This window comes from Roseburia sp. AF22-2LB (assembly GCF_003461125.1).
GTDB classification, from domain to species: domain Bacteria; phylum Bacillota; class Clostridia; order Lachnospirales; family Lachnospiraceae; genus Roseburia_C; species Roseburia_C amylophila.
Map to the genome: position 1 here is coordinate 173014 of NZ_QTWM01000001.1, position 57671 is coordinate 230684.

At 40.9% G+C, this 57671-nt stretch carries 49 protein-coding genes and 1 riboswitch (2 of these 50 only partly in view); of the genes, 41 read left to right on the top strand and 8 right to left on the bottom strand.

What is annotated here, in order from left to right:
• The 6 genes from DWX96_RS00810 to DWX96_RS00840 form a co-directional block, all read left to right on the top strand.
• A protein-coding gene (locus DWX96_RS00810) for a tail fiber domain-containing protein (RefSeq protein ID WP_118056612.1) crosses the window boundary here: on the top strand, nt 1-725 show its 3' portion. The gene continues 313 nt to the left of window position 1, outside the view; the window shows 725 of its 1038 coding nt (coding positions 314-1038); its start codon lies off the left edge, out of view; its stop codon occupies nt 723-725.
• Nucleotides 718-1179 carry a phage holin family protein gene (locus DWX96_RS00815; RefSeq protein WP_118056611.1) on the top strand — a complete coding sequence of 154 codons (462 nt, stop codon included), beginning with the start codon at nt 718-720 and terminating at the stop codon, nt 1177-1179. The genes DWX96_RS00810 and DWX96_RS00815 overlap by 8 nt, the downstream gene beginning before the upstream one ends.
• A 2-nt stretch (nt 1180-1181) precedes the next feature.
• Nucleotides 1182-1625, top strand: coding sequence for a crAss001_48 related protein (locus DWX96_RS14460; protein ID WP_242988677.1), 444 nt, complete (start codon nt 1182-1184; stop codon nt 1623-1625).
• 18 nt (nt 1626-1643) lie between these two features.
• On the top strand, nt 1644-2417 hold the full coding sequence (locus DWX96_RS00830; protein WP_117841380.1) for an N-acetylmuramoyl-L-alanine amidase: 774 nt from the start codon (nt 1644-1646) through the stop codon (nt 2415-2417).
• Nucleotides 2418-2847: 430 nt separating this feature from the next.
• On the top strand, nt 2848-3543 hold the full coding sequence (lepB, locus tag DWX96_RS00835; protein ID WP_118056610.1) for a signal peptidase I: 696 nt from the start codon (nt 2848-2850) through the stop codon (nt 3541-3543).
• Nucleotides 3544-3578: 35 nt separating this feature from the next.
• Complete coding sequence (locus tag DWX96_RS00840; RefSeq protein ID WP_118056609.1) at nt 3579-4745, top strand: cation diffusion facilitator family transporter; 1167 nt, start codon at nt 3579-3581, stop codon at nt 4743-4745.
• 73 nt (nt 4746-4818) lie between these two features.
• Here DWX96_RS00840 and DWX96_RS00845 read toward each other — a convergent pair whose 3' ends face one another.
• Nucleotides 4819-7083, bottom strand: a complete 2265-nt coding sequence (locus tag DWX96_RS00845; RefSeq protein WP_199535167.1) for an LTA synthase family protein — start codon at nt 7081-7083, stop codon at nt 4819-4821.
• 262 nt (nt 7084-7345) lie between these two features.
• Here DWX96_RS00845 and DWX96_RS00850 point away from each other — a divergent pair, with 262 nt between their 5' ends.
• From DWX96_RS00850 to DWX96_RS00890, 9 genes are all read left to right on the top strand, one after another.
• Nucleotides 7346-8071, top strand: coding sequence for an ABC transporter ATP-binding protein (locus DWX96_RS00850; protein WP_117698644.1), 726 nt, complete (start codon nt 7346-7348; stop codon nt 8069-8071).
• A 14-nt stretch (nt 8072-8085) separates the two neighbouring features.
• A complete protein-coding gene (locus DWX96_RS00855; protein ID WP_117698645.1) occupies nt 8086-9003 on the top strand; it encodes a SufB/SufD family protein in 918 nt (305 codons plus the stop codon).
• Nucleotides 9004-9232: 229 nt separating this feature from the next.
• Nucleotides 9233-10084 (top strand): EamA family transporter, encoded by an 852-nt coding sequence (locus tag DWX96_RS00860; RefSeq protein WP_118056608.1) that lies wholly within the window; start codon nt 9233-9235, stop codon nt 10082-10084.
• Nucleotides 10085-10105: 21 nt separating this feature from the next.
• Nucleotides 10106-12409: a glycoside hydrolase family 31 protein gene (locus DWX96_RS00865; protein ID WP_118056607.1), complete on the top strand. Its 2304-nt coding sequence runs from the start codon at nt 10106-10108 to the stop codon at nt 12407-12409.
• Between the two features lie 41 nt (nt 12410-12450).
• The gene (locus DWX96_RS00870; RefSeq protein WP_118056606.1) at nt 12451-13758 is read left to right on the top strand and encodes a patatin-like phospholipase family protein; all 1308 of its coding nucleotides are present in this window, start codon (nt 12451-12453) and stop codon (nt 13756-13758) included.
• A 73-nt stretch (nt 13759-13831) separates the two neighbouring features.
• Nucleotides 13832-14221, top strand: a complete 390-nt coding sequence (locus DWX96_RS00875) for a hypothetical protein (RefSeq protein WP_117698649.1) — start codon at nt 13832-13834, stop codon at nt 14219-14221.
• Nucleotides 14222-14416: 195 nt separating this feature from the next.
• Nucleotides 14417-16951 (top strand): hypothetical protein, encoded by a 2535-nt coding sequence (locus DWX96_RS00880; RefSeq protein WP_117841364.1) that lies wholly within the window; start codon nt 14417-14419, stop codon nt 16949-16951.
• A 185-nt stretch (nt 16952-17136) separates the two neighbouring features.
• Nucleotides 17137-17391: an HPr family phosphocarrier protein gene (locus tag DWX96_RS00885; protein WP_117698651.1), complete on the top strand. Its 255-nt coding sequence runs from the start codon at nt 17137-17139 to the stop codon at nt 17389-17391.
• Between the two features lie 20 nt (nt 17392-17411).
• The gene (locus DWX96_RS00890) at nt 17412-17894 is read left to right on the top strand and encodes a DUF6465 family protein (RefSeq protein WP_117698652.1); all 483 of its coding nucleotides are present in this window, start codon (nt 17412-17414) and stop codon (nt 17892-17894) included.
• A gap of 63 nt (nt 17895-17957) precedes the next feature.
• Here the strand turns inward: DWX96_RS00890 and DWX96_RS00895 are convergent, their stop codons facing one another.
• The 4 genes from DWX96_RS00895 to murC form a co-directional block, all read right to left on the bottom strand.
• The gene (locus DWX96_RS00895) at nt 17958-19145 is read right to left on the bottom strand and encodes a ribose-phosphate pyrophosphokinase (protein WP_022243630.1); all 1188 of its coding nucleotides are present in this window, start codon (nt 19143-19145) and stop codon (nt 17958-17960) included.
• 71 nt (nt 19146-19216) lie between these two features.
• Nucleotides 19217-20209: an ATP-binding protein gene (locus tag DWX96_RS00900; RefSeq protein ID WP_117841363.1), complete on the bottom strand. Its 993-nt coding sequence runs from the start codon at nt 20207-20209 to the stop codon at nt 19217-19219.
• A gap of 34 nt (nt 20210-20243) precedes the next feature.
• On the bottom strand, nt 20244-21272 hold the full coding sequence (locus tag DWX96_RS00905) for a DnaD domain protein (protein WP_118056605.1): 1029 nt from the start codon (nt 21270-21272) through the stop codon (nt 20244-20246).
• Between the two features lie 283 nt (nt 21273-21555).
• Entirely contained in the window at nt 21556-22935 is a 1380-nt protein-coding gene (gene murC / locus DWX96_RS00910; RefSeq protein WP_117841362.1) for a UDP-N-acetylmuramate--L-alanine ligase, read from the bottom strand.
• A gap of 292 nt (nt 22936-23227) precedes the next feature.
• On the opposite strand from murC, the gene DWX96_RS00915 reads away from it, so the two are divergent.
• The 10 genes from DWX96_RS00915 to DWX96_RS00960 all read left to right on the top strand — a co-directional run bounded on the left by DWX96_RS00915 (nt 23228) and on the right by DWX96_RS00960 (nt 36067).
• A complete protein-coding gene (locus DWX96_RS00915) occupies nt 23228-24502 on the top strand; it encodes a glucose-1-phosphate adenylyltransferase (RefSeq protein ID WP_022243626.1) in 1275 nt (424 codons plus the stop codon).
• Nucleotides 24499-25617: a glucose-1-phosphate adenylyltransferase subunit GlgD gene (gene glgD, locus DWX96_RS00920; RefSeq protein WP_117698654.1), complete on the top strand. Its 1119-nt coding sequence runs from the start codon at nt 24499-24501 to the stop codon at nt 25615-25617. The genes DWX96_RS00915 and glgD overlap by 4 nt, the downstream gene beginning before the upstream one ends.
• Before the next feature lie 39 nt (nt 25618-25656).
• Nucleotides 25657-25926 (top strand): septation regulator SpoVG, encoded by a 270-nt coding sequence (spoVG, locus tag DWX96_RS00925; protein WP_117698655.1) that lies wholly within the window; start codon nt 25657-25659, stop codon nt 25924-25926.
• A gap of 435 nt (nt 25927-26361) precedes the next feature.
• Nucleotides 26362-27114 (top strand): sugar phosphate nucleotidyltransferase, encoded by a 753-nt coding sequence (locus tag DWX96_RS00930; protein WP_022243623.1) that lies wholly within the window; start codon nt 26362-26364, stop codon nt 27112-27114.
• Nucleotides 27102-27662, top strand: coding sequence for an aminoacyl-tRNA hydrolase (pth, locus tag DWX96_RS00935; protein WP_117698657.1), 561 nt, complete (start codon nt 27102-27104; stop codon nt 27660-27662). Before DWX96_RS00930 ends, pth begins: the two co-directional genes overlap by 13 nt.
• Before the next feature lie 12 nt (nt 27663-27674).
• Entirely contained in the window at nt 27675-31223 is a 3549-nt protein-coding gene (gene mfd / locus DWX96_RS00940) for a transcription-repair coupling factor (protein WP_118056604.1), read from the top strand.
• A gap of 75 nt (nt 31224-31298) precedes the next feature.
• Nucleotides 31299-32396: a peptidyl-prolyl cis-trans isomerase gene (locus DWX96_RS00945; RefSeq protein ID WP_158561805.1), complete on the top strand. Its 1098-nt coding sequence runs from the start codon at nt 31299-31301 to the stop codon at nt 32394-32396.
• Nucleotides 32397-32485: 89 nt separating this feature from the next.
• On the top strand, nt 32486-32989 hold the full coding sequence (locus DWX96_RS00950; protein WP_117946148.1) for a shikimate kinase: 504 nt from the start codon (nt 32486-32488) through the stop codon (nt 32987-32989).
• Between the two features lie 3 nt (nt 32990-32992).
• A complete protein-coding gene (locus DWX96_RS00955) occupies nt 32993-34624 on the top strand; it encodes a M23 family metallopeptidase (RefSeq protein ID WP_242988678.1) in 1632 nt (543 codons plus the stop codon).
• Nucleotides 34625-34774: 150 nt separating this feature from the next.
• Nucleotides 34775-36067 carry a UDP-N-acetylglucosamine 1-carboxyvinyltransferase gene (locus tag DWX96_RS00960; protein WP_117841358.1) on the top strand — a complete coding sequence of 431 codons (1293 nt, stop codon included), beginning with the start codon at nt 34775-34777 and terminating at the stop codon, nt 36065-36067.
• A gap of 275 nt (nt 36068-36342) precedes the next feature.
• Here DWX96_RS00960 and DWX96_RS00965 read toward each other — a convergent pair whose 3' ends face one another.
• Complete coding sequence (locus tag DWX96_RS00965) at nt 36343-37473, bottom strand: HD-GYP domain-containing protein (protein ID WP_118056602.1); 1131 nt, start codon at nt 37471-37473, stop codon at nt 36343-36345.
• A 249-nt stretch (nt 37474-37722) separates the two neighbouring features.
• Nucleotides 37723-37824: riboswitch (SAM riboswitch) on the top strand.
• A gap of 154 nt (nt 37825-37978) precedes the next feature.
• Here DWX96_RS00965 and metK point away from each other — a divergent pair.
• The 5 genes from metK (at nt 37979) to DWX96_RS00990 (ending at nt 43466) form a co-directional block, all read left to right on the top strand.
• Nucleotides 37979-39166: a methionine adenosyltransferase gene (metK, locus tag DWX96_RS00970; protein WP_022243616.1), complete on the top strand. Its 1188-nt coding sequence runs from the start codon at nt 37979-37981 to the stop codon at nt 39164-39166.
• A gap of 243 nt (nt 39167-39409) precedes the next feature.
• The gene (locus tag DWX96_RS00975; RefSeq protein WP_022243615.1) at nt 39410-40897 is read left to right on the top strand and encodes a sensor histidine kinase; all 1488 of its coding nucleotides are present in this window, start codon (nt 39410-39412) and stop codon (nt 40895-40897) included.
• Entirely contained in the window at nt 40890-41579 is a 690-nt protein-coding gene (locus DWX96_RS00980; protein WP_022243614.1) for a response regulator transcription factor, read from the top strand. The genes DWX96_RS00975 and DWX96_RS00980 overlap by 8 nt, the downstream gene beginning before the upstream one ends.
• Nucleotides 41580-41588: 9 nt before the next feature.
• The gene (locus tag DWX96_RS00985) at nt 41589-42371 is read left to right on the top strand and encodes an RluA family pseudouridine synthase (RefSeq protein ID WP_118056601.1); all 783 of its coding nucleotides are present in this window, start codon (nt 41589-41591) and stop codon (nt 42369-42371) included.
• Between the two features lie 18 nt (nt 42372-42389).
• Entirely contained in the window at nt 42390-43466 is a 1077-nt protein-coding gene (locus DWX96_RS00990) for an AI-2E family transporter (RefSeq protein WP_118056600.1), read from the top strand.
• 98 nt (nt 43467-43564) lie between these two features.
• Here the strand turns inward: DWX96_RS00990 and DWX96_RS00995 are convergent, their stop codons facing one another.
• The gene (locus DWX96_RS00995; protein WP_118056599.1) at nt 43565-44905 is read right to left on the bottom strand and encodes a butyryl-CoA:acetate CoA-transferase; all 1341 of its coding nucleotides are present in this window, start codon (nt 44903-44905) and stop codon (nt 43565-43567) included.
• Between the two features lie 78 nt (nt 44906-44983).
• Nucleotides 44984-46012, bottom strand: a complete 1029-nt coding sequence (locus DWX96_RS01000) for a glycosyltransferase (protein ID WP_117946158.1) — start codon at nt 46010-46012, stop codon at nt 44984-44986.
• A 163-nt stretch (nt 46013-46175) separates the two neighbouring features.
• Between DWX96_RS01000 and DWX96_RS01005 the strand changes: the two genes are divergently transcribed.
• From DWX96_RS01005 to DWX96_RS01055, 11 genes are all read left to right on the top strand, one after another.
• Nucleotides 46176-47129 (top strand): DMT family transporter, encoded by a 954-nt coding sequence (locus DWX96_RS01005; protein ID WP_118056598.1) that lies wholly within the window; start codon nt 46176-46178, stop codon nt 47127-47129.
• Between the two features lies 1 nt (nt 47130).
• Nucleotides 47131-48330 carry a class I SAM-dependent rRNA methyltransferase gene (locus tag DWX96_RS01010; RefSeq protein WP_118056597.1) on the top strand — a complete coding sequence of 400 codons (1200 nt, stop codon included), beginning with the start codon at nt 47131-47133 and terminating at the stop codon, nt 48328-48330.
• Nucleotides 48331-48465: 135 nt separating this feature from the next.
• Nucleotides 48466-49758 (top strand): ATP-binding protein, encoded by a 1293-nt coding sequence (locus DWX96_RS01015; protein ID WP_118056596.1) that lies wholly within the window; start codon nt 48466-48468, stop codon nt 49756-49758.
• Nucleotides 49759-49933: 175 nt separating this feature from the next.
• Entirely contained in the window at nt 49934-50221 is a 288-nt protein-coding gene (locus DWX96_RS01020) for a zinc ribbon domain-containing protein (RefSeq protein ID WP_278336299.1), read from the top strand.
• Between the two features lie 244 nt (nt 50222-50465).
• Nucleotides 50466-51716 (top strand): 23S rRNA (uracil(1939)-C(5))-methyltransferase RlmD, encoded by a 1251-nt coding sequence (rlmD, locus tag DWX96_RS01025; RefSeq protein ID WP_118056595.1) that lies wholly within the window; start codon nt 50466-50468, stop codon nt 51714-51716.
• A gap of 195 nt (nt 51717-51911) precedes the next feature.
• Nucleotides 51912-52757, top strand: a complete 846-nt coding sequence (locus DWX96_RS01030; RefSeq protein WP_242988679.1) for a GIY-YIG nuclease family protein — start codon at nt 51912-51914, stop codon at nt 52755-52757.
• Between the two features lie 38 nt (nt 52758-52795).
• Nucleotides 52796-53806: a hypothetical protein gene (locus DWX96_RS01035; protein WP_118056593.1), complete on the top strand. Its 1011-nt coding sequence runs from the start codon at nt 52796-52798 to the stop codon at nt 53804-53806.
• A 273-nt stretch (nt 53807-54079) separates the two neighbouring features.
• On the top strand, nt 54080-55588 hold the full coding sequence (gene abc-f / locus DWX96_RS01040; RefSeq protein ID WP_117841348.1) for a ribosomal protection-like ABC-F family protein: 1509 nt from the start codon (nt 54080-54082) through the stop codon (nt 55586-55588).
• A 35-nt stretch (nt 55589-55623) separates the two neighbouring features.
• Nucleotides 55624-56004 carry a DUF4186 domain-containing protein gene (locus DWX96_RS01045; RefSeq protein WP_118056592.1) on the top strand — a complete coding sequence of 127 codons (381 nt, stop codon included), beginning with the start codon at nt 55624-55626 and terminating at the stop codon, nt 56002-56004.
• 57 nt (nt 56005-56061) lie between these two features.
• A complete protein-coding gene (locus DWX96_RS01050; RefSeq protein ID WP_118056591.1) occupies nt 56062-57507 on the top strand; it encodes an alanine/glycine:cation symporter family protein in 1446 nt (481 codons plus the stop codon).
• Between the two features lie 78 nt (nt 57508-57585).
• Nucleotides 57586-57671 carry the beginning of a sodium-dependent transporter gene (locus DWX96_RS01055; RefSeq protein WP_118056590.1) on the top strand. Its footprint extends 1270 nt past the window's final position, so only the first 86 of its 1356 coding nucleotides appear in the window; the start codon lies at nt 57586-57588; its stop codon lies off the right edge, out of view.

Genomic DNA, 57671 nt, shown 5'->3' on the forward strand with positions numbered 1-57671 from the left:
GGAATGGAATAACTGGCAAACCTACAACATATCCACCTAGTTCGCATTCACACGATTATCTTCCAAACAATCCACCTTGTATAGAGATATTTGGGCAGGCAGGTGTACCATTTATTGATTTCCACTATGGTGGAAGTTCAGCAGATTATACAAGTCGTTTAATTGATGCAAGTTCAACTTTTAACTATTTAACAAACAGTGGAATCCATCAGTTTTGCAATGGAAATGGTAGCCAAGTGGCAAGGTTACAATCAAATGGAACATTCGGGGCATTAAGTGGTGGAACAGCAATAGTAGGAAGTGCAATTTATTGTCAGTCAGATTGGTCTGGAAGTTCTTATACACCTGTTTATGGTGCATCATTTACAAATCCTTCCTCTAAATTAGTAAAGGAAAACGTTGTAGATATGCCTGAAGAAGAAGCTAAGAAAGTGCTTCTATTAAATCCGATTGAATTTGACTATATTAAGGAATTTGGTGGTGAGAAGAATCAGAGAGGATTAATTGCAGAAGATGCACTTGATATTATCCCATCCTGTGTTACTGTTCCTGATGGATATTCAGAAGAAGATTTTGATGCAAGTAAAGGCATTCAAAATAAGGTACTTGCAATTGATTATTCAAAACTTGTCCCGTATCTTATCAAGATGGTGCAGATACAACAGGAAGAAATTGAAAAATTGAAAGAAGCAATGAACAAAGAAGGAGGAAAAGAAAATGAATAACAACACAATCAAAGCAATCATAACAGCAGTAACGGGGTTCTTATCATCCCTGCTCGGTATCTTGTATGTACCGGTATTGTTATTGGTGGCATGCAACATTATTGACTATGCAACAGGTATCTTTGCATCCAAGTACCGCAATCAGCCGGTAGATTCATACAGAGGATTTCGTGGAATTGCAAAGAAGATTTCCATGTGGCTTCTGGTGGTTGTAGGTGCAATCATTGACCAGTTACTTAAGTATGCGGCAACAACGGTAGGAATCACAATGCAGGTTACATTTCTTATAGCATGTGTAGTGGCTATATGGATTATATGTAATGAAATCATCAGTATCTTAGAGAACATCAAGGATATAGGAGCACCGGTTCCACCGTTTTTATTACCACTGTTGAAAAATCTGAAATCACAGGTGGAAGAGGTTTCAAAGACAGAAGAGAAGGAGGAAGAATAGAGATGAAAAAGTATGTGGGAACAAAAATCATTGAAGCAAAGGAAATGAATCTGGGTGATTATAACAATTACCGTGGGTGGAAAATACCGGAAAATGAGAATCCAAAGAAAGAAGGGTATCTGGTAAGATATCCAGACGGATATGAAAGCTGGTCCCCTAAAGAAATCTTTGAAGATGCATACCGGAAATATGACGAAAGCAAACTGCCGGCAACATCTGTTTTAATGCAGAGCAATGACTATAAGGAGAGATTTAAAGCAGAATACAAACAGCTTGATATCAGATACAAAGGATTAGAGGCAATGCTTAAAAAGTGGGATGCCGGAGAACTGAATTTTACCCCTACTTGTCCAAGAAATATATATAATATACAGATTAGAGCAATGGAAGAGTATCTGACAGTTCTTGAAACGAGAGCCATTATGGAAAAAATTGACTTAGACTAAAGAAAGAAGGGATATAAAATGAAAATTGGATTAAATGCAGGACATACACTTTCTGGAGCAGGAAGTGGAACAATTGGAGTTATTTCAGAGAGCACAGAAACAAGAAGAGTCTGTAACAGATTGACAGAGCTTCTTACAACAGCGGGGGTGCAGGTGGTACCATGCACAGTAGATTCCGCACCAACACAGGCAGCATATTTACAGAAAGTAGTAGCAATGGCAAATGCAACTGATTTGGATTATTTTATTAGTATTCATCTTAACAATGATGCTGCAAGAGCAGGACATGGAGTAGAGGCTTATACATACAAGGGCAGACAGTATCCTGATGCTGTAGAGGTATGTGAACATATTGCAGCACTTGGATTTACTAACCGTGGAGTAAAAGCCGGAAGCGGATTATATGTTATCCGCAAAACAAAGGCAAAGGCAATGCTTATTGAGGTGTGCTTTGTGAATAATCCGGATGCAGCACTGTATGAACAGAAGTTTGAAGAGGTATGCAGAGCAATCGCATACGCTTTATCTGATTATGTAGCGGCTGAATCGAAGCCAGTTGCACCGGTACAACTGCCCGAGAAGAAAAAGTATGTGAAAGTACTGGTAGATAATTTGGCAGTCAGAAAAGAACCAAGTTGGGATGATAGTGCTGTTGTTGAACGTGAGGCAAAAAATGAAGTCTTTACAATTGCAGAAGGACCTATTAAAGTAGGTGGCGGAAGTATGTATAAACTTATTTCAGGAGTATATATTACAGCAGCGAGTAAGTATGTATCGGTGTATGAAAAATAGTGTATTATAGGGCGAGAAAAGCCAAATAGTCTGACAATAGCTGTATACTGGTGGGTTACAAAATAGCGTGCATGTAAGTAAATAAGATATACCTTAAGCGAGGGCTATGCTCGCTCAGGGTGTTTGCTAGGCATTGAACACTTAGAGAACGCGAGCCATAGGCGAAGCGTGAACTTAGTGTGAAAGCCCATCCCGAGACTTGATGAAAACGAGTCGCAGACGAAGTTTGAATCCTAGCCGAGTGGATGTTATTGAATACTTAGAGAACGCAGATGTCATTGAACACATAGAAAACATCCCCGAAACGTTATGTTTCGGGGACTTTTTAATTTACACGAGAAACTCGCAAAGCATTTCCAGTGGAATTTCTTCCCTGCTTGGAGTATAATAGAACGAACAACGGGAAGGAAAGAGACCGGAGGCAATTTAGATGCAGAAAAAAGAAAGAAATGAAGAATTAGAATATATAGATGACTTTGAGAATATCGAAGAACCGGAAGAGCCAGAGGACAACCGGGAAGAATTAGAAGAACCAGAAGAAGAATATTCAGAAGGCGGCAGACGCAGGAAGAAAGGAAGAAAATCCGATATAAAGAATGCAGCTTCTGTGGCAGGGGAATTTCTAAGCTGGGTAATTACGATTGTAGCAGCGGTGCTGATTGCTATGTTTTTAAATCGTTTTGTGTTAATTAATGCAGAGATTCCATCCGGTTCCATGGAAAATACAATCATGACCGGAGATAAGCTGATTGGATTCCGATGGTCATATCTGTTTTCCGGACCGGAGCGGGGAGACATCATTATCTTTAAGTTTCCGGATGATGAGAGCCAGAACTATGTAAAACGTGTCATTGGCTGTCCGGGAGATACGGTAAAGATAGAAGATGGCAAAGTATATGTCAACGGAGAACTCTTAGAGGAGGATTATCTCAAAGAGACATGGACGGTAGCTACAGGACCATATACCTTTGAAGTGCCGGAGGACAGCTATTTTGTAATGGGAGATAACCGGAATAACTCCTATGATGGAAGATACTGGACCAATACCTATGTGAAGAAAGATAAAATACTTGGAAAAGCGATTTTCCGATATTGGCCACTGAAGAATTTTAAAATATTGAATTAGTGCGGAACAAATAAGGAAGCAAAAGGAGAAGATTTATGATAACATTATTAGCCCGGATATTTATCCGGGAAGATGACAAGCCGGAGAAGGTACGGCTTGCCTACGGTATTTTATGCGGTATTGTAGGTATTTTGCTAAATGTATTATTATTTACAGGAAAATTTATTGCGGGAACCATCAGTAAATCCATTGCAATTACAGCGGACGCATTTAATAACCTGTCGGATGCCGGCTCATCCATTGTAACATTGCTGGGCTTTAAACTGGGAGCAGCAAAGCCGGATCCGGAGCATCCATTTGGACATGGAAGAATGGAATACGTTTCCGGGCTTGTGGTTGCTGCAGTTATTTTAATTATGGCAGTGGAACTGATACAGGATTCCATCAGAAAGATTCTTCATCCGGAAGCAACGGAATGCTCTGCATTAATTATCGTGATTCTGCTGATATCGATTGCTGTAAAGCTGTATATGACCTTCTACAACAGGAGAGTCGCAAAGAAGATTAATTCAGCGGCTATGCGGGCAACTGCCATGGACAGCTTAAGCGACAGCATTACCACATCTGTGGTTTTAATCACCACATTGATTGCAGAATTTACGTCAGTCAATATTGACGGCTACTGTGGTGTGGCGGTAGGACTGTTTATCTTATATGGTGGAATTAATGCAGCGAAGGAGACTTTAAATCCACTGCTGGGACAGCCGCCGGAGGAAGAATTCGTAAAAGAGATAGAACATCTGGTGCTGGAAGAAAAAATGATTATCGGTATTCATGATTTAGTCGTACATGATTATGGACCGGGACGTCTGATGGTATCACTACATGCGGAAGTGCCGGCAGAAATGAATATCCTTGTAATACATGATATGATAGACAATGTAGAAATGAAATTGAAAAGGGAACTGAATTGTGAGGCTGTCATACATATGGATCCGGTGATTACCGGAAGCAAGGAACTGACCGGGATAAAAGAAACGGTTACAGGTATTTTGAAGGATATTGATGAGGTCATTACCATGCATGATTTCCGTATGGTTCAGGGACCGACCCATACCAATCTTATCTTTGATGTAGTGATTCCATTTGGTTATCGTTCCAGTGATGAAGCAGTGTTGAAAGAACTGGAGCATCAGGTGAAAGAAAAGCTGGGCGAACAGTATCATATCGTGGTCAACGTAGACAAAAATTATGTGAAATAAAAGAAATAACAAAGCCCCGATGGGAGAAATCTGATAGAAGAATTCATCCCATCGGGGCTTTCTGTGTATTATTTTAATTCTGTGTCAGTGGAGTATTGACTGTATGCTCTACAGACTGGTCAGTTGCTGTACCGGCACCACTTAAAGACTGTTCAGAGGACTGCTCAGTGGATTTCTCAGTGGACTGGGTAGAACCTTCTGTATCAGTAGAAGGCTGCTCTGTTTCGGTAGCAGGCTCTTCCGTATGCTCTACATCCGGATCCTCATAGAGGAACTCGTTGGAGCTTCGGAAGATGGTGCTGCTGGAACCTACAATGTTAGCAACAATCGTATCGCCGTCTTCAATGTCGTCAAGATTAATCTTTAACATGGTGCTTCCTAAGAAGGAAGTGGATACCTTCTCTCCGTTGACATAAATTTTCGTCCAAGGAGTAAATCCGGAGCCGTAAATACATAACTTATTGTCATCGGATTTCCATACACTGTTAATCGTTACATCATCAATACCCATAACCAGATCACTTGCTGGATATTTATCTGTTCCGTTGTAAGCATAACGTTTTCCGTAAAGAAGGTCATATTGTAAATTCTCTAAGTTCTCGTCGTAAGAAGCAGAACCCTTCTGGCTCTGGATGTAAGAGAACATGGTTCCTTTGTGGATGTCAAGCTGGTTGGTGATGTTTGCCAATAATTCATAAGCAGCACAGTCAGCATCCTGTTTTGGTAAATTAAAGTTGTTCCAGGTAACATATTTGGTTTTGAAAATGTCACCGGATACCATATCATCATCGGTCAGTCCCATGGTAGGAAGGTGGTCGCCGAAGAATACCACGATGGTCTTTTCATCCCGCTTGGAAAGCTCTTCGGTTAAGTTGCCGATGAATTTATCTACTTCGTGAATCATGTTAATGTAATATTCCCACCGATTGTTAGAAGCCTCATCTGCAGCACCGCTTACTGCAATTTCCGGATTTTCAAGAATCTTTTCAGTAGGATAATCACCATGTCCCTGTACGGTAATGGTATATACCAGATCTGACTGGTCAGGGGTAGAATCCATAGCCTTTAAGGTTTCACTGATTAAGATGTTATCGGTTGGCCAGGAACCAAGTGGTGTGTACTCCTGAATGTTCATACACTCTTTACTGGTGAAGCTGTCAAATCCCATCAGGGAGAAGGCATTGGCACGGCTGTAGAAGTTACCACCGTTGTTATGTACAACATGTGTACCATAGCCGAGACTTCCAAGGTCGGAAGCAATACTTTCGCAACTGTCGATTTCTTTTAAAGTAGTCTTATATGGGTATTCGCCGGTACCAAAATACTGCATGCTCATACCGGTTAATACTTCAAATTCAGTATTGGCTGTTCCGGCACCTACAACAGGAACTTTTAAGTAACCGGAAGAATAGTTGTTTAATAAGTTGTGAAAATTTGGAACCGGATCTTCTGAAGTATGTAAGAACTTAACATCAGAGGGATCTACAAAGGATTCCAGTAAAACAACAATAATATTTGGCGCATCTTCGGTAGCTTCGGTAGTTTCTTCCGGAACGGAAGCCCCTATTTTGGCAATACGCTCTTCGGAATAACTGTCCGGTTTACTCATACCACGGTCAACAACGCTGGATGAGAAGCCGTAGACAAAACCATAATTTTCATAGCCCTGTGCAATATTGGCAAAATAGGAAGCAACAATATTATTGGACTGGGCTGCCTTGGTAGTTACCGGTAACATCAGGAAGATAACAGCAACCATAAGCGGACTTACAATCCAGTTGATTTTGCCCTGATATTTTGGTCCTTTGATAAAAAGCCAGATACAGAAAAGCAGGAAAAGACCGACTACGATAATAACGGCGAGTGCTTCACCAAAGGTAAAGTATTTGGTGTTCTGCATGGCAAATAAGTCAGACAGACATTTCAAATCTGTAAAACCAAATGGAGTTACACGTTTGGAAAGAATAACACCATTGATGGTTCCAAGGAAAAGCCAGAAGCCGCTGATTAAGAGACGGGCAAGTGTTCTTCTTCGAATCAGATAGACCAGGGATAAACTTGCAAAAATAATAAATGAGTTATAAAGGTAAGCAATGGTGTGTCCTGCAATAAAGGAAAATGCAGAAAGCACATTTCGTCTGGAAATACATTCAATCACCAGAACGAGGAAACAGGACAGTAACAGATGGAATACCAAAGAGTATTTGTTCATAATCACAACTGCACGGTCAAGGTGTGGATGTGGTTTCTTCTCCCGGTTCTTAAAAGTATTTATTTTGTTTTTTAGTTTAAAAAATAAGTTCTTACACTTACTTGAAAAAGAATGTTTTTCTCTCATAATAATGGTTCTCCTCCCAGTAGATTACACACTTTTTACATATAATTTACTTTTGACTGAATAAGGATATATCTATTTAAGAAAAAAAACAACGGTAAATCTCGATAAAAATTTATTAATATTTCATTAAAAAGAATCCAAAATGTATAATAGAAGGGAAAGAAGTTGGCAAAAAAGCCATTTTGTGCTATCCTTTTTTTATAAAAACCAGGTTCGCAGAGAGGCAGATAGGTGAATCTGACAGTAAGGTGAGGAAAGAGAAATGCTGGAATTAAAAGACATTAGTTTTCAGGTAAATGATGAAACAGCAGACAAGGAAATATTAAAAAATATCAATCTGAAGATAGAAGACCGGTTTGTGGCAATTACCGGACCAAACGGTGGAGGTAAATCCACGCTGGCGAAGCTGATTGCCGGAATAGTAACACCAACTTCCGGACAGATTTTATTGGATGGAGAGGATATTACAGGATTATCCATTACCGAACGGGCAAGAAAGGGAATCAGCTTTGCGTTTCAGCAGCCGGTAAGATTTAAGGGATTGACCGTAAAGGATTTGATTACACTGGCATCGGGAAAAGATATTTCCATCAGTCAGGCATGTTCCTATCTTTCAGAAGTAGGACTTTGCGCAAAGGATTATATTGGCAGGGAGGTAAATGACAGCCTTTCCGGTGGGGAGTTAAAGCGTATCGAGATTGCAATGATAATTGCAAGAGGAACCAAATTATCCATATTTGATGAGCCGGAGGCAGGAATTGACCTTTGGAGTTTTAACAATCTGATTCAGGTATTTGAGAATATGTATCAGAAAATCAATGGCTCGATTCTGATTATTTCACATCAGGAGAGAATCTTAAACATTGCAGACCGGATTATTGTAATTGCAGATGGAGAAGTAAGCACAGCCGGAAGCCGGGAAGAAGTACTTCCAAAGCTGTTAGGCAGCAGTGAAGCCTGCTCTACTTTGATGGAAAAATTAGTCTAGGAAAAGGTGAGAAAATGGACAGTATAGAAAAGAATCTTTTAGCAGAGATATCAGATTTGCACAGCGTGCCGGAAGGCGCATATAATATCCGCAACAACGGAAAACTGGAGGCAAGAAATACAACTGCAAATATTGATATTGTAACTAAGAAGGACAAGCCGGGAATTGATATCTATGTAAAACCGGGAACAAAGAATGAGAGTATGCATATTCCGGTTATCTTAAGTGAAAGCGGCTTAAAGGACCTGGTGTATAATGATTTTTATATCGGGGAAGGTGCAGATGTGACAATCATTGCGGGATGCGGTATCCACAACTGCGGAGACCAGACATCACAGCATGATGGAATACACACCTTTTATATAGGAAAGAATGCAAAAGTAAAATATGTAGAAAAGCATTATGGTGAAGGGGATGGAAATGGAGCCAGAGTCTTAAATCCAACTACCGTGATCCACATGGAAGAAGGCGGATTCATGGATATGGACAGTGTTCAGATTAAAGGAGTAGACTCCACAATCCGTACAACCGAAGCAGACCTTAAAGAAGATGCGTCCCTTGTGATTCATGAACGTATTATGACTCATGGACAGCAGAAAGCAGAGACAGATTTTACGGTAGATTTAAATGGGGCACATTCCAGTGCAAATGTGGTATCACGTTCGGTAGCAAAGGGAGATTCTCACCAGAAGTTTGTTTCTTATATTCGTGGTAATAATGCATGCAGCGGACATACAGAATGTGATGCCATCATCATGGACAATGGAAAGGTGGAGGCAATTCCGTCTCTTGCAGCGAATGATATCGATGCAGCATTGATTCATGAGGCAGCAATTGGAAAAATAGCAGGAGAACAGCTGATTAAGCTGATGACACTGGGACTGTCTGAAAAAGAGGCAGAGGAGCAGATTGTAAATGGATTTCTGAAATAGGATATGTATGGGGAATGAAGGGTGCAGGAAAGAACAAACAAGAGAAGAGAAATACCGAAAGAGGCGGAAGAATGGAATAAGATAATATTTGAAATATTATGACGGGTATGGATATTAAGTGAAGTGGCATCTGTATTTGAACGATGCAAAAGTGGGTGGTAAAAATAAAGTCTGCTGCAGTGCAGATTAAGACAGAATTTTCCCGGGATAATAGAAAAGAGGAATAGATATGTGGCTTGCATATGCATGTGGCTCTGCTTTTTTTGCAGGTATTACGGCAATATTGGCAAAAGTTGGAATTAAGAAAATAGACTCGAATCTTGCAACAGCAATCCGGACGATTGTAGTATTGATGTTTGCATGGATTATGGTACGGCTTACCGGATCTTATACTCCAATCGGAAGTATAGGAACGCGGACGTTAATTTATCTTACATTATCCGGAATAGCGACCGGGGCATCCTGGCTTTGCTATTTTCGGGCATTGCAGCTAGGAGATGTAAATAAAGTAACACCGATTGATAAATCCAGTACAATCCTGACGATGATTCTGGCAGTCATTTTCTTAAATGAAAGACTGAACGAGAAGAAAATCATTGCCATGGTATTGATTGGCGTTGGAACGATGCTCATGATTACCAGAAAGAAAAGCAGTGGCACAAAGAGCCGGGCATGGCTTATCTATGCACTGCTGTCGGCGGTATTTGCCAGCCTGACATCCATCCTTGCCAAGGTGGGAATAGATGGTGTGAATTCCAATCTCGGGACGGCATATCGTACTGGAGTGGTACTTGTTATGGCATGGGTGGTAGTATTTGTGACAAAGAAACAGAAACAGGTCCGGAGTATGACCTTCCGGGATGGAATGTTTCTGATTTTATCCGGAATAGCGACCGGAGCATCCTGGCTTTGTTATTACCGGGCATTGCAGCTGGGCGAAGCCAGTGTAGTGGTGCCGATTGATAAACTAAGTATTGTAGTTACAATTGTATTTTCATCTGTGTTTTTAAATGAAAGACTACAGCCAAAGGCATTCTTTGGATTACTTATGATAGTGGGTGGCACATTGCTGCTGATATAAGCAAAAGCGGAGGAAAAAAGTATGCTGGGAAAAAGAAAATCTTATTATGTGGAGAATGGAATCATTCATTTTGCATTTGAATATGGCAAGGGAAGTTTAGAGGTTCTGACAGATAACATTGTAAATGTGTTTGTTCCGTTCGAATGTGAGGAACATCGTTCAAAAGCCATCGAGGGAGAAAAGTCAAAGCATATACATTTTGATGTGCAGGAAGGAATTGACTATCTTGAGGTTCGGACTGCAAAATTAATCATACGCGTATATGATAATTTTATGGTGGATTTTTATGATGTGAATGGACAGCTTCTCTGTGCGGACTATCGTGGTGGAAGGAAATTTGCAACACAGATTAGTGAGAAATTTATCGAATTCTTAAAAGCAGAGGGACATGAGGTGCCACAGGCGACAGATAAGAATTATCATGTGCAGGCTGTAAAACGCATGGAAGGAGACGAAGCCTTCTATGGCTTTGGTGATAAAGCAGGGGTATTAAATAAGAAGAATTATGATTATGAGATGTGGAATACGGATAATCCGGCGGCGCATACGGAAGCCTTTAAAGCATTGTATAAATCAATCCCGTTCTTTATAACACTGCGTGAAAGCTGCGTATACGGAATCTTTTTTGATAATACCTGTAAGACTTATTTTGATCTGGCAAAAGAAAATGCGGAATACTATTTCTTTGGCTCAGACCGTGGCAATCTGGATTATTATTTTATTGCCGGGGATAATATGCCGGAGGTAGTAGCTGATTATACTTATCTGACCGGAAGAACACCGCTTCCGCAGCTTTATACATTAGGCTATCATCAGTCGCGCTGGGGATATGAGACTTCCGCAGAGATCCGCGCAATTGCGGATAAATACCGTGCATTAAAGATTCCGATTGATACGATTCATCTGGATATTGACTATATGGATGGCTACCGGGTCTTTACCTGGAATGAAAAGGACTTTGGCAGACCTGGTGAAGTAATTGAGGATTTAAAGAAAAAAGGATTTAAAATTGTTACCATCATTGACCCGGGTGTCAAATTAGACCCAGGTTATGATATGTATGATGAAGGCATGAAACAGGGATATTTTGCCAAGACACCGGAAGGAGATACCTATGTAAATGCAGTATGGCCTGGAGATGCGGTATACCCTGACTTTGGAAATCCGAAGGTAAGACAGTGGTGGGGAGAGAAGCAGAAATATCTTGTGGACTTAGGCGTCCGCGGTGTATGGAATGATATGAATGAGCCGGCAAGCTTTCGTGGAGAACTGCCGGAAGATGTCGTATTTACAGACGAAGACAGACCATGTGACCATGGCCAGATGCACAATGTCTATGGACATCTGATGGCAAAGGCTACCTATGAAGGCTTGAAGAAACAGGACGGCAGAAGACCATTTGTAATCACCCGTGCCTGTTACAGTGGTTCCCAAAAGTATACCACAGCATGGACAGGAGATAATCAGAGCCTGTGGGAGCACCTGCGGATGGCAATTCCGCAGATGTGCAATCTGGGATTATCCGGTATGGTATTTATCGGAACAGATGTAGGTGGATTCGGTGCAGATGTGACGCCGGAGCTGTTGTCAAGATGGGTACAGGTCGGCTGTTTTTCACCGTTGTTCCGGAATCATTCTTCCAAGGGCTCTACCAGACAGGAGCCGTGGCTTTTCGGAGAAGAGACATTAAATATTAACCGGAAATATATTGAACTTCGCTATAAATTACTGCCATACCTTTATGATTTATTCCATGAGACGGAGCAGAATGGTATGCCGGTAATCCGTCCACTGGTATTGCATTATGAGAAAGATAAAGAAACCTGGAATCTCAATGGAGAATTCCTGTTTGGAGAGCATATGCTGGTAGCCCCTGTAGTAGAGCAGGGAATGACGAAGAAGCTTTTGTATCTGCCGGAGGGAATCTGGTATGACTATGATACAAGGGAAAAATATACCGGAAAGCAGTATATTGTAAAAGATGCACCTCTTGATGTATGTCCGGTTTTTGTAAAAGCAGGAAGCATTATCCCATGTTTTGAACCGATGCAGTATGTGGGAGAGATTGAACTGGATACCCTGATTCTTGATGTATATCCGGGAGAAGACCGTTATGTGCATTATCAGGATGACGGAGAAGATTTTACATATCAGGATGGTGTATATAATGAATATGAGATGACCATCACAAAGGATGAGACATTCACGGTCCGGATGCTGCATAAAGGTTATGAAAAAGTATATAAGAAATTTGTGATATGTTACAAAGGACGTAAAAATGAGTTCGCATTCAATGGAGAGAAACTGACAGTCTGGCTTTCTTAAAAGAAAGGCAGAAGCCGGGAGATAACCGGAGGAGGACTTATATGAAACGTGGAATTGCATTAAGTGGAGGCGGTACGAAAGGCTCTTATGAACTGGGAGTCTGGAAAGCATTAAATGAACTTGGTATCGATTATCAGATTGTAACCGGAACATCCATAGGTTCCATTAACGGAGCCTTAATGGCAACGGGAGATTATGACAGGGCTTATGAACTATGGAGCACCATAACCATGGAAGATATGATGGAGGATGGAATCAATCTGACGGATACCATAGAGGGCATGTATGACCAGAGAGAGGCAATTGGTCCATTCCTGAAAAAATATATAAAGAATAAAGGTGCAGATATTTCACCTTTTACTGCTTTTATTGAAACACTGATAGAAGAGGATAAGATTCGGAAATCAAAGACAGATTTTGGATTGGTTACGGTGGAATTTCCGTCTTTAAAACCCTGCGAACTGGCAAAGCGTGACATTCCGGAAGGACTTATGAAAGATTATATTCTGGCATCTTCTGCAATTTTTCCATTATTTCCGATGCATAAAATCGGAGAGACAACGTATCTGGATGGATGCTATTATGATAATCTTCCGATTGACCTTGCTATCCGAATGGGAGCACAGCAGATTATTGCTGTTGATTTACATACATCACCGGCACACGATGCCTATGCAAAGCGGCCGTATGTAACTTATATCAAGCCAAGCCGCTCCCTTGGAACCATGATGAATTTTGACCATGCTCTTTTAATGGCAAATGCCAGAATGGGATACCAGGATACCATGAAGGTTTATGGAAAATATTATGGCTATGTATATACCTTTGAAAAGGAATCCATGGAGAAATACCGCAGGGCAATGGATCACTTTTTGTATCGGATGACAGAACTGGATTTACTGGTAAGGGATGAAATGCCGGTAAAACGTTTTGCTAAGAAAAGCGAATTTAATAAAGTACATACACTTCTGGCAGAACGAAGTGAAAAGGAGAAAATGTCACCGAGGGAATATTTCCTTGCAGCGGCAGAAATCTGTGGAGAGGTATTTGATGTAGATGCAGCAATTGAATATTCCATGGAACATTTTGTGGAAACACTTCATAAGAAGTTGGCAGATGCAGAGTTGAGACAGGTGACAGAATGTATCATTGCACATAAATTAAGGGAGCCGGCAGGACTGATTGCAGAGGTTAAAAACTTTGGAAAAGAAATGCTGGTAGCTGCGGCTGCATATTATGCGGCACAACAGGACACACTGACGTCAAAAGAAATTCTGAAACTGCATGCCATGTTCCCAAAGGAACTGACAGCGGTATTATTTCTGATGTCGTTGGAAACAAACAGATAACAGCATTTTTGCCGTCAACAAACAGTCTCTGCTGCATATATTATACTGATGAGAATCAGGAGAGAAGGAAACATTGGATTATAATCAGGATATTTTCTTTAAGATGCAACAGCAGCAGATGCCAGGCAAACAGCCCTTTTACATGACAAATCCAATCCAGAATCTTTACATGACGGAGTTAGAATATCAGAGGGATTTAGACCGCATGAAAGAGATGTATCCGCTGGAGATAAGAAAAGTGCAGGAGCTGGTGGAAGAAGAATGCGATAAGATGGAATATGAGGGAAGTCTCATGTTTGACGAGTATCCGGACCGGCTGATGTTGCGGCAGATTTGTAAGAGAATCCGTGATAAGGCGGGACTTGGGGAAAGCCGGGAAGGAATGGATGCTCCGGAAATTCTTCTGTTTCATGAGATGTTTTACCGCAGATGCCGTTACAGACGCTGCCGCAGATGCTGGTAGCGGATAATAAAATAGAGGTTGAGCTTTTGCAAAAAAGGAATTACAATATAGCTGTCGTTTTTTGATGGCTATATTGTTTGTTTACGTGAGTAGCGAGAAAAATCGCATGCCTGCATGCAGATTTGACGAGCACCGCGATAACTCGAGAAACTCGCAAAGCGTGTTTTTCGTAGTTTAGGAAGATGAGGAATACAGATGAATAAAGGAATGATTCGGGCACTGGTGTTAGCAGGTGTGTTTCTGGTATCAACCGTAGTGTTTAGCTTTTTGACAAATAAAACAAATCCCGATATGACAACAGAACTGGAGGAGGCAACGCTGCCGACTGTCCAGCTTTATTATAAAGAGCAGAAAATCAATGAACTCTACGGGTATGTAGATGAAATGAATGCAGTTTACATGAGGGACAGCATTACGCCGATTGATACGGACAGGCTGCTTCCAATCCGCGTTCAGAATGGAAGCTATGCAGTGGATGAACTTTCCTATGAGATCCGGAGTATGGATACTAAGCGTCTTATTGCAGATGCGAAGGTAGATAGTTATTCCCAGAAGAATGGAGTGATTACAGCAGACCTTCCGATTCAGAATCTTCTGGATTCCAATGCAGAATATCTGTTGATTATACATTTACTGCATGGGGATGATACTTTAAATTATTATACAAGGATTATTGAACCGCAGGATTGTTATGTGAAGGAAAGCATTGATTTTGCAAAAGATTTCCATGAAAAAACATTTCAGGAGGATGGAAGCGGCTCTCTGGCAACTTATATGGAACCGGATTCTTCTGCGGATAATACCACACTTGCCAATGTCAGTATTCATTCCACACTGCGACAGGTAACATGGGATAAATTCAATGGGACCGTTCTGACGGACCCATCGGTAAGCATCAAAGAAATCAATAATTCCTATAATGTAATTCTATTGGATTATGTAGTGACGGCAACCGGAGATAATGGGGAACTGGAATATTATAATGTAGAAGAATATTACCGTGTCCGTTATACCAATGACCGGATGTATCTATTGAATTTTGAGAGAACCATGGATGAAATTTTCCGGGCAGAGAATGATGATTTTTATGAGAATTATTTACAGCTTGGAATATGTTCGTCCGATGTGGAATATAAGAGTAATGAGACAGGAAGTATTCTCTGTTTTGTAAAAGAAGGAGAACTCTGGTGTTACAATGCGACAGAAAAAAAGCTTTCCCAGGTGTTCAGCTTCCGTGGTTATGAGGGGATTGATTCCAGGGAAAATCATAAGGAACATGATATCCGGATTATTAAGGTGGATGAAACAGGAAGTGCTGATTTTGTTGTGTATGGTTATATGAACAGGGGAAACCACGAAGGTCAGGTGGGTGTAGGTGTTTATCATTATGACAGCGTGGCAAATACAGTAGAAGAGGAACTGTTTATACCATCCACCCACTCTTACGAAGTGCTGAAATCAGAACTGGGACAGCTGATGTATGAAAATGAAAGTGGAATGTTCTACATTATGATGGGTGGGACACTGTATGAGATTAATCTTGCTACTACCAAAGAAAAGGAAGTAGTCAGCGGATTTGAAACAGGAAATTATGCGGTATCAGAGAATAACCAGTTTGTTGCTTATATTGCAGATGGCAACAGTGACAGCGGTTCGAAAATTACTGTTCTGAATCTGGAGAATTCGAAAAGCTTTGAAGTGGCAGCGGCAGCAGGAACGTATATCCGGCCACTGGCATTTATGGAAGATGATTTTATCTATGGAGAGGCAGATGACAGTGATGTGTATACAGATTCTGCCGGAAATGTACAGTTCCCGATGAATCATATTTATATTGTAGATACGGATGATGAAGAACACGGAGTGTTAAAAGATTATCATAAGGATGGATATTATGTAGCGTCTGTAGAAGTTGTGGATTATACTATTTATCTGAACCGGGAACAATATAACGGTATGGCTTATGTTCCGGCAGAACAGGATACGATTATGAATCGTGAGGGAGATTCTGCAGAAGTAGTCAGCATTCACAGTACGGTAACGGAACGAAAACAGACGCAGCTGCAGCTGCAATTATTACAGGAAGAAGAGATAAGCTCGGATCGTCTTCTGACTCCGAAACGGATTGTATTGGAGTCACCGAGAAATGTGAATCTGAAAGAGCCGGAAGAGACAGATTATTATTATGCTTATTCTGCCGGAAGAGTAGTGCTGGCAACAGATAATGCGGCAAAAGCCATTGCAGTGGCAAATGATAATGTGGGCGTTGTGGTAGGAAGCAGACAGCAGTATATCTGGAAGAGGGCAAGAAAATCTTCCCAGTCACCACTGACGATTACAATAGGTGATGCAGACGCATCCGGAACAACGATAGCAAAAGCAATCAATGGTATGCTTTCGATGCAGGGATTAAATGTTGGTGTAGGAGAATTGATGACATCCGGAAATACACCAAAACAAATTTTAAAGGATACCCTGCAGGACTCTGTAGTCATTGATTTGACCGGAAGCGATCTGGATGCAGTGTTATATTATGTCAATCTGGGAACACCGGTATTTGCCATGAACAGTGGAAGCGAAGCTGTATTGATTACAGGCTATGATAACGCAGGAGTCTATATTTATAATCCGGCAACCGGTGCAACAGAGAAGATGTCAATGACGGATGCACAGAATTTATTTGATACAGCAGGTAATGTATATTTTGCTTATATGAAAATGGCAGAATAGGGATGCAGGCAGAGACAGGCGTGAAAAAGACGCAAAAAACGTATAAAATTGCCTAAAAAAAGCCGAAGTTTTTTGGCAGTTTCGGTATTAGTGCTGTATTTTCACAAAGTCTATTGCAAAATCTGTTCGTGTAGGATATATTAACTTTTGTACTAATTGTACTACTTAGAAGCGAGGAAGATAACATGAGTAGAAAAGAAGTTACAGTTTCAAACGTTTCAAAAAAACACGATAATCCAATTGCAGAGTTGGTTCAGGTTGCCTGCCAGTTTGACAGCAATATTACTCTGGAAAGTGATAACCGTAAAATTAATGCCAAGAGCATCATGGGAATTATGGCATTTAATCCGTCCAAAGGAATGACGGTTAACATTGTTGCAGAGGGAAATGATGAAGAAGAAGCCCTATTAGCAATGGAGAAGTTTTTAGTGTGTGATTAATTTTCAGGGAGGGAATTATAATGCAGAAGAGACCAGTTGAAAAAGCAGCCGAAGTAAAGGCAGCAGTAAAAGCTACAGAGACAAAGGCAGTAGTTAAGGCAGAAGAGGTTAAGGCAGAAGCAAAAGAAGTTGTAGCGAAGAAAGCAGAAACCGTAGTAAAGAAAGCGGAAGAGACAGTTAAGAAGGCAGAGGAGACAGCAAAGAAAGCAGAGACAACTGTAAAAGCAGCAGCAAAGACTACCGCAAAGAAAGCAACCAAGAAAGCAGCGGCTAAGAAAACTACTAAGGTAGAGAAGAAAGAACTTGTACCGGAAGTATTTGTTCAGTTTGATGGTAATGAAGATGTTGTTGCAAACGTGATTGAGAGAGCAAAAGAAGCTTTCACAGCAGACGGACACAGAGCATCCAGCATCAAGTCTTTAAAGGTTTATTTAAAACCGGAAGAATATGCAGCATACTATGTTATAAACGATACATATGCAGGCAAGGTTAACTTATTCTAGTTTTATTTTGCCCATGATATTAAAATGGCTTCGGAATTCCGAAGCCATTTTTGCTGTTGTTATTTATTTCTTTTTCTGATTAGCTTTATATTTCTTTATAAGCTTCTGGATACGCTCGTTTGGATCTAAGAGCTCGCTGATAGAAGCATCATGATTCAATGTATCAATAATATAAGCAATATATTTGCTCATGTCACAGTTGATATAATATGGACGGCTTAAAAGCTCCGGAGTCTGATAAGTCAGGTTGGTGGTAACTACACGGTAGATAGTTCCATCTTCTACAGCTTTATCGAATTTTTCCAGACCATTGGTGAAAAGTCCGAAGGTTGCAACGACAAAGATTCTGTTTGCTTTTCTCTTCTTTAGTTCGGTTGCAACGTCAATCATGCTTTCTCCGGAAGAAATCATATCATCGATAATCAGAACATCTTTTCCTTCTACGGAAGAACCTAAAAATTCATGTGCGACAATAGGGTTACGTCCGTCAACAATTCTGCTGTAATCACGACGTTTGTAGAACATACCCATATCCAGACCAAGTACACTGGAAAGATAAATTGCACGTCCGGTACCACCCTCATCCGGGCTGATAATCATCATGTGGTCAGAATCAATCTGTAAGTCAGGAACGTTTTTGCAGATACCTTTGATAAACTGGTATGCAGGCTGAACAGTTTCAAAACCACCCTTTAAAGGAATTGCATTCTGGACACGAGGGTCATGTGCATCAAATGTAATAATGTTGTCAACGCCCATGGCAACCAGTTCCTGTAAAGCCAGTGCACAGTCTAAAGATTCCCTGGTGCTTCTTCTATGCTGGCGGCTTTCATAAAGGAATGGGATGATAACAGTAATTCTTCTTGCCTTGCCGCCAATTGCAGCAATAATTCTCTTTAAATCCTGATAATGATCGTCTGGGGACATATGGTTTGTCTGACCGCACAGAGAATAAGTAAGGCTGTAGTTGGTGACATCAACCATAAGATAAAGGTCATAACCACGAACAGTTTCTTTGATCATTCCCTTTGCCTCGCCTGAACCAAAACGAGGGGTAACTGCTTCAATGATATAAGAATCACGTTTGTAGCCCATAAAAGCTGCATCATTCTGGTGCTGATGCTGTCTTTCGTCTCTCCATTTGACAAGGTATTTGTCAACTTTTTCTCCTAATTCCTGGCAGCTCTGTAATGGAATAATTCCAAGAGAACCAGTAGGAAGGGTTTCTAAGTTTCTTTCACTGTTTGACATGAATAGGTTCCTCCATAGAAATAATTTATCTTATATAGTTCAATAGATATAGCATCTAATTGAATGCGTAATTAATGCAGCTTTTTCTTAAGCCGGATATCGTCCCCAAAAAGCTTGATCATCGTATAGCTGCTGAAGATGCGGGAGCAGATACGCTCGGAATATACATCAGCAAGCTGGTCGATACTTAAATTCGTAGAAATCAATGTTGATTTCTGACGCAGCATACGTTCGTTCAGACACAGGAAAAGCCGGGATGCCGTAAAGGAGTTGGCAAGTTCGGTTCCAAGGTCATCAATGATTAAAAGATCACAGTCGAAGATATTCTGCCCGGCAGCAGAAGCTGCAGCGTCCTTCTGGAAAGTGTCCTTTTCAAATATATCAAATAATTGGAAGGCTGTAAAATAAATAACGGAATGTCCTTTATCTAAAAGCTCTTTGGCAACGCAGTTTGAAAGAAAAGTCTTACCGACACCGGTTGCTCCATAGAAAAAGAGATTTTCAAAAGAGGTATCGAAATGCTCAATAAAGGACTTACAGTCTGCAACAGCTTTTTTTGCAGTATCATAAGCAGATAATCCGGTTGTGGGATTTATCTGCTCTTTGGAATAGTATGCATAAGAGAAATTCGAAAAATTCTCTTTGGCTAAAATATCTTTTACATTAGACTGCGTATAGACTAAATCAATGGCAGCCTGTACAAAACAATGACAGCGTTCATTCCCAATATAACCGGTATCCTTACAGTCCTTACAGGTGTAAACCGGTTCCAGATAATCAGCCGGATAACCCAGAGAAGCAATCAGATTCTGTTTCTCCCTGCGAAGAGCAGCAAGCTGTTCTTTTAATGAAGAGAGAACAGAGGAATCTTCTGCTCCATCATCAGATAAAAGCTGTTTTGCACTTGCTACTGAGATGGAAGAAATCTCGTTGTCTATTTCTGTAAGGCGCGGACATTTTCCGTAGACTTCCTGAATGCGTTCATCCAGAAGATGCTGATTGTGAAACTGTCTGGCATTATATTGCCGGATTAAAGTATCGTATTGTGAATTATTAAGAGACATGAAATGCTCCTTTAGTATTCCTGAAAAAAGTGTCTTAATTATTTAAGAGCTGTTTTTCAAGCTGTTCAAAATTATAGGTACGCTGTGAAAAATTGTTAAACCGGTTGGCGGCAGTCTTGTTTACGGTGACATTGCGGGAAGAAGATGCCTTGCTTTTTTTGTAAGCAGTGTCTAATATAGCAATATCCTCTAAATGGTGGATATTGCATTTATGCCAGTTCTCTAAGATGGTATCGGCATACTGGAAGCTTGGCTGATTTGTCGCCTGCAGTGTCCGTTTGCATGCCTCGGAAATGATATCCAGTGTAAATCCAAACTGGCTGGTCCATTTATCTACCAGTTCAAGTTCGTATTCAGCCAGTTTTCTGCCGCTGATTCCAAATGCCTTCATGACACCATAATGTGTCTGCTTATAGGCACTGGAAGAACGTCTGGCATCCTCCGCAGTACGGATAGAAGAAGCAGACCAGGAAAGGGCAATCTTGTCCATATAGCGGATGCTCTTATGACCGTTGTCCACACAGGATTCTACCAGATATTCAATCAGGTCTGTGGAGAATTTCAATTCATCTGACCAGTAAAGAATGGTTTCATAATCCTTGATGGACAAAGGATGTCCGATATAGCGTTCAATAATGAATAATAAATCACTGGAAGCCTCATCGTTCTGGAAAGACAGAATCTGGTCTTTCGTATAGGATGGACGGATATCTACAGAAGATACTTCCGTAGGCTTTTCCACATGTTCAGAATCCTGCGTAACCGCAGAAACAGGCTCACACAGGCAGATGCCGGTAAGCTGTTCGCTGGAATTATATTCTAACTGGAGTAAGTGTTTCTTCTCCCAGTATTTTAAGGCACGTTTAATATCCTTTTCTGTATGGTCAAATTTATCAGCCATCTTAGAAATGGAAAAATTCTCAGCTGCGTTGATGCAGCGGAGTAAATATAAATAAATTTTTACAAATTCTCCATTGGCATCTGCCATATACTCATCAATAAAGGTATTGGATACGCAGGTAACCGTGGATTTGCTTTTCGTATGTAATGTTATGTCTGTCATAAGAACTCCCTCTTTCACCGACCACATTATAGCATATGAATCTAAAATTGAGAAGTCTTATTTTAACCAAAAATCCAGTAAAATCAAGGGTTTCCACATTTGCACAGAATTGTGAATAATGTGGATAACTTTCTTTTGAAAGTGCATTATGGTAACTGAAATGGGAGCAGTTTGGCGGTTAATGCAGATAGAATGGTGATTTTCAAAAATACATTATGTAAACAAAAAAATCCACATCCATAATTCACAAAAATGTGAATTACGATGTGGATAATGTGGATAACTACTGCTGAAGCAGGTGTTCTCCTATAAGATACACGTCTCCGGCCCCCATAGTTATCAACAAATCATTGTTTATGCATTTTTCCGATAAAAATTTTTCAATCTCATCAAAAGACGGGAAGTAATAACTTTCCTGACCGTTTTTCTGAAGCTCTGCCAAAAGGTCTTTGGAAGAAATTCCGATCGTATTTTTCTCTCTGGCTGCATAGATGTCTGCAAGGACTACAATATCTGCCATGGAAAGTACCCGGGCAAAATCACTTAAGAATGCCTTGGTTCTGGAATAAGTGTGTGGCTGGAAAACGCAGATAATCCGTCCGTGTGGATAATTCCGGGCTGCGGTTAATGTAGCAGCTACTTCAGTCGGATGATGGGCATAATCATCGATAACGGTGATACCGTTCTTTGTTCCTTTGTATTCAAAACGACGTTTGGTGCCGCCAAACTGAAGCAGTCCCTTTTTGATAACATCCAAAGGAAGACCGAGATTTAAGCAAAGCGCAATGGCAGCCAGTGAATTGGAGACATTATGCTTGCCTGGAACACTTAAGGAAACGGTTCCTAAGTCTTCGGTTTTGTGCATCAGAGTATATGTGCCGCAGGCATGGTCATTATAAGTAATATTTTTAGCATAAAAGTCATCGTTTTCGCATAAACCATAAGTAGTGACGCTACAGGACAAATTGTTGGTAATCTGATCTAAAGCTGCAATCTGGCCGTTGATGATTAATACACCATCATGTGCAGTATTTCCGGCAAATTCATGGAAAGAACGGCGGATATCATCGATATCTTTGAAGAAGTCGAGATGCTCAGCTTCCACACTGGTGATGATACTGTATTTCGGATGAAAATGCAGGAAACTGTTGGTATATTCGCAGGCCTCGGTAATGAATACTTCTGAACCACCTACGCGGATATTTCCACCGATTGCTTCTAAGATACCACCAACACTGATTGTAGGGTCAGCCTTTGCAACAAGAAGAATCTGTGAAATCATGGATGTGGTAGTGGTTTTTCCATGGGTACCGGCAACTGCAATGGATTTCTCATAGTTATCCATAATCTGTCCAAGCAGTTCTGCACGGGAAAGCATTGGAATACCGGCATCTACGGCTGCTTTAAATTCCTCATTGTCCTCGCGGATGGCAGCAGTATAGACAACCAGTGCAGGACGGATGGATAAGTTAGATGCTTTCTGGCCAATGTAAATGGCTGCGCCTTTTTTTGCAAGGCTGTCGGTAAGCGCAGACTGCTTTGCATCAGAACCGGAAATGGTAAAACCTTCTTCCAGCAAGATTTCTGCAAGACCACTCATACTGATACCGCCAATACCGATAAAATGTACATGAATAGGTTCTTCAAAATTTAATGAATACATAATTCTTTACCTGCCTGACTTATAATTTCGTTTCTTGAGAAAAGATTTCTTCCTAATATTATAACCATATGCAGGGAATTTGCAAATCTATTTTGTCTGTCAGGAAAAAAGAATGCAAAATAATGGAGGTGATTTTGTAAAAATGACAAGAAATGTTTGAAAATTGTCTAAAATGACTAAAATTTGCGAAAAAAGATAAAATAATTATACAAAATGCTGTACAACATATGGGCAGTGTGTTATACTTTTGTTATACCAAAATGACCTGATTTTATGACGAGAGGTGAATGACGTGATTAAGAAAGAAATGATAGCCATGCTTTTGGCGGGCGGACAAGGAAGCCGTCTTGGAGTATTAACTTCCGGTGTAGCGAAGCCTGCAGTCGCATTTGGAGGAAAGTATCGTATTATCGACTTTCCATTGAGCAACTGCATCAACTCAGGTATTGATACCGTCGGAGTGCTGACACAGTATCAGCCATTGAGATTAAACAGACATATTGGAATTGGAATTCCGTGGGACTTAGACCGTAATAACGGAGGAGTAACGGTTCTTCCACCATATGAGAGAAGTGATAACAGTGAATGGTATACTGGTACAGCAAATGCGATTTACCAGAACCTGAAATATATGGAGACTTATAATCCGGATTATGTGCTGATTTTATCAGGCGACCATATTTATAAGATGGATTATGAAGTAATGCTTGATTTCCATAAGGAAAATAATGCAGACGTAACAATTGCAGCAATGCCTGTTCCAATAGAAGAAGCAAGCCGTTTTGGTGTGGTTATAACAGACGAAAATAAAAAAATTAAAGAGTTCGAGGAAAAACCGGAACATCCGAGAAGTAACCTCGCATCCATGGGAATATACATATTCAACTGGAAAGTATTGCGTGACAGTTTAATTGCTATGAAGGATCAGAGTAATTGTGACTTCGGAAAGCATATTATTCCATACTGCCATGAGAATGGAAAGCGTTTATTTGCTTATGAATTCAATGGTTACTGGAAGGATGTTGGAACACTTTCCTCCTATTGGGAAGCAAATATGGAATTGATTGATCTGATTCCGGAATTTAACCTTTATGAAGAATACTGGAAGATTTATACCAAGAGCGATAATGTAGCTCCGCAGTATCTTGCAGCAGAGTCAAAGGTTGATACCAGCATTATCGGAGAAGGTGCTGAAATTTATGGAGAAGTGCAGAATTCTGTAATTGGTGCAGGAGTCCGGATTGAAAAGGGTGCGGTGGTACACAATTCCATTATCATGAAAGAATGTGTGATTGGAGAGAATACTGTGGTGGAGAAATCCATTATTGCAGATAAGACCATTGTTGGAGCAAACTGCCACTTAGGCGTAGGCGAGTATGCACCAAGCACATTGAATGAAAAAGTATATGCATCTGATCTGGTTACTATCGGAGAAGATTCTGTAATACCAGACGGAGTTTCAATTGGAAAAAATACAGCGATTTCCGGAGTAACGGAACCGTCAGATTATCCAGATGGAATGTTAGCAGGCGGTGGAGCTATTATTAAGGAAGGTGACAGAATATGAAGGCATTAGGATTAATTTTAGCAGGTGGAAACAATCATCGTATGCAGGAACTTTCCAGCAAGCGTGCAATTGCAGCAATGCCAATCGGTGGAAGTTACCGATGCATTGATTTTGCATTGAGTAATATGAGCAACTCACATGTTCAGACCGTTGCAGTGCTGACTCAGTATAATGCACGTTCTTTAAATGAACATTTAAGCTCATCCAAATGGTGGGATTTCGGGAGAAAACAGGGAGGTCTTTATACCTTCACTCCTACCGTAACCGCTGACAACAGCTGGTGGTACAGAGGAACTGCAGATGCAATGTACCAGAACATTGATTTCTTGAAAAAACGTCATGAGCCATATGTAATTATTACAGGTGGTGATTGTGTATACAAGCTGGATTACAATAAGGTATTGGATTACCATATTGAGAAGAAAGCTGATATAACTGTTGTGTGCAAGGATATGCCGGAAGGCGCAGATATCAGCCGCTTTGGTGTAATCCGCATGAATGAAGAATCCAGAATCACAGAGTTTGAAGAGAAACCTATGGTATCCAGCTCTAATACAATTTCTACCGGTATTTATATCATCCGCAGAAGACAGCTGATTGAAATGTTAGAGCGGAGCGGTCAGGAAGACAGATGGGATTTCGTTACAGATATTCTGATTCGTTATAAGAATATGAAACGAATTTATGGATATAAAATGGAAGATTACTGGAGCAATATTGCAACAGTAGATTCATATTACAATACAAATATGGATTTCCTGAAACCGGATGTGAGAAATTACTTCTTCCGTGAGACACCGCATATCTATTCGAAAGTAGATGATTATCCACCAGCAAAATACAATGCAGGTTCTGATGTGAAGAACAGCCTGATTTCCAGTGGATGTATCATCAACAGTAAAATAGAAAATTCTGTATTGTTTAAAAATGTGTTTGTAGGAAAGAATTGTGTAATCAAGAATTCCATTATTCTCAATGACGTATACATTGGAGATAATACGCATATTGAAAACTGTATCGTGGAAAGCCGTGGAACGCTGAAAGCCAACACGTATTATTGCGGTGACGACGGAGTAAAGGTTGTACTTGAGCGCAATGACAGATATGCACTGTAGGCAGAAGACTTAAGAGAAAGGCGTGAAGGGGGTAACATAATGCAGATTACAGATGTAAGAATACGTAAAGTTGAAAAAGAAGGTAAAATGAAAGCTGTGGTATCTATTACCATAGATGAAGAATTTGTTGTACATGATATCAAGGTGATTGACGGAGAGAAGGGACTCTTCATTGCAATGCCAAGCCGCAAGGCTGCTGATGGGGAATACAGAGACATTGCACATCCAATTAACTCAGATACCAGAAATAAGATACAGCAGATTATTTTAGAAAAGTACGAAAGTGAAATCGCAGCTGAGGAGGCGTAACACGTACATAGAATAAGGAAGACGAGCAGGCTGTCACAGAAATGTGGCAGCCTGTTTTTCACACTTCTTTTTTTGAACAATTGATAGAATGAAGTATAAATATGCCGTGGGGCAAATGAGAAAGCATGAAAAAGACTGTTAGGAGCACTTGGAATTTCGGGCGAAAACAGACAACGCCGGCACAGGGAAGTGCCGGCGAGGAGCAAGCAACATGGATGTTGATTTGCGCCGGTTGTCAGAACTGATAAAAATTTTTTCAAAATTCTTAGTGCTCCTTATAGTCTTTTTCGCTTTTCCATTTGCCCCACGGCAGATTTACATTGTCATCTATTTCATATTTTGGAAAAAAGGATGACAAATTTCTGAGAAAGAAGTATACTAAAATGTAACAGTATTTTCGGCAGAAAGCCGGAGAGGAATAAAGAGGATAAAAATATGGAAGCATTAAAAGCGGTAATATTGGCAGCTGGAAAGGGAACCAGAATGCAGTCAGACCTTCCGAAAGTAGTGCATACAATAGACGGAAAGTGTCTGGTAGATTATGTAATTGAAGCGGCAGAAGGAGCAGGAGCGGAGGATATCTGTCTGGTGGTAGGCTATAAGCATGAAGAGGTAGAGAATACCATTTCACATAAAGATGATGTAACATTTGTACTGCAGGAGCAGCAGCTTGGAACTGGTCATGCGGTAAAATGTGCCAAGGATTTTCTGGGAAAAGATGGACATACACTGATTCTTTTTGGAGATGCGCCACTGATTACATCTGCAACCTTAAAGCAGCTTTTGGAGCATCATATCCAGCATAAAAATGCAGTAACCGTATTGTCAGCAACGATAGATGACCCGACCGGATACGGAAGAATTATCCGCAATGAATCAGGAGAATTTATAAAGAGCGTAGAACATAAGGATGCAAACGAGGAAGAGTTGAAATCCCATGAGATTAATTCCGGAATGTATGTGTTTAATACCTGGGAATTATCACAGGCATTGGATAAGATTCAGCCGAATAATGCACAGGGTGAATATTATCTGCCGGATACGCTTACGATATTAAAGGATAAAGGACTTCGTGTAGATGCATTTGCACTGGAAAGCCCGGAAGACATCAATGGAGTAAATGACCAGAAGCAGTTAGAATCAGCTGCAGAAATCATCAGAAGAAGGAAGAAAGAATGTACATTATAGCGGGACTTGGAAATCCTGGAAAGAAATATGAACATACCAGACATAATGTTGGCTTTGATGTCATGGATGTACTGGCAGAAAAATATAATATAAGGATGGACGAAAAAAAGTATAAAGCAATCTGCGGCAAAGGAATGATCGGAAGTGAAAAAGTTGTTCTGGTGAAGCCACAGACTTTTATGAACTTAAGCGGAGAAAGCATCGCTGAAGCAGTAAATTTCTATAAAGTGGATCCGGCCAGTGAATTGTTAGTGATTTTTGATGATATCAGCCTGGCACCGGGAAGAATACGGATTCGTAAAAAAGGCAGTGCCGGCGGACACAATGGAATTAAAAATATCATTGCGCAGGTGGGAACAGAGCAGTTTGCTAGGATCAAGGTAGGTGTCGGTGAGAAACCACAGGGCTGGGATTTGGCAGACCATGTCCTTGGCCATATGGATAAGGCAGACCGGAAACTGGCAGAGGAAGCATTTTTAGATGCGGTATCTGCGGTAGAACTGATTGTCGATGGAAAAATCGAACAGGCAATGAATGACTATAATTAAAGGAAGAACATTATGAATGTATTTTTGCAGCCCCTTTCGGAACTGGAAGAATTGCAAAATGCCTTAAAGCAGCTAAAGAGCAGTCCGGGTATCGTTCAGATATCCGGATGCATGGATGCGCAGAAGGCACATATGGTATTTGCGGCGAACGATGGTTTTAGAAATAAAATCATCGTTACTTTTAACGAGCAAAAAGCAAGGGAAATCTTAGAAGATTATCGTTTTTTTGACAGGGAGACTCTCTATTTCCCGGCGAAGGATATTTTATTTTATCAGTCGGATATCAGAAGTAATCAGCTTACCGGAGAGCGGATTGCCCTGTTAAAACGTTTATCCGAAAAGAAGCCGGTTACAGTGGTATTGACTTTTGACGGACTGATGAACCGGATGGCAGGACTGGAAGCCTTTAAAGAAGCGGTGCGTACTTATAAGGTGGAAGACGAATTAGACTTTGAGGCAGAGACAAAGCGGCTTTTGCAGATGGGGTATGTGCGCAATTATCAGGTGGAAATGCCGGGAGAATTTGCGGTGCGTGGAGGAATCCTTGATATATATCCTCTGACGGAAGAAAATCCGCTGCGTATTGAAATGTGGGGAGATACCATTGATTCCCTGCGAAGTTTTGAGGCAGAGAGCCAGCGTTCCATAGAGAATCTGGAAGAGATTACGTTGTATCCTGCAACGGAACTGGTGCTGACGGAAGAACGGAAGCAGGCAGGCTTAAAGAAAATCCGCCAGGAAGCGGTAAAAGCAGAAAAGAAGTTCCGCGAGCAGATGAAAAATGAAGAAGGCCATCGCATCAAACAGACGGCGGCTGCATTGGAAGAAGAGATAGAAGAATTAGGTGGTGCAGCTAATTTGGACAGCAGTCTTGCATATTTCTTCCCGGAGGCGGTAAGCCTTTTGGACTATTTTGGCAAGGACGAGACTCTTTTAGTCCTGGATGAACCTGCCCGGCTGATGGAAAAGGGCAGAGTGACAGAGCAGGAATTTGAAGAGAGCATGAAGCAGCGCTTGGAGAAGGGTTATATCCTGCCGGGACAGACAGATACGCTCTTTACCGGAAAGGAAATTACTGCGAAGATGCAGAGTTTCCACGGACTTGCACTGGCAGCACTGGATATGAAGGTGCGGGAGTTAGACATTACGAACCGTTACCATATTCAGGTGCAGGGTGTGAATTCCTATAATAACAGCTTTGCAACGCTGGTGAAGGATTTAAAGAATTATAGGAAAAACGGATACCGGGTCGTTGTATTATCCGCATCTAAGACAAGGGCAGAGCATCTGGCGAAGGATTTACAGGAAGAAGAGGTAAGCTGTTATTATGCCAAAGATTTTGAACGGGAATTGCAGCCGGGAGAAATCTTAACTGCCTATGGAAAAGTAAAACGTGGATACGAATACCCGCTGATTAAATTTGCGGTTATCACAGAAAGTGATATATTCGGGCAGGAAAAGAAGAAACGGAAGAAACACCGCCTCTATGAGGGAGAAAAGATACAGAGCTTTCGTGACCTTCATGTAGGTGATTATGTGGTACATGAAAATCACGGCCTTGGCATTTATCGTGGAATCGAGAAAATCGAAGTCGATAAAAAAGTCAAGGATTATATCAAGATTGAATATGCCAGGGGAGGCAATCTTTATATTCTTGCAACCCAGCTGGAACTGATTCAGAAATATGCCGGTTCCGATGCCAAGAAACCAAAACTAAACCGGCTGGGCAGCCCGGACTGGGATAAGACAAAAACCAGAGTGCGTGGTGCGGTAAAAGAAATTGCCCACGAACTGGTGGAACTCTATGCTATCCGGCAGAACAAAGAAGGCTATGTCTATGGTCCGGATACTGTATGGCAGAAGGAATTTGAAGAGATGTTTCCATTTGAGGAGACAGAAGATCAGGAGCTTGCCATTGAAGCAACCAAGAAGGACATGGAAAGCACCAAGATTATGGATCGTCTGATTTGCGGAGACGTAGGATATGGCAAGACGGAGGTGGCAATCCGTGCTGCCTTTAAGGCGGTGCAGGAGGGAAAACAGGTAGTTTATTTAGTACCGACCACAATCCTGGCGCAGCAGCACTATAATACCTTTGCCCAGCGGATGAAAGATTTCCCGGTAAGAGTAGATTTGCTTTGCCGTTTCCGCAGCCCAAAAGAGCAGAAGAAAACCATCGAAGATTTGAAAAAAGGCATGGTGGATATTATTATCGGAACCCACAGAGTGCTTTCTGAGGATGTGAAATTTAAGGATTTGGGACTTCTCATTATCGATGAGGAGCAGCGTTTTGGTGTGGCTCATAAAGAGAAAATCAAGCAGATGAAAAAGGATGTGGATGTGCTGACTTTAACGGCAACACCAATTCCAAGGACATTGCATATGAGCCTTATCGGAATCCGTGATATGAGTGTTTTAGAGGAGCCGCCGATGGATCGTGTGGCAATCCAGACTTATGTCATGGAATATAATGAAGAAATGGTGCGGGAGGCAATCTGCCGGGAATTAGCAAGAGACGGACAGGTTTATTATGTATTTAACCGGGTAAACCAGATTGCAGAAATGGCAGCGAAAATTTCAGAACTGGTGCCGGATGCCAATGTGGCATTTGCCCACGGACAGATGAAGGAACGGGAACTTGAGGATATTATGTATCAGTTTATCAACGGAGAGATTGATGTGCTGGTATCCACAACGATTATCGAGACGGGGCTTGATATTTCCAATGTAAATACCATGATTATTCATGATGCGGATAATATGGGACTGTCACAGCTCTATCAGCTTCGCGGAAGAGTAGGACGTTCCAACCGGACGGCATATGCGTTCTTAATGTACCGCCGGGATAAAATGTTAAAAGAAATCGCAGAGAAACGTCTGGCTGCAATCAAGGAATATACAGACTTAGGAAGCGGCTTTAAGATTGCCATGCGGGATTTGGAAATCCGTGGAGCCGGAAACCTGCTGGGTGCCCAGCAGAGCGGACACATGGAGGCAGTCGGTTATGACCTTTACTGCAAGATGCTCAATGAGGCTGTCAAACAGGAGAAGGGAATCGGAGTGGAAGAAAGCTTCGATACAACAGTAGATGTGGAAATGGATGCATTTATCCCGCCATCCTATATTCCAAACGAGACACAGAAACTGGATATTTACAAACGAATTGCAGCCATTGAAAATGATTCGGAAAGTGATGAGATGCTTGATGAGCTGACAGACCGTTTTGGAGACCCGCCAAAATCAGTGACAAACCTTCTTTCCATTGCATTGATAAAAGTGCTGGCGCATCAGGCGTATATGAAGGAAGTGGTAGAGCGTGGCAATACGGTGCGTTTTGTCATGTATGAAAAAGCTGCGGTGAATCCGGCAAAAATACCGGAACTTCTGTCAAAATATGATCATGCGTTGAAATTTATCCCGGATCAGAAAGGACCGTATTTTGTGCTGAACCGGGGAACTAACAGCCGGACAGCATCAGGCAGCAGTATCGACTATATCCGCCAGTTTGTGTTGGATGTGCAGACGATTTTAGTAGAAAAAACCATAAAAAAGGATGCTTAACTGCATAAAAATCTTGCGGCATGTACGAAAAAGCACTATAATAGAACGATGATAAATATTTTGGAGGAACGTGATATGAGATTTAAGAAATTCACAGCACTTGCATTGGCAGTTGTTACTGCAGCTTCCGTAGCTATGACAGGATGTGGCAGCAGAATCGATGAAGATGCAGTTGTTGCTACATTAGGAGATAAAGAGATTTCACTTGGACTTGCCAACTTTATGGCACAGTATACAGCAGTATCCTATGACAGCTATATTACCATGGGATATGCTAAGGAAAATATGTGGTCACAGGATTTATCCGGAAACGGTAAGACTATGCAGGATAATGTAAAAGATGGAATCCTGACACAGATTCAGACCGATTATCTCTTAGAAGACCATATGAAAGACTATGGTGTGGAAATAACGGATGAGGAGCTTTCTGATATTGATACTGCAGCACAGCAGTTCATGGATGATAACAGTAAGGAAGCAATCAGGACCATGGGTGCCAAGAAAGAATATGTAGTAGAAATGCTTCGACTGAACCTGATTCAGAAGAAGATGCATAATGCAATCATTGCAACTGCAGATACCGAAGTTTCTGATGAAGAAGCGGCACAGAGAACCTTCAGTTATATCAAGGTTTCTACCGAGGCACATTATGATGACAGCAAGAATTATGTGGAATATACCGATGATGAGAAGGCAGAATTAGAAAAAACTGCAGAGAAAATCGCAGAAGAAGCGAAAACCGATTTTGATGCAGCAGCAACAGACAACGGATATACTGTAAGCACTTATTCATACGGCAGTGATGAAATCGGTGAAGATGGAACAGCAACCGGAAGTATGGATGCATCCGTTATTACAGCAGCAGATGCGTTAAAAGAGGGAGAAATTTCTTCCATGATTTCCGTAGATGGAAAAGGATATTATGTTATCCGCTTAGACAGTGAATTTGACCGTGATGCAACCGACAAAGAGAAAGAAACAATTGTTTCCCAGCGTCAGTCCGATAAATATACTGAAGTATGCGACAGCTACAAGGAAGAAAAAGAATGGACGGTAAATGATGATGTATGGGCAGCTGTTAACTTTGATAAGCTCTATACCATCAAGAAAACAGATACAGAAACAGAATCTGTAAGTGAGACAGAGACAGCATCAGAGGCAGCAACAGAATAATTGCAGAAATTACAAAGTGACAAGAACATAGAGAAGCAGAAAATTTATTTTTCTGCTTCTTTTCTATCACATAGATACAGGAGTATGGAATGAAAGACAATATCGTATTAATCGGAATGCCGGGAGTAGGAAAAAGTACTGTAGGTGTCGTATTGGCGAAGGCATTAGGCTATAATTTTGTGGATGCAGATTTAGTCATCCAGCAGCAGACCGGAAAGCTTTTGTGTGAGCTGATTGCAGAGCATGGAACAGAAGGATTTCTTGAGATTGAGGATGAGGTAAACAGCAGCATAGAAGGACATAAAGCAGTCATTGCTACCGGAGGCAGTGCAGTATATTGTGCAAATGCCATGGAGCATTATAAAGAAATTGCAACCGTACTTTATCTGAGTGTATCTTATGAGACATTAGAAGAGCGTCTTGGTGATTTGAAAAACCGCGGTGTGGTATTGAATGATGGCCAGACGCTGAAAGATTTGTATGATGAGAGAACTGCATACTATGAAAAATATGCGGATGTAACAGTAAATGAAGAGGGATTGTCAATTCGTGAAACAATCGATGCAGTCAAAGAAAAACTCGGGATGGAATAAAAGATGCAGATACCAGGGAATGCACAGGAACCTGTGAAGATACAGGAATCAGATAAAATGAAGAAGTCAGATAAGATGCAGGAGCAGAAAAAGAAATCAACAACTTTAAATAGAATTGGAAAAGTCGATAAAAAGATTCGTATCCGCATGTGGGCAGCAGGCATATTTTTCGTCTGTCTGGTACTGGTGGTACTTTTGCAGAAATTTTCACTGGGACAGAATTATTTTGTGGTAACCGTAAATAATAAAGTGGTAGGCTGTGTCAGCAGCAAGACAGATGTGGAAAAGGCAGTACACGAAAGCCGGCGGCAAATGGCAAAAGAGAGTGAAGGATATCTGATGCAGGAGATTTCTTATGAGACAACAGAAAGCCATAAGCCATTTCAGAAGCTGTTAAGTGAAACTGTATTAAAAGAAAAGATTACAAAGGAGCTTAAGAAAGAAAATTCCGGAGAAATCTTTGCATATACGGTAAGTGCCGGTGAAAACCAGCTTTCTTTTGCAACTTTAGATGAAGTAGAAACGTTTTTAGGACGTTTGAAGGAAGAACAGGATACGGACAATCGGTTTGAGGTAGCGTTCAAAAAGGAAACAGATCATCAGGAGGGAATGCTTCTTGCAAACTTAAAAGAAACAGGTGATTCAGAAAAAACAGAAGATTCTGCGGATGCCGGTATTGTGCAGCAGCTTGGGACCTATCTTTCCGATGCACAGGAGAATCCCGGGGAAAATAATTATGAAACCGGAATTCTTTCGATGGAATTTGCACAGGATGTGGAAGTGTTCACCAATCTGGTAGCAGCGGACACTCTGACGGATATAGATGCCGCGGTGGAAGAAGTAACAAAAGAGAAAGAAACGAATAAAATATATGAGATACAGCCGGGAGACTGTCTGTCGGTTATTGCACAGGAGCATGATACATCAGTGGCAGCAATTATAGCACTCAATGGATTGTCCGGGGAAGATGCAGTAATCAGTGCCGGTGAAGAACTGATTCTGTCGGTGCCTCAGCCGGACATCAGCTTACGAATCAGCGAAGGCGTAGTATATGAAGAGGATTATACCGCAGAGCCGGAGCTTGTACCGAATGATTCCTGGTATACGACCGACGAAGTGGTGCTTGCAGAAGGAACTACCGGACATCGCGAGGTTAATATGGTGGTGACAACAGAGAATGGAATTGAGACGGAGCGGAGTATGATCCACCAGACCATACTGACAGAGTCAACGCCGGCAGTTATTGAGCGTGGAACCAAGATACCGCCAACTTACATTAAACCGCTGATTGGCGGAAGAGTTTCTTCCGGTTTTGGAAGAAGATGGGGCAGAATGCATAAAGGAATTGACTGGGCATGTCCGACCGGAACCAAGGTATTTGCATCCAGCAATGGTGTAGTAGTCAGTGCCGGCTATGTTTCCGGATATGGCAACTGCGTCTTAATCAGCCATCCGGATGGAAGAATGACACGTTATGCACATAACAGTAAATTACTGGTAAAAGCAGGGCAGAGCGTATCACAGGGTGAAGTGATTGCATTAAGCGGAAGTACGGGACGTTCTACAGGTCCGCATGTGCATTTTGAGATATTAATTAATGGTTCCCAGGTAAATCCGGTGAACTATCTGAATTAATTTCGATTTACAAGTCAGTGAATATATAATATAATAATACTATTGTAGATAATTCTTTTGAGGTACGAGAAATACTTGACAAAAGAGGAAATAAGTTACTATAATATTTTGTTTGCAATTTTGTAGGGAATCTAAGCATAGAGGTGCGAGATGGAACAGTATGTGATTAAAGGTGGAAATCCTTTGGTTGGCGAAGTTGAGATTGGTGGAGCTAAGAATGCTGCACTGGGAATTCTTGCGGCAGCAATTATGACGGATGAGACCGTAATAATAGATAATTTACCAAACGTTCGTGATATTAATGTGTTATTAAGTGCCATGGAGGGAATTGGTGCTAAGATAGAGCGTCTTGGAGAACATAAGGTAAAGATTAATGGTTCACTGATTCATGATTTGAGCGTGGACTATGAATATATTAATAAAATCAGAGCTTCTTACTATCTGTTAGGAGCATTACTTGGCAAATATAAGAAAGCAGAAGTGGCTTTTCCGGGTGGCTGCGCAATCGGAACCCGTCCGATTGACCTTCATCTGAAAGGTTTCCGTGCGTTAGGAGCCGATGTTGATATTCAGCATGGGTTAATTTCTGCTACTGCAGAGCATCTGGTGGGAAACCATATTTATTTAGATAAAGTTTCTGTAGGAGCAACCATCAACATTATGATGGCGGCATCCATGGCAGAGGGAAAGACTATTATTGAAAATGCAGCTAAGGAGCCACATGTCGTAGATGTAGCAAACTTCTTAAACAGCATGGGAGCAAATATCCGTGGTGCAGGAACAGATGTCATCCGTATTGTGGGTGTAGAGAAGCTTCATAAAACAGAATATTCTATTATTCCGGATCAGATTGAAGCAGGAACTTTTATGTTTGCAGCGGCTGCAACCAAAGGTGATGTAACTGTTAAAAATGTTATTCCCAAGCATTTAGAGGCAACCACAGCAAAATTAATTGAAATTGGTTGTGAAGTGGAAGAATTTGATGATGCAGTACGTGTGGTATCCAGCAAGCCATTGCATCATACCCAGGTAACTACTTTGCCGTATCCTGGTTTTCCAACAGATATGCAGCCACAGATGTCGGTACTTTTAGCATTAGCAGAAGGAACAAGTACCGTAACAGAAAGTATTTTTGAAAACCGTTTCAAATATGTAGATGAACTGACCCGTATGGGTGCACAGGTGAAAGTAGAGAGCAATATTGCAATTATTACCGGTGTTGAAAAATACACAGGTGCAAGAGTCAGTGCTCCGGATTTAAGAGCAGGTGCAGCCCTTGTAATTGCAGGTCTTGCAGCAGAAGGCATCACCATTGTAGATGATATTTATTATATTGAACGTGGATATGAACATTTTGAAGAGAAATTAGCTTCCCTTGGTGCAATGATTGAAAAAGTAAGCTCTGAGAAAGAAATCCAGAAATTCACATTGAAAGTATCATAAGATAAGAGCATCACAATATAGAAAGTTTTGAATATAAATACTAATATGAATATTGCAATGAGACAGAAGTGTTAAAAAGCGTTATCATAACCAAAAAAAGATATCTGGTAAATATGCTGCAAATGAGGCATAGTTATCAGATATCTTTTATACTTTACAGGAAATTGCTTTCCTGTAAAGTATAAAACGCTCCGCGAGGATGCGCACTGCGGCGTATAAGGCAGATGTCGCAAGCGACCGCCGCAGGCGCTAGAATGTGCCAAGGCACATTCTTTTTATATGATTGCTTTGATATATAAAGGACTTTTCTCAAGGTCGATACAGGCTCCATCATCTAACTGAACCAGTGGCTTGGAAAGACGACGATGATTCAATAAAACAATGCGGGCGGAAGTACCATCACTTAACATAACCCGATTGTTCTGGTATGCATTGGCAATATTCTCTAAGAAGGTCAGAATATACTTTGGCTTATATTTCTGCAGACCATCTTTTTCAAATTCGGCGATTACCTCAAACGGACAAAGGGGAGCACGATAGGAGCGTGCTGCTGTCATGGCATCGTAAACATCGGCAATCGCAATGATGAGTGCATAGTCATCGATTTCTTCCATGGTAAGCCCCATTGGATAACCGGAACCATCGCAACGTTCATGGTGCATGAGAGCTGCCTTTTTAATATGGGAATTTAATGGCTGGGATTTTAAAATATCATAGCCATATTTCGGATGATTACGAATCATCTGGAATTCTTCATCTGTTAATTTTCCGTCTTTATTTAAGACCTCATCCGGAATTTTTGTCTTACCGATGTCATGAAGCAGACCGGCAAGGGTGAGAGTGTCTAATTCTTCATTGGAAAAATGCAGCCATTTTCCGATAATACGGGAGATGATGGCAACATTCAGACTGTGTGCATAGGTGCTGTCGTTGACCTGACGCATATTATGTAACATATCAAAGACATCCAGAGTGGTCTGCTTTGGACTTACTAAAGAAATGGTCTTTGATAAAAGCTCTTCTTTGTTTACGGTTCCTCCATCGGAAAGGTAAGCATCAAAACAGTTCTTTAAATCCTGGGAACGCAGGGTGAAATCCACCTGAAAACGCTGGAATTCCGGAGAACTTTTGAGCTTCTGTGAGTAAGAAGCATCAGAAACCGGACTTGGTGCAGAAACAGGGCTTTTGGCAGGAAAATATGCCGGATCCTTTGGCGTTTCCATTGGAGCAGCGGTCTGTTTATTTTCTGTAATCTGCACACTGGCGATGCCATAAAATTCCAGTCTGGAAATCAGGGTACGCGTAAGTTCTACATTCGGATTAATAATAAGCTGTCCACGCTTGGTGCGGACAGGAATTGCTGTAACCATACCTGGTAACAAATCTTTTGTCTGATATTCTTTCATGCATGTGGTCCTCGTTCTGGATGGATTTTATAATTATGATAGAACAAATCACAATTATATTCCTATTTAAGTATATTCTTTTTGCCAAAAATGTCAATCTTAACAGTAAAAACCGTTAAAATTTGTCAAAAGGATACAAAAAGTAATAAGGAATGTTTTCTCTGTTGATGAGAAAATATGGTGCTTGACATTTCGATATAATAGGTGTATTCTCTCCCATAGAGATTTGAAAATTCAATATTGTAATTTCTCTTATTCAGAGTGATGGAGATACATAGGATCAATGAAGTCACGGCAACCCCACAGCATAAGGAAGGTGCCAACCTGAGCGAGCAAGTCGAACAATAAGAGGATTTGATTATCTTTACCGTTATCGGGTCCGCTTATGATGTAAGCGGTTTTTTTTATTTTATGTGAGCAGCGAAAAAAGGTCTGGAAGAAAGAGGAGCCAAGCGCACCCACCAGATACTTAATAAGGGAATCAACAAAACGAGAGGAGAAAACGATGGAAAAAAGATTATTCACATCAGAGTCCGTAACAGAAGGACATCCAGACAAAATGTGTGATGCGATTTCAGATGCAATTCTTGACGCATGTATGGCAGAGGATCCAATGAGCCGTGTTGCCTGTGAGACAGCAAGCTGTACCGGATTTGTACTTGTAACAGGAGAGATTACTACAAAGGCAAAATTAGACATTCCTGCAATTGTAAGAAATACTGTAAATGAAATCGGTTATGACCATGCAGAAACCGGATTTGACGGACATACCTGTGCTGTTATGGTAGCATTAGACCAGCAGTCACCGGATATTGCAATGGGTGTTGACAAGGCTTTGGAAGCAAAAGAAAATAAAATGACTGATGAGGAGATTGAAGCAATCGGTGCCGGAGATCAGGGTATGATGTTTGGTTATGCAACCAACGAGACACCGGAATATATGCCATATCCGATTTCTTTAGCCCACAAACTGGCATTACAGTTAACCAAAGTTCGTAAAGATGGTACTTTAAAATACTTAAGACCAGACGGAAAATCACAGGTTTCTGTAGAGTATGATGAGGCTGGAAAACCAAAGAGATTAGAGGCAGTTGTACTTTCTACACAGCATGACGAGGATGTAACCCAGGAACAGATTCATGAGGATATTAAGAAATATGTTTTTGACCCAGTCCTTCCAAAGGAATTAGTTGATGAGAATACTAAATTTTTCATCAACCCAACCGGACGTTTCGTAATCGGTGGGCCACACGGTGATGCAGGTCTTACCGGACGTAAAATTATCGTAGATACATACGGTGGATACGCCCGTCACGGCGGCGGAGCATTCTCCGGTAAGGATTGCACCAAGGTTGACCGTTCAGCAGCATATGCAGCACGTTACGTTGCTAAAAACTTAGTAGCAGCAGGTCTTGCAGAGCGTTGTGAGATTCAGTTATCTTATGCAATCGGTGTAGCACAGCCTACTTCTGTTATGGTTGATACTTTTGGTACCGGAAAAGTTTCTGATGAGAAATTAGTAGAAATTATCCGTGAGAACTTTGACCTTCGTCCGGCAGGAATTATCAAGATGCTTGATTTACGCAGACCGATTTATCGCCCGACAGCAGCATATGGTCACTTTGGAAGAACCGATGTTGCACTTCCATGGGAAGCGTTGGACAAAGTTGATGAATTAAAGAAACACTTATAATATTGGAATAGATTCCAGAATAGTATAAAGAAGAAAGACCTCTTTTCGGAAAAGATTTATTTCTTAAGGGAAATGATTGAAATGCCGGAAAGAGGTCTTTTGGCATTTTAATGAGAAAACCAGCAAAGAGTTTTGGGTGGTTGGAAAATAATTTATAAATTCTTTAGAATAATTCTCAGAATTTTCATGGGAAAAGAGACTGCATGTGGTATACTATGATTATGAAAAACTGGAGGCTTGAGAATGAAACTAAGGACAAAGCTGATTATATCATTTTGTATTATCATATTTGTGCCGGTGACATTGGCCGCGTTGGCAATGTGCGGATTCCGTTATTTTCAGTTAAGAGATATTGCCAACACCTATCAGGTGGAAGATGGAAATATTAGTTATCTGACCAATACGGTGCAGATGTGGAACCGGGTGACAAAGGACAGTTGTCAGAAGTTACTGGATACAGCGGAAAGCGACCCGGACAAATTCCTGGACATGAAATATTTAATGCAGGTTAATGAGACTCTGCAGGGGAAAAACTCCTACCTGATTGTCATGAGGGATAATGAAGAAGTCTATGTGGGAACGAATGATTTGAATACGGTTCCGGAAAATCTGCCGGATTACATGGATACCAAGACAGGGGGAGAGACCGGCTATTTCATTGACAGTGATAAACAGGAAATGATTAAGCGGATTGACTTTGATTTTTCGGATGGTTCGGAAGGAACGTTGTTTGTAATTACATCTATTAAATCACTTGTGCCGGAAATGAAGGAACTTCTGATAGATATTATTATTTCTGTGTTATTGATACTTTTGTTGACGGCAGGTATGCTTACCATATGGAATTACCGGAGCATCATTACTCCGATTAAGAAGTTAGAGATGGCAACCCAGAATATTAAAGAGGGCAACCTTGATTTTACTTTGGAAATAGACAGCAATGATGAAATTGGCGAGCTGTGCCAGAACTTCGAAGAGATGCGGCAGAGACTGAAAGATTCTGCAGAAGAGAAGCTGGCATCAGAGAAAGAAAACCGTGTTTTAATCAGTAATATTGCCCACGATTTAAAGACCCCGATTACTGCTGTGAAAGGTTATTCGGAAGGTCTGATGGATGGTGTGGCAGATACGCCGGAAAAAAGGGATAAATATATCAAGACCATTTATAATAAAGCCAATGAGATGGATTTACTATTAAATGAGCTGACACTTTATTCAAAGATTGATACTAATCGAATTCCATATAATTTTAGCAAGATAAATGTAATGGAATATTTCGATGACTGCGTAGAAGAAATCGGCCTGGATTTAGAGGCAAAAAATATTGGTTTATCGTATTTTAATTACGCCGGGGATGATGTGCAGATTATTGCAGACCCGGAGCAGTTAAAGCGTGTCATTCATAATATTATTAATAATTCCATCAAATATCTGGATAAGCCGAAGGGCTTTATCAATATTCGTGTAAAGGATGTGGGTGATTTTATCCAGGTAGAGATAGAAGATAATGGAAAAGGAATTGCAAAGAAAGACCTGCCATATATCTTTGACCGGTTCTTCCGGGCAGATACTTCAAGAAATTCTGCAACCGGCGGAAGTGGTATCGGTTTATCCATTGTCCGTAAAATTATTGAAGACCATGGCGGAAAGATATGGGCAACCAGTAAAGAAGAAACAGGTACAATCATGTATTTTGTACTGAGAAAATATCAGGAGGTTCCAAATGAGTAAAGTATTGATTATTGAAGATGAGGTTTCAATTGCAGAACTGGAGAAGGATTATTTAGAGTTAAGCGGTTTCGATGTCGAAATCGAAAGTGATGGAGCAAGGGGCTTAGAGAAAGCACTGGCATCTGATTTTGACATGTATATCTTAGACCTGATGCTTCCGGGCATGGACGGCTTCGAAATCTGCAAACGTATTCGTGAAGTAAAGAATACACCGATTCTTATGGTATCTGCCAAGAAGGACGATATTGACAAGATTCGCGGACTGGGACTAGGTGCAGATGATTATATCACAAAACCATTCTCCCCAAGCGAGCTGGTAGCAAGAGTAAAGGCACACCTTGCCCGTTATGAAAGACTGATTGGCAGCAATGTGCAGGAAAATGATATTATTGAGATTCGTGGAATCAAGATTGATAAGACAGCACGCCGCGTCTGGGTAAATGGCGAGGAAAAAGCATTTACCACAAAGGAATTTGATTTACTGGTATTCTTAGCACAGAATCCGAATCATGTATTTACCAAGGAAGAACTGTTTAAAGAAATCTGGGATATGGAATCCGTTGGTGATATCGCAACCGTAACGGTACATATCAAAAAGATTCGTGAGAAGATTGAAATGGATACCGCAAAGCCTCAGTATATCGAGACAATCTGGGGGGTAGGTTACCGCTTTAAATTATAGGAAAAACATATGTATAAGATTGCAGAACATATTTTATATGAGGATGACAAGCTGCTTGTTTGTGTAAAACCGGCAGGGATTGCAGTGCAGACGAAGCATATGGGCGAGCAGGATATGGAGAGCCTGCTTCGGAATTATCTTGCTGCAAAAGGAGAGACTCCCTTTATTGGAATCATCCATCGCTTAGACCAGCCGGTGGAAGGCGTAATGGTCTTTGGAAAGACCAAAGAAGCCACAGCAGAGCTGAACCGGCAGATGCAGAAAAACGGTTTTGGAAAATATTATCTGACAGTGGTATATGGAAAAGCAGAACCGAAAGAAGGACAGCTTATTGACTTTCTTAAGAAGGATGGCAGAAGTAATACTTCTTCTGTCGTAAAACAGGGAACCGCAGATGCAAAGCGGGCGGCGTTAACCTATCGGGTGCTGGAATGTAGTACGCTTGATGATAAAGATGATAGAGATGGCAGAGATGGTAAAGCTGCTTCAGGAGCGGGTACAGCGGATGGAACATCGGAAAAAACTGAAGCTGCGGAAGAAATCAGTCTTCTTGAAGTAAAATTAGAAACCGGGCGGCATCACCAGATCCGTGTGCAGATGTCGCATCATGGCTGGCCATTGGTGGGAGATAGAAAGTATGGAAGGAAGAATGAAAGTCTGCCGGGAATGAGGTCGATTCCACTGGCACTTTGTTCTTATCGGCTGGAATTTCTGCATCCCACAAGCAAAAAGAAGATGCAGTTTCAGATAACACCGGAAGGTCAGGCATTTCATTTATTTTCAGATTTATAATACATAAAAAAGTCCGGGATGCCACATACTGATGGTATGACTGGAAAAACAAGACAACTTATAAAAAAGATTATATATTTAGCAGGGATTACAGTTGCAGTATATTTGGGAATGCGTTTCGCACTGCCGATTGTAATTCCTTTTTTACTGGCAATCCTTATTGCAAGAACATTATGTAAACCAGTAGCTTTTCTGTCAGAGAAAACAAAGCTTCCCAAAGGAATTGTAAGTACGGCGGCAGTGCTGTTGCTGCTGGCAGTGATTTTTCTGCCGATGGGCTATCTTGTATACAAGGGAATCTGCGAACTTGCATCATTGATAACGAATTATCCGGAATTATTTGGAAAAGCAGATACACTCTGGTGCAGTTGCTGTGAGCGGGTTGCGGAAATCACCGGCATGAAAGCAGAGACAATGGTGCAGTGGGGAAAAAACTGCGCGGCATATGTCAGCAGTCAGGCAGAAACGAAGCTGATTCCGGCAATGATGAATGGCTCGCTGGCATCTTTGCGGGGACTGGCAGCATTCTTTGGCATCTGCATTGTAACTGTTGTGGCGGCAGTACTGATACTCTGTGATTATGATAATCTGGTGCAGCGTTGGAGAAAAAGCAGCTTTTATTCCTGGGGCGGACGGATATTTCAAAATATGTGTCATGCCGGTGGAACATATCTTAAGGCACAGCTTATTATATTGGCATTAATCAGTGGCGTATGTATAGCAGGTCTGTTCCTTACCGGAAATTCTTATGCCATTCTGGCGGGAGTACTGATTGGCATGAGTGATGCACTGCCTTTTATTGGAACAGGACTTGTCTTTATTCCATGGCTGATTATCGATTTATTTCGTGGAAAGTATTTTGCGGCAGTGATATATGGTATACTGTTTATATTGAGTACCTTTATCCGGGAATTTATGGAGCCAAGGCTTATGGGAAGAGGGCTGGGCGTGCATCCGCTGGCGGTTATTATCAGTATTTATGCAGGTCTGAAAATATATGGAACAGCCGGTGTTATTTTAGGTCCGCTTTCCGGATTTTTAATCTGGGAAATTTATCGCAGTATCTGTGGAAGAGAGGAAAAAGAGATAACATGAAAATTGTGTGCATTTATGGACAGAATCATAAGGGTTCCACCTATCATATTGCAAAAATCCCATGGGATTATCCCATGGGATTTTTAAAAGTTACGTAGTTATTTGTTGCTTCTTCTCCAGATATGCATTTTCTCTGCATCTGCGATTAATTCATCACGGAAGTCCGGATGTGCGACAGAGATAATTGCTTCACATTTCTGCCAGGTAGAAAGTCCCTTTAAGTTGACTTTACCATATTCTGTTACCAGATAGTGGATGTTGGCACGGGTATCAGTTACGATAGATCCTGGATCTAAGGTAGGAAGGATACGGGATTTTAACTGACCATCTCTGGTTGTAAAGGTAGAAGAACAGCAGATGAAGCTCTTACCACCATTAGAAAGGTACGCACCCAGAACGAAGTCTAACTGTCCGCCGGCACCACTGATGTGTTTGATTCCAGCAGACTCTGCATTTACCTGACCGAAGAGGTCTACATTTACTGCATTGTTAATGGAAATAAAGTTATCCAGTGCGGAAATGGAACGGATATCATTGGTATAGCTTACCGGAGCACTCATAAGTTCCGGGTTTTCATCTAAGTAGTCATACATTTTCTGAGTTCCTGCACCGAAACCATAGGTCTGACGGAAACGGTCGATGTTTTTCTTGGAACCGTTGATTTTTCCTGCTCTTGCAATATCAACGAATGCATCAACGTACATTTCGGTATGTACACCTAAATCTTTCAAATCAGATTCTGCAATCATGGAACCAACAGCATTTGGCATTCCACCGATACCAAGCTGGAGACATGCACCATTTGGAATCTCATCTACGATTAATTTTGCAACTGCCTGATCGATTTCAGTAGCAGCTCCGCCACCACCTAATTCACCGATAGCCGGATTCTCGCCTTCTACGATGAAATCAACATCGGAAATATGGATGCTGTTTTCAAATCCGCCTAAGCAGCGAGGCATATTTTTATTTACTTCAACGATAACTTTCTTGGAAGTCTCGCAAACTGCCATCATATGAGAAGCGTTTGGTCCAAAGTTGAAATATCCATGTTTGTCCATTGGGGCAACCTGGAACATTGCTACATCATCCGGAGTAGCGGAGTCACGATAGTATCTTGGAAGCTCGGAATAACGGATTGGAGCGTAGTAAGAAAAACCACGGTTGATATATTTACGCTCGATTCCGGACATATGCCAGGAGTTCCAGGTAAAGTGTTCGCCGGCATCTTCACGTTCGAAGACAGCTAACGGTTTTAACAGAATACCACCTCTTAAGTTGACATCCTTTAATTCATCCGTACGTTTTGCAAGGGCTTTATCCAGTGCATCCGGAGTTCCGGTACACCATCCATAATCTACCCAGTCACCGGATTTGATGACTTTGACAGCCTCATCTGCGGAGACTAATTTCTGTTTATATTCCTGTGTGTAATCCATGAAAAACCTCCTGTATATTTTGTCTGTTAAATTATTATCATAGTACCACTTCGTACATGATTATTCAAGTCGAAGGGACTAAGAATTATCGTCTGGGAGCTGCCATTGTCTGGCTGCATTTCTATATTCTTCCGCCTGGGCTGCATTCCCGGATTTTTCATAGCAGTCAGCCAGTCCGTTCAGCGGAATATTTCCACTGGTATGGACATCAAGAATGCTGGCAGTTTCAAAGGCTGCGTTGTAGTACCACACGGCTGCTTCATCATAATCTTCTGCGTCAAAAAAATAATTTCCCAATTCGCAGCAGATTTCTGCACAAGGGGTAGTAATCATATCCTTCAGTGCCAGCTTGAAAAATTCATTGACATTTCCGGTAATCCGGTAGCAGCGGCTTAAGATACAGCCGGCTTCCTTGCGGGCATCCCCAGAGGCGGTTTCATCCTTTAAGGTAGCAAGAAATACTTTTGCGGCGGCAATGAAATCTTCTTTCTCCCCGGTCATGAGGAGCTCTTTGGCATACATCCGGTGCAATTTTTCGGAAAGCCGTCCGTCCCGGTCAAATGCCAGTAAGAAGCCTTTGAAATCACGGCTGCTGTGCAGGGACTGCGGAAGATGCGTAATAGCAATATCACTGTCAAAGACAACCGGGTCTAAGCGCACCGTTTCGTGAATCGGGTCAATCCAGGTAAAGGTACGGAGTCTCCGGTAGAGCTTCGGACGGTATTCTTCTTTAAAGTTAAGCACCGTATTAAATTCATTTTTGGTCACATATTTCATCTGTACAATTTCGACCTCCGGAACCATGGCTTCTTTTAAAAGCCGGAACTGTTCCCGGTTCTCATCATCTAAGACTTCATCTGCATCTGCGGTATAAATGTATTCCATGGAAGCTTTGGAAAAAGCAAAATTTCTGGCATCTGCAAAGTCATCCTTCCAGATATAGTCATAGATTTTATCGGTATAGCGGGCAGCAATTTCCCTGGTGCGGTCGCAAGAGCCGGTATCCACGATAATGATTTCATCCATCAGACCGGCGAGTGAATCCAGACAGCGGGAGAGAACCTGCTCCTCGTTTTTTACAATCATGCAAAGGCTTATTGTTATCATCAAATCATCTCCTTTCGCAAGCACCTATACAAACATATTTATTATCGCATATTTCAGGGAAAAAGTATATCAGTAGGGACAGAATTTATTTGACAGAGCCGGCACTGGTGTCTATGATGAAATGAGACAAGAACGAGAAGAAAAGAGAAAGCTTGAGAAAAGGATGAAAGAAATGGAAACAAAAGAAAAATTCATGCAGAAAACCATAGTAGTCTGGCTGGGAGCGCTGGTGTGCTGCCTGTTGTGGGGCAGTGCATTTCCGTGTATTAAAATCGGCTATCAGATGATGTACATTGCATCGGATGAGGTGGCGTCCCAGATTCTGTATGCCGGCTATCGGTTTACGCTGGCGGGAATTTTAACAATACTATTGGGAAGTATCGGAAGCAGACAGTTTCTGCGTCCGACAAAGGGCTCTCTTGGAAAAGTTTTTAAATTAAGCAGTCTGCAGACTGTGGGACAGTACCTGCTTTTCTATATCGGACTGGCGCACACCTCCGGGGTAAAAGCATCCATCATCGAAGCGTTAAATGTATTCGTGGCAATTCTGGTAGCAAGTCTTTTATTCCATCAGGAAAAATTATCGGCGCGGAAAATAGCAGGCTGTATCATTGGATTTGCAGGCGTGGCACTGGTAAATATGGGAAGCAGCGGATTTGATTTTCATATGAGCGTGACCGGAGAAGGATTTATTTTCCTGTCAACGGTAGCGTATGCATTTTCTTCCGTGTTGTTAAAGCGGTATTCCAAATCCGAAAATCCTGTCATGCTGAGTGGATACCAGTTCCTGGTGGGTGGAATTATTATGGCATTGTGCGGCTTTGCAGCAGGTGGACGGGTGAGCGGATTTACGGCGTCATCCTTTGGACTGCTGTTTTACATGGCATGCATTTCTGCCGTCGCATACACGCTGTGGGGCATTTTATTAAAATACAATCCGATTTCCCGTGTAGCGGTATTTGGATTTATGAACCCGGTGTTTGGTGTGATTCTTTCTGCATGGCTTTTGGGAGAAAAAGAGCAGGCAGCAGGCATCAAAAGTGTGATTGCCCTGATACTGGTATGCATTGGTATATTTGTGGTAAATTATAAGAAAGAGGTTACGAAGGAGGACTAACATGAGTGCAGTTGTAACATTGAAAAAAGGCGAAGGAAGAATGGTAAAATCCGGTGGCATGTGGATTTTCGATAATGAAATAGAAAGTGTCATGGGAACATTTGAAAACGGAGATCTGGTGCTGGTACACGATTTTGACGGATATCCGATGGGCATTGGATTTATCAACCGCAATTCCAAAATCCGGGTGCGCCTTTTCAGCAGAAAAGAAGATACAGTTATTGATGAAGCATTTTTCCGGACACGATTGCAGCAGGCATGGGAATACCGGAAAAAGACGGTAGACACCTCATCCTGTCGCGTGGTATTTGGAGAGGCAGATTTCCTGCCGGGACTGGTTATCGATAAGTTTTCGGATGTGCTGGTAGTGCAGTCCTTAGCACTTGGCATCGACCGTTACAAAGAGCTTATTGTAAAGTGTTTAAAGGAAATTTTGGCAGAGGACGGCATTACAATCCGCGGCGTATATGAGCGGAGTGATGCAAAAGTCCGCAAGCAGGAAGGCATGGAGCTTAAGAAGGGCTTTATCGGAGAAACATTTGATACCAATGTGGAAATTGTAGAAAATGGTGTGCATTATATCGTAGATGTAAAGGATGGTCAGAAGACCGGATTTTTCTTAGATCAGAAATACAACCGTCTTGCCATTCAGAAATTATGTGAGGATGCAAGAGTGTTAGACTGCTTTACCCATACCGGCTCCTTTGCATTAAATGCTGGAATTGCCGGAGCAAAAGAAGTCACCGGAGTGGATGCTTCGGAACTTGCCATACATCAGGCAGAAGAAAATGCAGCATTGAACGGTCTTTCCGGCACGGTAAAATTCCTGTGCAGGGATGTCTTTGAACTGCTGCCGGAATTAGAGGAAGCAGGCGAAAAGTATGATGTGGTAATCTTAGACCCACCGGCATTTACCAAGTCCAGAAATTCTGTTAAAAATGCCATCAAAGGCTATCGCGAGATTAATCTTCGTGCCATGAAGCTTGTGAAAAATGGTGGATTTCTTGCAACCTGTTCCTGCTCCCATTTTATGACGTATGAGTTGTTTACCAAGACAATCGGACAGGCGGCTCACAGCGTCCACAAGCGTCTGCGTCAGGTGGAATTCCGCACCCAGGCACCGGATCATCCGATTCTCTGGGCGGCGGACGAATCCTATTATCTGAAGTTCTATGTGTTCCAGGTTGTGGATGAGATGTAAAATTTTTTGAAAGTGGCAGGTCCTAAGTGGATTGCCACTTTTTTGTGTGTAAAAACACATTGATTTGTACGGAAAAATGTAATATAATACATTAAAAGACACGATGATATTTTGAAGAAGGGAGAGAGCACACATATGAAGCGTAAAATAACTGCTAAATTATATGAATGGAAAAATATGAAAAAAGGCAGAATGCCGTTACTTATTTATGGTGCAAGACAAGTTGGAAAAACGTTTGAAATGCGTGAATTTGGAGCATTATATTATAAAAATACTGTCTATGTAAATTTTGAAACGGACGAAAGAATTGGGAAGTATTTTGATACAGATATTCATGCAGATTATATCATCGCCATATTAGAAAAATATTATCAGGTAAAGATTGTACCGGAAAATACGCTCATTATTTTTGACGAGATACAGATGTGTGAAAGAGCATTAACTTCTTTAAAATATTTTTCAGAAGAGACACCGGAATACCATGTAATAGCTGCCGGAAGTCTGCTGGGTGTAGCAGTCAACCGTGAAAAATATTCATTTCCGGTAGGAAAAGTTCAGATGGTTACCATGTACCCGATGGATTTGGAAGAGGTATTGTGGGCTAAGGGAAAGCAGATGCTTTCGGATACCATACGGGAACATTATGAAAATAATCAGCCGTTAGATGAGATATTGCACGAGGAAGCTTTGCAGGAATTTTATCATTATTGCATCGTGGGAGGAATGCCGGCAGCAGTAAAGGCAGACCTTGCAAAAGACAGTCCATTGGAGCAGACGGAAATTCGTCAGATGCTGTTAAATTCTTATATTGCAGACATGACAAAATATGCAAATCAGACGGACACCGTGCGTATTTTTGAAGCGTATGATTCCCTGCTGGCACAGTTGGCAAAAGATGCAAAAAAATTTCAATACAAGCTGATAAAATCAGGAGCACGGGCATCTCAATATGGAGATGCAATTGATTGGCTGATTCGGGCTGGAATTGTGAATAAATGCATGAAGTGCAGTCAGGGATTTTATCCGGTTGCGGCATATCAGGATGTAAGTGCATTCAAATTATATTACAGTGATATGGGTATTATGTCTGCAAGAATAGGAATGACGTTGGAAGCATTACAAAGCATGGAAACAGAGCATTTTCGTGGCATACTGACAGAAAACTATGTTGCAATTGCTTTGAAAACAAATGGTTATGATCTTCATTATTGGGAGTCTGATAATACGGCGGAAGTGGATTTCCTGATACAAAAAGAAAGTCACGTTATTCCGGTAGAGTGTAAGGCTGGTAACCATGTAAAAGCCAAAAGCATGATGGTTTATATGGAAAAATATAATCCTTCGTATGCAATCCGGATTTCAACAAGAAATTTTGGGATGGCAAAAGGAATAAAATCAGTTCCGCTATATAGTGTATTTTGCATCTAAAGTTTTAGTTGCCTTATCGTACAGCAACAGTAAGTTGCTTTTCCAAAACTGAATTTACCGGTATGATATGGATAAAGGAGGTAGCAACGATGGAGACAAAAAATATTATTCTGGAACTTCGTACACAAAGAGGAATGTCCCAGAATGAGCCGACGGAACATATACCTATAACGATATGGATGAATTAATCGACATATGCGTTAAAAACATGGTAAGCGATGATTTTACAGAGGAGCAGGCGCGCGCATATATGAAAGAAATGCTCCCAAAGTTAGATTATTGGAAAAAATATGATGAACTTAGCGACAATGGAGAGTTTGAGGAGTTTAAGCAACAGCTAATAAAGGAAATAAATGAACTTCACATAGACGGGCTTCCTAAGGTTGAAAAATTAAATGCACTGGTAGGAAAATGGCGAAAATCCGGAATTACTTCTTTACAAAAAGAGATGATTGCAGTTTGATTGCAAAAATTAAATAGTGTGAAGTGTTGAAGGAACGTCGGTACAGCCTGTATCGACGTTTTGTATATCCGTAAGAAACTGCCAGTGGCAGGCTCAGCAGATGTCATTATTTCGCATTTTATTTTAATTCATTTATGAAAATTTAGGTATGAAAATATTTCTGCAATAACCATAGAAAAAGGCTGCTAAATGCGTTAAACTAAAAAATAGTATAGTATTTGAAAAATAAGGAACGGTACAGGAAATGAGAAAGTCAGAAGAGAACAATAAATTTAGAAAAAAGGAAAATGCAAAAAAGCAGCATGGTTCGAAATCGGAACGTCCGGAAAAACACATCTGCCCACCGGGAGAATGTGATCTTGCAAAAAAATGTGGCGGCTGCCAGTATCAGGGAATGGATTATGAAAAGCAGCTCAACAAGAAACATCGGGAAGTAAAAGAACTTTTAGGCAGCTTTGGAAAAGTGGAGCCGGTTATCGGAATGCAGGAGCCATTTCATTATCGGAACAAGGTCAATGCTACATTTCAGCGGCTGAAAAATGGAACAGTGATTTCCGGAGCATATCAGAAGGGAACACATTCGGTGGTAAAGATTGATGAATGTCAGATTGAGGATAAGATTGCGGATGGCATCATTTATGATATTCGTGGAATGCTTCGCTCCTTTAAAATAAAAGTATATGACGAGGACAGCGGGTATGGATTGCTACGCCATGTTCTGGTAAGAAGAGGTTTCCGTACCGGCGAAGTTATGGTTGTTCTGGTGCTGGCATCACCAATTCTGCCGTCAAAAAATAATTTTGTAAAAGCACTTCGTGAAAAGCATCCGGAAGTTACAACGGTGGTGGTAAATGTGAACGACCGGCGCACCAGTGTTGTCTTAGGAGAGCGGAATATTACCATTTATGGAAAAGGATTTATCGAGGACGAGTTGTGTGGACTCCGTTTCCGCATTTCTCCATCCTCATTCTACCAGATAAATCCGGTGCAGACAGAAATCCTTTATGGCAAAGCTATCGAGTTTGCCGGATTGACCGGAAAAGAAAAGGTAATCGACGCGTATTGCGGCATTGGTACCATTGGCATGGCAGCAGCAGGAAAAGCCGGCTCTGTCATTGGTGTGGAAGTGAACCGTGATGCGGTGCGTGATGCAGTGACCAATGCGAAGCGCAATAACATGAAAAATATCACATTTTACAATGAGGACGCCGGAGAATTCATGGTCAAGATGGCAGCACAGGGTGAAACTGCCGATGTGGTATTCATGGATCCGCCTCGTGCCGGAAGTGATGAGGCATTCTTATCCTCACTGCTGCAGCTTTCTCCAAAGCGTGTGGTCTATATTTCCTGCAATCCAGTCACCCAGGCACGGGACCTGAAGTATCTTATAAGCCATGGCTACCGGGTGGAGCGGTGCCAGCCGGTGGATATGTTCCCGTGGACGTATCATATAGAAAATATTGTATTGCTGACAAGGATAACAACTAAAAAGTAATTAATTAGTTAAAAAAATTCATAAGAAGCTATTGCTAAATAGTAGATGTTAACTTGGAAATCTAATTTATTTTATATAGAAATATAACTACAAAATAGGATTGCTATTATAGATATTCCAAGGGAGTAGATTATGTAATGATTAATGGAGTGTTTATTAGGAGAGGAGCTGACTGATATGGCTAGGGGAAAGAGCTTGAAAATCTTTATGATGGATGGAGATGTTGCAGGAAGATGGATTTGTACTTTGGCAGGTAGAATTACAAAGGCATATCGAATACCAAGAGCCTTATATAAAAAATGCAGTTATATTAATGAATTGAAAAGACCCGCAGTTTACTTGCTGTTTGGGGATGAAGATGATAGTGGAAGGCCGGTGGTATATATTGGAGAAACAGAAGATGCATATACTCGTTTAAAGGATCATGAAGATAAGAAAGATTATTGGAGTGAAGCTATTGTTTTTGTGAGCCAGGATGATCATTTTAATAAGGCACATGTAAAATATCTTGAGGGGCGTTTATATGATATTGCAATTCAGGTGGATAGATATACTGTAATGAATACTCAGAAACCGACATCAGCAGCAATCGCAATTGATGAACAGGCTGAAATGGAAGATTTTATTGATAATATTACAGTGTTGACGTTTGGAATGGGGCACAAGGTTTTTGAACCGTTGATTAAGAAAGACATGGGTTCTGATGATTTGTCAAAGAAACAGGTTTTTTATATTAAAACAAAAAATGGCTCTGTTAATGCTAAAATGATTAGAACAGTAGAAGGATATGTAGTTCTTAAAGGAAGTAAAATAAGAGAAAGTGATACAAAGTCTACTCCATCATGGGCTAAGAAAAAACGAAAACAATTGATTTCTGAGGGGACGATTAAAAATGGTGTATTTCTGAGGAATGAATTATTTTCATCATCTTCAGGAGCATCTGATGTGGTAACAGGAAACAGTACCAGTGGAAAGAAAATGTGGAAAACAGAAACTGGAATTACACTTGGAGAAATAATAGAGCAAGAGGAACAGAATTAATAATGTTTATAAAAATACAGAATTGAGAGGAAAAAGTTATGAGAAAATGGGAAAAGAACTACTGGCTGGTAATTATTTTAATTTCAATAGCAGATATAGCAGGTGGAATTTTTGTTATGAAAAGAGGGCAATATGTACCAGAAAAGATTTGTAAAAGTTTGGCGGTAGTTGTACTGATAACGTTGCTTATCGCTATGCTAATGGTGGTAGTGTATTTTGTTATTGTTTCCTGCATTGGTATAAAACTAGTTTTACACAATATAAATGAGTGTAATGATCCATTATTTAAAACGATTGATAAATATAGGCTGTATTGGAAGGAGGAAAAGGGATATTATAGAAGACAACTTCAAATTATTAATTTATATTATAAAGAAGGAGGGGAAGTTGATAAATTAGTAAAAAATGAGGAAATAGAAAGATTATATGAGCGTTACGATTTTTTGAAAGAAAAAAGTGCATTTTTTGAATATATAGTAACATGTGCGTCCTCATTGATAATATCTGTGATTGCGTCATTTGTTTATAGTATGATAAGTGAGGAGAAAAACATTTTAGTAATACTGGGCGTAATAATACTGGTAATAATGTTGTTCGGTAGTGTTCTTTTTTTTCGCTATGCTGAAAGAGGTCAAACGGGTTCTTATAAATATATGCTTTATGAATATGAAAGTAAATTGTTGCAACAAAAAATAGAAAAATTGTCAAATAAATTAGTGTTTTCTCCTGAAAATGAAAAAATTATAAAAATGCAAAATATGGTATTAAAAGAACTTATTAAGATTAAAGATGGGGAAAAAGACAGAAAAAAGAAAAAAGTTGTTGAAAAAGATATTGTCGAAATTAGTAAGTTGGATTTAACTAATTATGATAATTACAATTGCTGGGAGCAACAAGTATATATTAATGGGAATAAGGCATATTTAGTATATAATAAAGAAAAAGAACCGAAAGATAATGATAAGGGAGAGGGAGATTTGATAAATAAGGAATATGTAATGCTTGTAAATATTTTAAATAAATATAAATTATTAGCATACCATGTTTAGTTTATAATAGCATTAAGAGTTTGCATTGACAATCACCCCGCCCTGCCGTATACTAACCCTAGATTTAATTTTGAAGGGAGAGTGTCCAATGAGAAAATAATTGACTTTTGAGAGCATGAAGATTTTAACTGCGGTAATCGTACCGCTATTTCGTGTTGCCAAAAGTGGATTATGTTCTCATGACCACTCTTTTTTGTTGCACTTAATTAGCATATTATAAGAAACTGCTGGTGACAGAACGTAACCACTATTTGGTGACAGATAGGAGGCTATATGTCACAGATTAGAGTAAATCATTTAACATTTGCATATGAGGGAAGCTTTGATAATATTTTCGAAAATGTTTCTTTCTCTATTGATACGGACTGGAAACTTGGATTTATCGGAAGAAATGGAAAAGGAAAATCCACGTTTTTAAATTTACTGATGGGAAAATATGAATATACCGGTTCTATTACTTCGAATGCCGTTTTTGATTATTTCCCATATGATATTTCAGAGGAAAAATGGGAATTTCCGGCGGCGGAATTTGTAGAAGAATTCAAGGCAAATCTTGAATTGTGGAGAGTTTATGCGGAGCTTTCGAAGCTGCAGGCAGATGCAGAAATCATGTATCGGCCATGGAAAACACTAAGCTTTGGAGAGCAGACCAAAGTTATGTTGGCAGTCCTGTTTTCGCAAGGAAATGATTTCCTGCTGATAGACGAACCCACCAATCATCTGGATGATGGGAGCCGGGAAATGGTAAAACAGTATCTTGCATCGAAAAAGGGCTTTATCCTTGTTTCCCATGACAGGGATTTACTGGATGCCTGCGTAGACCATGTGCTGGTGCTGAATCGCAGTACCATTGAGGTGCAGGCGGGCAACTTTTCCTCCTGGTGGGAAAATAAAGAGAAGAAAGACAATTTTGCAGTAGCGGAAAATGAAAAGCATAAAAAGGAAATAAGTAAGCTCAACGAAGCAGCAAAGAGAGTGCGCAACTGGTCGGAAAGGAGCGAGAACAGCAAAATCGGTTTTGACCCCATAAAGGAAAATGACCGGAGCATCAGCACCCGGGCATATATCGGTTCGAAAACCAAGAAAATGCAGGCAAGAGTAAAGCAGATGGAGCAGCGGATACAGACTGAGATTGCGGAAAAAGAGGGATTGCTGGTGGATTTAGAACAGCCCATTGATTTGAAACTGAATCCCCTGACACATCATAAAGAAGTACTGGTGTCGGCATATCAGTATGGTTTGCGGTATCAAGATGCCGATAAAATGCTGTTTGAAAACCAGACCTTTGAAATCAGAAACGGAGACCGTTTATTTATCAGTGGAAAAAATGGAAGCGGAAAGACCAGCCTGATAAAAGCAATTTTAGGAGAAAAAGAAAATTTTTTGGAACAGGGAGATTTAAGAATTGCGTCCGGAATAGAGATTTCTTATATCAATCAGGACACTTCGCATCTTAGAGGAACCGTGCACTCTTTTTGCATGGAGCACCAGTTAGAGGAAAGTCTGCTTTGCAGTATTTTGCGGCAGCTTGATATCGGACGGGAACAATTTGTCAAAAAGCTGGAAGAATATTCCGAAGGACAGAAGAAAAAGGTAGTGATTGCAGCCAGCCTTTTGAAACCGGCGCATTTGTATATCTGGGATGAACCGCTGAATTATATTGATGTTTTTTCAAGAATGCAGCTTGAAAATCTGATTCTTAAATATCAGCCAACTATGTTGGTGGTAGACCATGATGTGCGGTTTCGGGAGAAGATTGCAACGAAAACAGTCTGGTTGTAAAATGTAACTATAGTTTAGAAAAGAGGACCCACCATATGACCAAAGAAGAATGGTACCGGCAGCTTTTTGAACATTTATCAGCCTCTAAATTCAGAAGCAGCTTTCATTTAAAACAAAAAGATATTGCATATATAAAGGAAAAAGGACTGGATGTAATCCGGGAGCATGCCAGGGATTTTATTGCCAAAAGGGAGGCACCGGCAGTAATTCCAAACGATGGAAAGCAGACGCCCATGCGGGGACATCCGGTTTTTGTCGCCCAGCATGCAACGGCAACCTGCTGCCGGGAGTGTATTCGGAAGTGGCACAAGATACAGCCGGGGAAAGAACTGAGTCAGGTGCAGCAGGCTTATCTGGTGGATGTGATTATGACCTGGATAGAAAAAGAGTTGTCACATTATGATAGCCAAATGTGAAATTAAATGTTAAAATACCACAATAAGGTTATTACGAAGAGAGAAAGGTATTTTATAATGGTAGTTTCAATTATTGAAAAAGTGTATTCATTTTTATGGGGAGACTGGATTAAAATTCCGCTTCCGGGGGGAGGAAGTCTTGGCATTTCACTGCTGATTATTCTGTTGATTCCGACAGGAATTTATTTTACGATTCGGACAAAGTTTTTACAGATAAGACTGTTCCCGGATATGGTGCGGGCACTGGTAGCAAAGAAGGAGCATAAAGACAGTCTGTCAACTTTTCAGACGCTGATTGTGTCCACGGCAACCCGTGTGGGAATGGGAAATCTGGTAGGTGTAGTTGCAGCAGTGTCGGCAGGTGGAGCCGGAGCGGTATTCTGGATGTGGATTACAGCGCTGATCGGTTCTGCTACAGCGTTTATTGAAGCAACTCTGGCACAGCTGCATAAGGAAAAAGATCCGCTGTATGGCGGTTACCGCGGTGGTCCGGCATATTATATCCATCATTTTTTTGAAGAAAAGCTTGGAAAGAAGAAAAAACATGTGCTGATGGCAGTGTTATTTGCCATATCCGGTCTGATTTGCTGGTGTGGAATCAGCCAGGTAATCAGTAATTCGGTGGTATCTTCTTTTGAAAATGCATTTCATATTCCACCTTTGTATACAACAATTGTACTGGTGGCAGTTGCGGCGGTGATTGTATTGCGGAAAAATGCAACTGTAAAAGTATTGGATATGATAGTACCGATTATGGCAGTGTGCTATTTCTTTATTACATTATTTATTATTATCGTAAATTTCCGCAGTATTCCGGGCGTATTTGGCAGGATTTTTGAAGAGGCATTTGGTATCCGGCAGGTAGTATCCGGTGGATTTGGAGCAGTGCTTATGAATGGAGTTAAGAGAGGACTGTTTTCTAATGAAGCAGGTTCCGGTTCTGCACCTTGTGCAGCGGCAGCAGCGGAATGCGATAATCCGGTACGTGCGGGACTGACACAGGCATTGGGCGTATTTATCGATACGATTATCATTTGCAGTTGTACCGCTATGATTATGCTTATTGCACCGGAAAAGATAATTGCAGGAAAAGCTGGTATGGATTTGCTGCAGTCCACCATGCAGTATCATCTGGGCAGATTCGGAGTTATCTTTATTGCACTGACCTTATTTCTGTTCAGCTTTTCCACATTTCTTGGAATATTGTTTTATGCCAGAAGCAATGTGGCATATTTATTTGGAGATAAATGGATCTGGCAGACCCTTTATAAAGTCGTTGCACTGATTATGCTTTTTATCGGCGGAATTGCAACCTATACCTTCGTATGGGATTTAGGCGATGTGGGAATCGGACTGATGACGATATTTAATATCGGAATGCTGTATCTTATGGGGGGACAGGCATTGAAGGCACTGTCGGAGTATGAGAAAGAGAAAAAGACAGAAAAAGACAGTAATCAAAATCCGGCACCGGGAATTATCTTTTTAGAAAAAGAAAAGTAATAAAAAAGAAGTAGTTATCAAAACCGGTGATTCCATGTTATACTAGGGAGAAAACTACAAAAGGAGAAATTTATAGATATGGGTCGTGAATCATTTAAGTCCCGTCTGGGATTTATACTGGTAAGCGCAGGATGCGCAATCGGAATTGGAAATGTGTGGAGATT

Coding starts and splice junctions, on each gene's coding strand:
- DWX96_RS00815 (WP_118056611.1), top strand. CDS start 718: ATGAATAACAACACAATCAAAGCAATCATAACAGCAGTAACGGGGTTC.
- DWX96_RS14460 (WP_242988677.1), top strand. CDS start 1,182: ATGAAAAAGTATGTGGGAACAAAAATCATTGAAGCAAAGGAAATGAAT.
- DWX96_RS00830 (WP_117841380.1), top strand. CDS start 1,644: ATGAAAATTGGATTAAATGCAGGACATACACTTTCTGGAGCAGGAAGT.
- lepB (WP_118056610.1), top strand. CDS start 2,848: ATGCAGAAAAAAGAAAGAAATGAAGAATTAGAATATATAGATGACTTT.
- DWX96_RS00840 (WP_118056609.1), top strand. CDS start 3,579: ATGATAACATTATTAGCCCGGATATTTATCCGGGAAGATGACAAGCCG.
- DWX96_RS00845 (WP_199535167.1), bottom strand. CDS start 7,083: ATGAGAGAAAAACATTCTTTTTCAAGTAAGTGTAAGAACTTATTTTTT.
- DWX96_RS00850 (WP_117698644.1), top strand. CDS start 7,346: ATGCTGGAATTAAAAGACATTAGTTTTCAGGTAAATGATGAAACAGCA.
- DWX96_RS00855 (WP_117698645.1), top strand. CDS start 8,086: ATGGACAGTATAGAAAAGAATCTTTTAGCAGAGATATCAGATTTGCAC.
- DWX96_RS00860 (WP_118056608.1), top strand. CDS start 9,233: ATGTGGCTTGCATATGCATGTGGCTCTGCTTTTTTTGCAGGTATTACG.
- DWX96_RS00865 (WP_118056607.1), top strand. CDS start 10,106: ATGCTGGGAAAAAGAAAATCTTATTATGTGGAGAATGGAATCATTCAT.
- DWX96_RS00870 (WP_118056606.1), top strand. CDS start 12,451: ATGAAACGTGGAATTGCATTAAGTGGAGGCGGTACGAAAGGCTCTTAT.
- DWX96_RS00880 (WP_117841364.1), top strand. CDS start 14,417: ATGAATAAAGGAATGATTCGGGCACTGGTGTTAGCAGGTGTGTTTCTG.
- DWX96_RS00885 (WP_117698651.1), top strand. CDS start 17,137: ATGAGTAGAAAAGAAGTTACAGTTTCAAACGTTTCAAAAAAACACGAT.
- DWX96_RS00890 (WP_117698652.1), top strand. CDS start 17,412: ATGCAGAAGAGACCAGTTGAAAAAGCAGCCGAAGTAAAGGCAGCAGTA.
- DWX96_RS00895 (WP_022243630.1), bottom strand. CDS start 19,145: ATGTCAAACAGTGAAAGAAACTTAGAAACCCTTCCTACTGGTTCTCTT.
- DWX96_RS00900 (WP_117841363.1), bottom strand. CDS start 20,209: ATGTCTCTTAATAATTCACAATACGATACTTTAATCCGGCAATATAAT.
- DWX96_RS00905 (WP_118056605.1), bottom strand. CDS start 21,272: ATGACAGACATAACATTACATACGAAAAGCAAATCCACGGTTACCTGC.
- murC (WP_117841362.1), bottom strand. CDS start 22,935: ATGTATTCATTAAATTTTGAAGAACCTATTCATGTACATTTTATCGGT.
- glgD (WP_117698654.1), top strand. CDS start 24,499: ATGAAGGCATTAGGATTAATTTTAGCAGGTGGAAACAATCATCGTATG.
- spoVG (WP_117698655.1), top strand. CDS start 25,657: ATGCAGATTACAGATGTAAGAATACGTAAAGTTGAAAAAGAAGGTAAA.
- DWX96_RS00930 (WP_022243623.1), top strand. CDS start 26,362: ATGGAAGCATTAAAAGCGGTAATATTGGCAGCTGGAAAGGGAACCAGA.
- pth (WP_117698657.1), top strand. CDS start 27,102: ATGTACATTATAGCGGGACTTGGAAATCCTGGAAAGAAATATGAACAT.
- mfd (WP_118056604.1), top strand. CDS start 27,675: ATGAATGTATTTTTGCAGCCCCTTTCGGAACTGGAAGAATTGCAAAAT.
- DWX96_RS00945 (WP_158561805.1), top strand. CDS start 31,299: ATGAGATTTAAGAAATTCACAGCACTTGCATTGGCAGTTGTTACTGCA.
- DWX96_RS00950 (WP_117946148.1), top strand. CDS start 32,486: ATGAAAGACAATATCGTATTAATCGGAATGCCGGGAGTAGGAAAAAGT.
- DWX96_RS00955 (WP_242988678.1), top strand. CDS start 32,993: ATGCAGATACCAGGGAATGCACAGGAACCTGTGAAGATACAGGAATCA.
- DWX96_RS00960 (WP_117841358.1), top strand. CDS start 34,775: ATGGAACAGTATGTGATTAAAGGTGGAAATCCTTTGGTTGGCGAAGTT.
- DWX96_RS00965 (WP_118056602.1), bottom strand. CDS start 37,473: ATGAAAGAATATCAGACAAAAGATTTGTTACCAGGTATGGTTACAGCA.
- metK (WP_022243616.1), top strand. CDS start 37,979: ATGGAAAAAAGATTATTCACATCAGAGTCCGTAACAGAAGGACATCCA.
- DWX96_RS00975 (WP_022243615.1), top strand. CDS start 39,410: ATGAAACTAAGGACAAAGCTGATTATATCATTTTGTATTATCATATTT.
- DWX96_RS00980 (WP_022243614.1), top strand. CDS start 40,890: ATGAGTAAAGTATTGATTATTGAAGATGAGGTTTCAATTGCAGAACTG.
- DWX96_RS00985 (WP_118056601.1), top strand. CDS start 41,589: ATGTATAAGATTGCAGAACATATTTTATATGAGGATGACAAGCTGCTT.
- DWX96_RS00990 (WP_118056600.1), top strand. CDS start 42,390: ATGCCACATACTGATGGTATGACTGGAAAAACAAGACAACTTATAAAA.
- DWX96_RS00995 (WP_118056599.1), bottom strand. CDS start 44,905: ATGGATTACACACAGGAATATAAACAGAAATTAGTCTCCGCAGATGAG.
- DWX96_RS01000 (WP_117946158.1), bottom strand. CDS start 46,012: ATGATAACAATAAGCCTTTGCATGATTGTAAAAAACGAGGAGCAGGTT.
- DWX96_RS01005 (WP_118056598.1), top strand. CDS start 46,176: ATGAAAGAAATGGAAACAAAAGAAAAATTCATGCAGAAAACCATAGTA.
- DWX96_RS01010 (WP_118056597.1), top strand. CDS start 47,131: ATGAGTGCAGTTGTAACATTGAAAAAAGGCGAAGGAAGAATGGTAAAA.
- DWX96_RS01015 (WP_118056596.1), top strand. CDS start 48,466: ATGAAGCGTAAAATAACTGCTAAATTATATGAATGGAAAAATATGAAA.
- DWX96_RS01020 (WP_278336299.1), top strand. CDS start 49,934: ATGGATGAATTAATCGACATATGCGTTAAAAACATGGTAAGCGATGAT.
- rlmD (WP_118056595.1), top strand. CDS start 50,466: ATGAGAAAGTCAGAAGAGAACAATAAATTTAGAAAAAAGGAAAATGCA.
- DWX96_RS01035 (WP_118056593.1), top strand. CDS start 52,796: ATGAGAAAATGGGAAAAGAACTACTGGCTGGTAATTATTTTAATTTCA.
- abc-f (WP_117841348.1), top strand. CDS start 54,080: ATGTCACAGATTAGAGTAAATCATTTAACATTTGCATATGAGGGAAGC.
- DWX96_RS01045 (WP_118056592.1), top strand. CDS start 55,624: ATGACCAAAGAAGAATGGTACCGGCAGCTTTTTGAACATTTATCAGCC.
- DWX96_RS01050 (WP_118056591.1), top strand. CDS start 56,062: ATGGTAGTTTCAATTATTGAAAAAGTGTATTCATTTTTATGGGGAGAC.